Source organism: Nonomuraea sp. NPDC049695, from assembly GCF_040674955.1.
GTDB classification, from domain to species: domain Bacteria; phylum Actinomycetota; class Actinomycetes; order Streptosporangiales; family Streptosporangiaceae; genus Nonomuraea; species Nonomuraea helvata.
In genome coordinates, this window is sequence record NZ_JBFANV010000062.1 from 1 (window position 1) to 55,210 (window position 55,210).

Sequence of the window (55,210 nt, forward strand, 5' to 3'; positions counted from 1 at the left end):
CAGCGGCGCACCCTGCACTCCTGGGCGTTCGCCCAGATGATCGAGTTCACCCGCTACAAGGCCGTACGGGCCGGGGTCGCCTTCATGCTGGTCGATCCCGCCTACACCAGCCAGGCCTGCCCGGAATGCGGATGGACCAGCAGAGCGAACCGGCCGGCACGGGGCCGCTTCGCCTGCACCCGGTGCGGCCTCGCTGGGCACGCCGACCACATCGCGGCCCGCAACATCGCCCAACGCGGCGCCGCGGGCTGGGCTGCTGTCAACCAGCCACACGCTACCGGCCTCCCTTCAGCCAGACGGGCCCGTGAGAGCAAACCACCGGCATCAGCCGGTAGTAGTTGACGTGAGTTCCCTCTCTTCGAGCACCGCGAGCAGCGGCGCCGCCGCCGCAAGCACCGCCTGAACGTCCTCCTTGGAGGGGACCCGGCCCGCGTCCAGCACGAGCCGCACCCCGTCTGCCAGCCTGACCTCTGTGACCACCCGGGCAGCGCTTCCCTCGTGGGCCGCCCCTAGACCGGCCGTTCTGGGAGCCCGTGCGGCCGCCTGCCCGGGCCGATCAGCCCAGAACCGCCGCCTGACGTGCTCCCCACCGGCCCGTGCGACGCCGTCCGGGGGTTGTGCGGTGCCGGTCGTGGCCTGTGCCACGTCGTCATCGGCCCACATCGCATCGGGCTCGGCCGCCCGGCGCTCGGCCGTGTCACGCCGGGCCCCGGCGCCGTCGTGGGCGGCGCGGGTGTCGCCTGCCGGGCCGTCGTGCGTGGCATCGGCACCGGCTCCTGGGCCGTCATGTGTGGCGCCGGCTTCCGGCCTCGCGTGGTCGGTGGCCGCCAGCCCGTGCTGCGGCGGTGCCTCGCCGTGCAGCGCGTCCTCCAGCCAAGTCGCCCCGTCTGCCCGTGGCGTCGTGTCCGGGCTCCAAGCGGCGGCCGGTCTCGGGGTGGTGCTTGGCTCAAGGGCGGTGGCGAGTCCCGGGCCGGAGGGGGAGGGCCCGTCCGGTGATCCGGAGGTGGGTGCCAGGCCGGCCGTGGCCTCCAGCATGCGATCCGTGGCGCCGGCCAGCGCCGCTTGGATCTGGGCGATCGAGTGGCCGGCCGCCTGCAGGCGCTTGACGGCAACGAGCTGCAGCAGGTGTCTCCGGCCGTACTGGGCGATCCTGCCGCGCCTGGTCAGAGGCGGGTCCACCAGGCCGATCGTCGTGTACCACCTGATCAGCCGCTCTCCGGGCACGTCACGGACCCGGCCGTTGGCGGACGCCGCGCCGCCGCGCAGGGCGCGCGCCGCGTGCTCGGCCAGCTCGCCGATGGTCCAGGTGTCGCTCATACCTCCACCATGACACTGTCATTATTACACTGTCAATAACGGCATGGAATGCCTGCCGCCCTGTCGTTGTCGTTCTAAATAGGGAAAAGTCCTACTTACAGGGAGAAATGCGACATGGCGAAGATCACCGGCCCCCTTTCGGGCGAGGCCAAGAACACCGTCGCGGAGGCTCTGCAGGGCGCCCTGGTCGATCTCATCGACCTCTCGCTGGTCGCCAAGCAAGCACACTGGAACCTCATCGGTCCGCACTTCCGTTCGATCCATCTCCAGCTCGACGAGCTCACCGACCTGGCCAGAACGCACATGGACACCATCGCCGAACGCGCCGTCGCGATCGGCGCCAACCCGGACGGCCGTTCCGCCACGGTCGCCAGGGCCACGAAGCTCCAGCAGCCGGAGTCCGGCTGGCTGGAGGACGGCAAGGTGGTGGCGACGATCACCGATCTCCTGGACGGCGTCAGCAAGCGGATGCACGAGCGGGTCCGGACGACCGAGGAGGCCGACCCGGTCAGCCAGGACCTGATCATCTCGGTGGCGCAGGACATCGACAAGCAACACTGGATGTTCCAGGCCATGGGCTGACCTGCACCGGCCTGGCCTGCACTGGCCTGACCTGCACCGGCCTGGCCTGCACTGGCCTGGCCTGCACTGGCCTGGCCTGCACTGGCCTGACCTGCACCGGCCTGGCCTGCACTGGCCTTACCTGCACTGACCTGCCAGAAAGCCCGGGAGCCCGATCGGGAGCCCGGGCTTCGGCATGCCTCCCGCCGCACGTGGAGCGGCCACGCCCGCTGCCCCGACGGTCCGGGGTTTGCGAAGAGTTTGATGTCGCGAGTCCCTGCCATTCATGTCGGTGCGGTCGACTAGCGTGGCACCTAGAGGGAGGCCCCACGATGTCCCACAAGACTCTCCTCCGCACGGGCCCGCTCTGGCGGGGCGGCACCAGCCCGTACGGTCCGCTCGGCCTGCCGGGCGCGGACGACCTCGCGCTGCCCTCCGGGTTCACCGGCAGGGTGGTGGCCAGTTCGGGCCAGAAGGTCGCCGGGCTGACCTGGCACGCCGCTCCCGACGGCGGCGCCTGCTTCCCCGACGGCGCCGGCTGGATCTACGTGTCCAACTCCGAGCTCCCGCTGCTCGGCGGCGCCTCGGCGCTGCGCTTCCGCCCCGACGGCACCGTCGGCGACGCGTACCGCATCCTGTCGGGCACCGACCTCAACTGCGCGGGCGGCGCCACGCCGTGGCACACCTGGCTGTCGTGCGAGCTCGGCGACCGCGGCCGCGTCTTCGAGTGCGACCCCTACGGCGCGCGGGCCGCGCGCCCCCGCCTGGCGATGGGCCGCTTCAGGCACGAGGCCGCCGCCTGCGACCCGGAGCGGCGCGTGATCTACATGACCGAGGACGAGCCCGACGGCTGCTTCTACCGGTTCAGGCCCGGAGACTGGGGCGACCTGACGGAGGGCACGCTCGAGGTCCTGTGCTCGGAGGGCCGCTGGCAGGCGGTGCCGTCACCGGCGGCCCTGTTCACGGCGGCCCGCCACCAGGTCGAGGACGCCCGCCACTTCGACGGCGGCGACGGCTGCCACTACGCGGGCGGCGTGTGCTACTTCACCACCAAGGGCGACACGGGCCTGTGGGCCTACGACGCGCAGACCTCCACGCTCGACCGGCTCTGCGAGGGCGTGCGCGCCATCACCGCCGCTCCCTCGGGCGACCTGTACGTGGCCAGGGAGACGACGGAGATCGACGTCATCACCCCCGACCGCGAGGTCACGCCGTTCCTCAGGCTGGAGGGGCGCCCCGGAGCGGAGCTGACCGGGCTGGCCTTCTCGCCGGGCGGCGAGCGGCTCTACTTCTCGGCCAGGCGCGGCCGCACCGAGGGTCACACGTTCGAGGTGGCGGGGCCGTTCCGCGCCTGATCAAGCGGTCAGATAGCGCACCAGCATGACCTTCAGCTCCTCCACCAGCTCCGCGCCGCGCTCGGGCGGCGCGGAGGTCACCAGCGGCATCACCGCCTTCACCATGGCCACCGCCATCGTCCCCATGAGCGCCGCGCGCTCCTCCGGCAGGCCGGGGGAGCGGCGGCGCAGCATGGCGGCGACCTGCCGGGCGATGTCGGCGTGGAGACGCTGCGAGGCCGCGGCCAGCTGATCGCCGGTCGCCGACCCGTACAGCAGCGACCAGTACGCCGGTGACGCGCCCTTGAACCGGACGCTCTCGTCCACGAGCTGCCCCACCAGCGCCTCCAGCGGCACCTCCGGGGTGACGGCGGCCAGCCGGGCGGCCCAGAACTCCTGGCGGTCGACGGTGTAGCGGGCCACCAGCCCGTCCAGGATCTCCTCCTTGTTGCGGAAGAACTGGTACAGCGACCCCGGTGACATCCCCGCCCGCGCGGCGACGTGGTTCGTCGTCATCTCCGGATAGCCCACCTCGGCGATCACCGACTCGGCGGCGTCGAGGATCTCCGCCATGCGCTTCAGGCCGCGCGCCTGCCGCCGGACCGTGCGTTCAGGCATGGGTCTCCTCGTTGACAAATACGAGCATTAACTTGTATTTCTGGTTCGGCAACGAAAACACGAGCAGTTTACCGGGTTGGCTCGGCGGGAAGGCGAACATGGCAGCGAACACGCAGGTCCGGCCAGCTCGAGAGGCGACGGGCGGGCCACCGCTGCGCAGGCTGGGATTCCTCCTCGTACGGCGCCGCAGGATCGTGCTGGCGCTGTCCGCCGTCGTGCTCGTCGTGGCCGCGGCGCTGGCGGCGGGGGCGGTGCCGCGGCTGTCGCTGGCCAGGTTCGAGGCGCCGGGGAGCGAGTCCGACCGGGCGCAGAGCGAGCTGGACCGGCGCTTCGGCACCGGCAGCCCCGACCTGGTCTTCCTGGTGACCGCCAGGTCCGGCACCGTGGACGACCCCGCCGTCGAGGCCGAGGGCAGGGAGCTGACCGCGCGGGTCGCCGCGCAGGAGGGCGTCGCCGAGTCCGCCTCGTACTGGACCCGGGGCAGGCCCGCCACCCTGCGCAGCGAGGACGGCAAGCACGCGCTGATCGTGGTGCGCGTCCCCGGGGACGCCGGTCACGTGCGCGCGCGGGTCCTGCCCAGGCTCGTGCCCGAGATCACCAAGGGCACCGGCCTGCTCCAGGTGCGGGCCGGGGGAGGGGAGGAGGTCTTCAGGGAGACCGTGCCGCTGGCCAGGCAGGACTTCGTCCGGGCCGAGCTGGTCATCTTCCCGCTGGCGTTCGTGCTGCTCTGGCTCTACCAGCGGCGGGCCATGGCGGCCCTGGTGCCGATCCTCGCCGGGGTGCTCGCGATGGTGATCGGCCTGGCGCTCCTGCGAGGCGTCCTGCTGTTCGCCGATATCTCAACGTTCGCCCTCAACCTGACGCTGGCCATGGGGCTCGGGCTCGGCATCGACTACTGCCTCTTCGTGATCCAGCGCTTCCGCGAGGAGACACGGCGCGGCGCCGACCGGGCGAGCGCGGTCGCCGGCGCCGTCGAGCACGCGGGGCGGACCGTGCTGTTCAGCGGGCTCACCGTGGCCGCGTCTCTGGCCGTGCTGTTCGCGCTGCCGTTCGACTTCCTGAGATCCTTCGCGTACGCGGGCATCGCCGTCGTGGTCGGCGGCCTGTTCGCGGCGGTGATCGTGCTGCCCGCGGCGCTCGCCTCGATCGGCGGCACGATGCTGCCCAGGCGGGTCCGGCCTGAGCGGGAGTCCGGGTTCTGGCACGCGCTGGCCACCAGGGTGATGCGCCGGCCCCTGGTCTTCGGCGGGCTGGCCACGGCGGTGCTGCTGCTGCTCGCCTCGCCGCTCCTGGGGCTGCGCTTCGGCGCGGCGGACGATCGCATCCTGCCGCCGGAGGCGTCGTCCCGGCAGACGCAGGAGGTCATCCGCCAGTCCTTCCCCGCGGAGGAGAGCGACGCCATCCAGATCGTCGCGAAAGATCGGGCGTCGGGTGATATTTCGCAGTATGCCGCGACACTCTCCCGCCTGCCCGGCGTCGCCCAGGTCGACTCCGCCGCCGGCTCGTTCACGGACGGCCGGCGGGCAGGCGACGGCGACACCCGGAGGTTCCAGGGGCAGGGCGCGTGGCTGTCCGTGGTCCCGTCCGGCGAGGCGCTGGCCGGCGACCCCGTGCGGCTCGTGGCGGCCGTACGCGCCGTCGAGCCGCCCTTCGAGGTCCTCGTCGGCGGCTACCCGGCCGAGCTGGCCGACTACCGGGCCTCAGTCGTCGACCGGCTCCCGCTGGTGCTGGCCCTCATGCTCGGCGTCACGTTCCTGGTCCTGTTCGGGATGACCCAAAGCCTGATCCTCCCGATCAAGGCCTCGCTCATGAACCTCCTCAGCCTGGGCGTCATGTTCGGGGCCGTCGTCTGGGTCTTCCAGGACGGCAACCTCTCCGGCCTGCTCGGCTTCACCCCGACGGGCACGCTCGACCCCAGCATCCCGATCCTGATGCTCTGCGTCGCGTACGGCCTGTCGATGGACTACGAGGTGTTCCTGCTCTCCCGCATCAAGGAGGAGTACGACAGGACGGGCGACACCGAACAGGCCGTGGCCACCGGCCTGCAAGGGGGAGCGCCGCTGATCACGGCCGCCGGCGGCATCCTGGCGCTCACGTTCGCCGCGTACGCCACGGCGCAGGTGGCGTTCGTGCAGATGCTCGGCGTCGGCATGGCGGTGGCCGTGCTGGTGGACGCCACCGTGATCAGGGCGGTGCTCGTGCCGAGCCTGATGCGCCTGGCGGGCCCGCTCAACTGGTGGCCTAGAGGTCGCGCGACCACACCTGCTCGGTGACCTCGACCCCGTTCTCGGTCCCCGCCTCCTCCGACTCCAGCTCGAACCCGGCCGCCTGGTAGATGCGCCGCGCGCTCACCAGGCAGTCGCGGGTCCACAGCGTCATCCGCTTGTACCCCTCCGCCCTCGCGTGCCGCAGGCACTCCTCCACGAGCCGCCGCCCGATCCCGAGCCCCCGGGCGGACGGCTCCACCAGCAGCATCCGCAGCTTGGCCGTCGTCTCGTCCTCGCGCACGCAGAACACGCACCCGGCCCGCTCCCCGTCCACCTCGGCGATCCACCCCGCGTCGCGCGAGAAATCCAGCTCGCCGACGATCCTGGCGACGAGTTGCTCGAAGCCGGTGCCCCAGCCGTACTCGCGGGCGTAGAGGTCGCCGTGCCGGAAGGCCACCCAGCCGAGGTCGCCGGTGCGCGGGGGCCTGATCACATAGGAGCGCTGCCCGCCCTCCGGCCCCAGCAGGCGCCTGATCTCGGCCATGCCGGTGACCAGCCGCTCCTGGCTCTCCTCCGGCAGCCCGGCCAGCAGCCGCTCGATCTCCCCGGCCGAGCGCTCGTCGAGCGATCGGAACGTCTCCGCGCCCGCGGGCGTGAGCCGTACGAGCTGCTTGCGCGCGTCCGACGCGGAGCGCTCGCGCGCGACCAGCCCGTCGGCGTCCAGCCGGGTCAGAATCCTGCTGAGGTAACCCGCGTCCAGGCCGAGCAGGGTGCGCAGCTCCCCGGTCTCCATCGCCGCGCTGTGCGCCAGTTCGAACAGCACCCTCACCTCGGTCAGCGAATACGGCGAGTCGAGCAGGCCCGCCTGCAGCACGCCGATCACTTTCGTATAGAACCGGTTGAAGGCCCTGATCTCAGAGACTCTTGCCTCTGTCAATGAATTCATTGCTCTAGTCAACCATGGAAGGATCCCGGCTGTGAAGCAGGTCTATGTAGGCGGATACGGCCCCGGCATCTGCGCGCTCGGCGACGGGCTGCGCGCCCGCGTCGCGTCGCCGTCGTTCCTGGCCGCTCATCCCACCCTGCCGGTGCTGTACGCGGCGGGCGAGCTCCAGCGCGGCTGGCTGAGCGCGTTCCAGGCCGGGCAGACCCTGAGCCCGCTGGACGAGCGGCCGAGCGAGGGCGACAGCCCCTGCCACGTCGCCGTGGATCCGACGGGCAGCGTGCTCGCGGTGGCCAACTACGGCGACGGCACGGTCGTCATCTACCGCCTCGACTCCCGGGGCGCGTTCGAGGGCGATCCGATCGTGCTGCGCCACAAGGGCTCGGGCCCGAACAAGGACCGCCAGGAGGGGCCGCACGCCCACCAGGCCGTCTTCCACGACGAGATCCTGCACGTCTCCGACCTCGGCACCGACGAGATCCGCCGCTACCGCTACGACGGCACCCCCTTGGAGCCGATCCCGATGAACCCGGGCACGGGCCCGCGCCACTTCGCGTTCGTCGGATCCCGCCTGTACGTGGCGGGCGAGCTCGACGGCACCGTCACCCTCATCGACGGCGAGCGCCGCACCGTCGTCCCCGCCTCCCGCGAGGACGTCGAGAACTGCCCCTCCCACCTCCACATCGAGGGCGATCTCGTGTACGTCGCCAACCGCGGCCCCAACACGATCACGGTGCTGCGCGCCGCGGACCTGTCACCCGTGGCCGAGGTGTCGTCGGGCGGCGACTGGCCGCGGCACTTCGCCATCGACGGGACCACCATGTACGTGGCCAACCAGCAGTCGAACGCCGTCACCCTCCTCGAGCTGAAGGACGGCGTGCCCCAGCCCTCCGCCCGGGGGTACGAGGTCGAACGCCCGTCCTGCGTGCTGATCATGTAAGGAGTTCGCCAAGTCGCGGCCCACGGGGGTGGTCCGGCCACGACCATGAGCGGGTGCGAAAGGTCCTCGTCCTGCTCCTTCTCGTGGCCGGGTGCGGCGGAATGCCCCCGGCCCCGGCCCCGACCCCCGAACCGGGCACTCCGAGCCCGTCCGCCACCACGGACGTGCACGAGTCGTGGCGCATCAGCGAGCGCGGCGCGGAGCACGAGATCGAGGGCTACGCCGACCAGGTGAGCGTCCTGCCGGGCGAGCGCTTCCACCTGCGGGTCTCCACGACCGCGCCGCGCTTCTCCGCCAGCGCCTTCCGCATGGGCGCGAACCCGGCCAAGGTCTGGGAGTCGCCCGAGGTCAAAGGGGAGCGCCAGGCGCCCATGAAGATCGTGGGCGGCCCGACCGCCGGCACGGTCTCCGCCGCGCACTGGCGGCCCTCGCTCGGCGTGGACACCGCGGGCTGGCCGGAGGGCGCGTACCTGATCAGGCTCGACGCCTCCACCGGGGGCCAGCGCTACGTCCCGATCACCGTGCGCTCGGCCTCCACCGCCGGCCGCGTGGTGATCCTGAACGGGGTCACGACCTGGCAGGCGTACAACCTGTGGGGCGGCCGGAGCCTCTACGAGGGCGCCGGCGGGTTCGACGGCCGCTCCCGCGCCGTCACCTTCGACCGCCCGTACGACCGCGACGGCGCCCGGCTCTTCCTGGACTTCGAGAAGGACGCGCTGGCCGTGGCCGAGCGGAGCCACGTGCCCCTGGCGTACCTGACGGACCTCGACCTCAAGCCGGGCGTGCTCGACGGCGCCCGCGCCGTGGTGTCCCTGGGCCACGACGAGTACTGGTCGCCCGGCATGCGCGCCGTCGTCACCAAGGCCAGGGACAGCGGCACGAACCTGGCCTTCCTCGGCGCCAACGCCGTCTACTGGCGGATCGCGATGCACGGCAGGACGCTCGCCTGCGACAAGGAACGGCTCTGCACGCTGTGGCGGGACTCGCGGCCGGAGAGCGCGCTGGTGGGGCAGATGTACGACTGTTTCCCCGCCGAGGGCGTCTACCGGGTGACCCGGCCGGGCCACTGGATCTTCGCAGGCACCAAGGGCGGGAGCTTCCCCGGGATGGTCGGCGTGGAGGCCGACAAGGTGTCGCCGGGGTCGCCCGGGAACGTCCAGGTGCTGGCGGAGTCGCCGTTCTCCTGCGGCGGGCGGGCGACCGTCTCCCACAGCACCTACTACGTGGCGCCCAGCGGGGCGGGGGTGTTCGCGTCGGGGACGATGCGCTGGGTGTGCGCGATGCGGGGACGCCGGTGCGGGCACGGCGTGCCCGACCGCGCCGCCGCCTTCACCCGCCGTGCCACGGTCAACCTCCTGACGCGCTTCGCCAAGGGCCCGGCAGGCGCCCCCTGACGCGGGCGTCAGCCTGTGACCGACGGGTGGTGGGAGGCCAGCTCGACGGCCTCGCGCCACCGCTCGTAGGCGGCGTCGTCACGGGCGCCGGGCACGAAGCGCCGCTCGAGCTGCCAGGTCTTGCGCAGGTCGGACCTCGATCCCCACACCCCGGCGCCCAGCCCGGCCAGGAAGGCCGCTCCGAGCGCCGTGGTCTCCTGGAGTGCCGGGCGCTCCACCGCCGCGCCGAGCTGGTCGGCCTGGATCTGCATGAGCAGATCGTTGACACTGGCCCCGCCGTCGGCCTTGAGCACCGGCACGGCGCCGCCGGTCATCGCCTCGACCACGTCCCGCACCTCGAACGCGATCGCCTCCAGCGTGGCCCTGACCAGGTGGGCCCGCGTGGTGCCGCGCGTGATGCCGGTGATCAGCCCGCGCGCGTGGGGATCCCAGTGCGGTGCCCCCAGCCCCGTCAGGGCCGGTACGAACACCACGCCCCCGCTGTCGGGCACCGTGCGCGCCAGCGCCTCCGACTCCGACGCCGTGCCGATCAGCCCCAGCCCGTCGCGCAGCCACTGCACGGCGGCCCCGGTCACGAAGATCGACCCCTCCAGCGCGAACGTGCGCTCACCCGACGGCGTCTGCCAGGCCACGGTGGTCAGCAGTCCCTCCTCGGACCTGACGATCTCCCCGCCCAGGTTGGCCAGCACGAACGACCCCGTGCCGTAGGTGCACTTCACGTCGCCCACGTCGAAGCACGTCTGCCCGAACAGCGCCGCCTGCTGGTCGCCGGCCACCCCGCTGATCGGCAGCTCCAGCCCGAGGAAGGCCGACGGCTCGGTGAAGCCGATCGGCCCGTAGTTGGGCACGATCTCGGGCAGCGCGTGCTCGGGCACCCCGAACAGCTCGCACAGCTCGGGCTCCCAGGTGCCGGACGCGAGGCCGTACAGGAGTGTGCGCGAGGCGTTGGACGGGTCGGTCACATGCCGCTTGCCCCCCGTGAGCCTGGCGATGAGGTAGGAGTCCACCGTGCCGACGGCGACGTTGCCGGTCTCGACGCCCTCCCACACGCCCTCTTCGTGCTCGGCCAGCCAGGCGAGCTTGGAGGCCGTGAAGTACGGGTCGAGCCGGAGCCCGGTCAGCTCCGACACGCGCGGCTCGTGGCCCGCGTCGCGCAGCCGCCCGCACATCCCGGCGGTGCGCCGGTCCTGCCAGACGATGGCCCGGCACGGGGCCGCCAGCGTGCGCCGGTCCCACAGGACGGCGGTCTCGCGCTGGTTGGTGAGCCCGACACAGGCCGGTGAGCCGGAGGCGCGGCTCAGCGCCGCGCTGCACGCGGAGAGCGTGGCCTGCCAGATGTCCTCGGGATTGTGTTCGACCCAGCCTGGCGAGGGAAAATGTTGTCTGAACTCCTCGTAGCCCATTGACTCGATTTGCCCGTTATCGGTGACAACGAGCGCGGTCACCCCCGTTGTCCCGGCATCGATGGCCAACACACTCACGAAATCTCCTCGCAATCCATGTTTATGTCGTGGAGCTGTGCGTTTGGTCTAGACCACTGCCCGTGACGGCGGGCACAATGCGAGTCTGACATCAAGGTGACCCCCATCGGGAGGAACCCGCCATGCGTATAGGAGTGCTCACCGGAGGCGGCGACTGCCCCGGTCTCAACGCTGTGATCAGGGCTGTTGTGCGTAAGGGGGTGAGCGTCTACGGTCATGAGTTCGTCGGCTTCCGTGACGGCTGGCGCGGCCCGCTCGAAGGCGACACGATGCCGCTCGACATCCAGGCCGTGCGGGGCATCCTGCCACGCGGCGGCACCATACTCGGCTCCTCCCGCACCAACCCGATAAAGATCGAGGGCGGGGTTGACCGAATCAAGGAGAACCTCGCCGCCACCAGTGTCGACGCCTTGATCGCCATCGGCGGCGAAGACACGCTGGGCGTGGCCAAGCAGCTGTACGACCGCGACGTCAACGTGGTGGGCGTGCCCAAGACCATCGACAACGACCTGTCGGGCACCGACTACACCTTCGGCTTCGACACCGCCGTCAACATCGCGGTGGAGGCCATCGACCGCCTCCACACCACCGCGGAGTCCCACCACCGGGCGCTCATCTGCGAGGTCATGGGCCGCCACGCGGGCTGGATCGCGCTGCACGCGGGCATGGCGGGCGGCGCGAACGTCATCCTCATCCCGGAGCGGCCGTTCGACATCGAACGGGTCTGCGAATACGTCGAGTCCCGCTTCCGCACCCGCTACTCCCCGATCATCGTGGTCGCCGAGGGCGCCCATCCGGTCGAGGGCCAGATGGAGCTGCAGACGGGCGAGCTCGACGCGTTCGGCCACGTCAGGCTGGGCGGCATCGGCGAGAGGCTGGCCAAGGAGATCGAGAAGCGCACCGGCAAGGAGGCCCGCACCACGGTGCTCGGCCACATCCAGCGCGGCGGCACCCCGACGGCGTACGACCGGGTGCTGGCCACCAGGTTCGGGCTGCAGGCCATCGACGCGGCCCATGAGGGCGACTACGGCAAGATGGTCGCGCTGCGCGGCACCGAGATCGTCCGCGTCGGGCTCGACGAGGCCACGGCCGAGCTCAAGACCGTGCCCGCCTCGCGTTACGCCGAGGCCGAGGTGTTCTTCGGCTAGCTGAAAGCGGCTTGCAAGCGCGCGGCCGTACCTTCTGAACCAGCGGGATCACCGCTGCGAGGGTACGGCTTGCGCCGCGGCGAGCAGGCGGCCCACCACGCGTCGCAAGCCGTACCTGGAGATAGCTCAACCGCGGGGCGTGCCGAAGAGATCCACTTCCGGCGCGCCCTCGTCGCTGTCACGCATCCGCGCCTTGTACGCCGCCTCGCTGCGCAGCTCCTTCTCCGACGGAGACAGGATGACGGTGAGCAGCAGGCCCACGGTGATCACGCTGATGCCGACGATCAGCGGCAGGAGGAGGTCGATGGCCCTGGCGCCGGGGACGGGCACCATCTCCGGGTGCGTGGTCACCGACATCGAGTACATCCCCGTGTAGTGCATCCCCGAGACCGCCACGCCCATGACCAGGGCCGCGCCGCCGATCCTGAGCGCGCCCCTGACCCGCAGCGTGAACCAGAGCGCCGCGGTCGCCGCCCCGATCGCGATCAGGACCGAGAGGGAGACCACCGCCGGGTCGTAGGAGACGTGGGCGGACATGTTCATCGCGGCCATGCCGAGGTAGTGCATGCTCGCCACGCCGATGCCGGTCAGGACGCCGCCGCCGAGCAGGAACCCCAGTCGCTCCCCGCCGTGCGAGGCGAGGAACAGCCCCAGCCCCACGAAGACGACGGCGATCAAGGCGGACAGGGCGGTGAGCGGGACGTCGTAGCGGATCACCGAGCCGTTCACCGAGAAGCCCAGCATGGCGATGAAGTGCATGGTCCAGATGCCCGTGCCGCCTATCGCCAGGGCCGCCCCCGCCAGCCAGTACTTGCCCTCGCGCCCGCCGGCGAGGCGGGCTCTCGAGGTCAGCAGCAGTCCGAGCATGGAGCCCACGCTGGACATGACGTACGCGAGCACGGGCGTTAAGAGCCCGAAAGAAAAATGGTCGATCGGCGACATGACCCCCACCCATCCCCTACGCACCGATAAGGGAGTATGAACGGAGAGTCGTCGCCCGCGCAACTACCTCCTGCGTGCCTGCGTGACCCGGCGCGGCTGGGGCATCGGCGCGGGCGGCGCGGGGTAGGTGAGCTGCTGGGCGGTGCGACGGCGCAGCTCAAGCTTGGCCACCAGCTCCGCGTCCTCGTGCATCTCCTCCTCCGACGGCGAGAGGATCACCATGAGCAGCATGGTCAGCGTGATCAGGCTGATCACGGTCATGAGGGGCACCAGGAAGTCGAGCGCGTCGGCGCCGGAGACCGGGCCGGGCTCGGGGTCGACCGTCACGCGCATCGCGTAGATACCGGTGTAGTGCATACCCGACACGGCCACGCCCATGACCAGGGCGGCGAGGGCGATCCAGATGGTCTTCTTCACCCGGAGCGTGAACCACAGCGCCACCGTCGCGGCCACCACCGCGATGGCCACGGAGGCGGCCACGGTGAGGCGGTCGTAGGAGACGTGGGCGGACATGTTCATCGCGTACATGCCCAGGTAGTGCATGGAGGCCACGCCGAGGCCCGTCAGCAGGCCGCCGCCGAGCAGCGCCAGGACGCGGCCGCCGCCGTACGAGACCAGGAACAGCCCGGTGCCCACGACCACGATGGCCACCAGCGCCGAGGCCGCGGTGAGCCACACGTCGTACTTGATCTGGGTGCCCTCCACCTGGAAGCCCATCATGGCGATGAAGTGCATGACCCAGATGCCGGTGCCGCCGATCGAGACGGCCGCCCCGAGCAGCCAGCGCACCCGGGAACCGCCGCGGGAGGCGTGCGCCTGTGCGGTGAGCCGCAGTCCGAGCATCGACCCGATGCAGGACATCACGTAGGCGAGCAGCGGTGTCAGCAGGCCGTAGGTGAAATGATTCACAGCGGTGGTCATCTATCGGTTCCTTGCAATTAGGGGTCCCCGGATTGTGCCATCCGGAATGTCCTATTCGCATGGATACCACGACTATCTGTCAAGTTGCCGTGTCGGAAACGTGAGAGGGGCTCATGGCTATCGAGGGGCCGTTCTGGCGAGCGATCGCGGTGTTCCGCGTCGCGTCCCTCGTGTACGCGGCCGCGCTGATGGCCCAGAACACGGGCTACGAGCACCCGGTGCTGGGCTGGCTGGTCATCGGCGTGATGGCGCTGTGGACGGCGGGGGCGACGTTCGCCTACTCGGCCGAGTCGCTGCGCCGGTGGCCGCTGCTGGCGATGGACCTCCTGGTGACGATGGCGTGCCTGCTGGCCTCCCCGTACGTCGAAGGCGCCGCCCAGGGCGTCCGGGGCACCATGCCCGTCCCCGCCACCTGGATCGCCGCTCCCGTGCTGGCCTGGGCGGTGTGGGGAGGCAGGCGGCTGGGGGCGGTGGCGGCGGCCGTCGTCGCCGCGGGTGACCTGTGGCTGCGCGTACGCGCCCACGAGTCGCCCATCCTGATCAACGGCGCCGTCCTGCTCTTCCTGGCGGGCGTCCTGGTCGGTCACGTGGCCCGGCTGGCGAGGCAGGCCGAGGAACGCATGCAGCGGGCCATCGAGATGGAGGCCGCCCAGCGCGAACGCGACCGGCTGGCCCGCCACATCCACGATTCGGTCTTACAGGTGCTGGCACTGGTCCAGCGGCGCGGGCGTCAGATCGGCGGCGAGGCGGCGGAGCTGGGGCGCCTGGCGGGCGAGCAGGAGGCCGCCCTGCGCGATCTCGTCACGGCCGGCCCGCCGGCCTCGGGGGCGACGGACCTGCGCACCTTCCTGCTGCGGTACGGCTCGCCCGCGGTCACGGTGTCCACCCCGGCGACCCCGCTGGTCCTGCCGGCGGCGGTGGCCCGGGAGGCCGCCGCGGCGGTCGGCGCCGCCCTGGACAACGTCCGCGCCCACTGCGGGCCGGGGGCCCGCGCCTGGGTGCTGGCGGAGTCCGGCGAGGGCACGGTGACCCTCAGCATCAGGGACGACGGGCCCGGGATCCCGGACGGGCGCCTGGACGAGGCGGCGGCCGACGGCCGCATGGGTGTCGCGCGGTCCATCCGGGGGCGTGTGGCCGAGTTGGGGGGTGTGGTGTCGATTGTCAGCGTCCCCGGTCAGGGCACCGAGATCGAGATCACCCTTCCCGCCTGACCTCCTCACGTGATCTCGCCACGTGACCTCCCCACTGGCCGCGGTGCCGCCACTCACGGATGCGCCGCACATGCTCCCGCCGCCCGAAGCCGCCCACGCGCTGCGTCGCCCACGCGTCGTGCTCATGTGCTGCGCCGCGCTCACGCTGCGCCGCGCTCACACCGCCTACGCGCCGCCTAAGCGCCGCGCCACCTACGCGCCGCGCCGGTCGTCCACATGCGGCGGGTGCGCTGGGCGCCCGTTCTCCTGGAAACCGAAAGCCGGCGGCGGCGGTGGGGGTGGTCGGTGGCGTGGGCGTCGCGTCCGCGTTGCGGCACGGCAGGAGGGCGGCCCCGTAGGGGTTCGTCGAGAGGGGCAGGGCAAGGAGGAGAGGCGCGGTTAGAGTTGCGGCATGGTGCGGGTGATGGTGGTGGACGACCATCCCATGTGGCGTGACGGCGTGGCCAGGGATCTCGCCGAGGCCGGTTACGAGGTCGTGGCCGCCGTGGGGGAGGGGCGGCAGGCCGTGCGGGCGGCCGCGGCGGTGCGGCCGGACGTCGTGGTGCTGGATCTGCAGTTGCCGGACATGTCAGGCCCGGAGGTGGCCGCCAGGCTGGCTTCGGCCGAGTCGCCGCCCCGGGTGCTGGTGCTGTCCGCCAGCGCCGAGCAGGGGGACGTGCTCGAAGCCGTCAAGGCGGGCGCGTCCGGATATCTGGTGAAGTCGGCCAGCCGGGAGGAGTTCCTCGACGCGGTACGCCGTACCGCCGACGGCGACGCCGTCTTCACCCCGGGCCTCGCGGGGCTCGTGCTGGGCGAATACCGGCGGCTGGCCGCGCAGTCGGCGCCCGCCGAGGGGCCGCGGTTGACCGAGCGCGAGACCGAGGTGCTCAGGCTGGTCGCCAAGGGCCTGACGTACAAGCAGATCGCCGAACGGCTCGTGCTCTCCCACCGCACGGTCCAGAACCACGTCCAGAACACCCTGGGCAAGCTCCAGTTGCACAACCGAGTGGAGCTGGTGCGATATGCGATCGAGCAGGGACTCGACGCGGACTAAACTCAAGGGGGCGCGACGTTGGCATCAACGCGCGCATTCCCCGTCTTCCCGGAGGTTCCACCATGACGATGTCTGCCCTGGGCGAGCCGTGCGTTCTGCTCAAGCTGGGCGAGATCGTCCTCAAGGGCAAGAACCGCGAGCTGTTCGAACGCCGCCTGATCAGCAACATCCGCGACGCGCTCCGGTCCCTCGACCTCAAGCTCGACGTGCGCAAGCGACATGGCGTGATCGCGATCTTCCTGCCCCAGGGCGCCACAGCCGAGCAGGCGGAGGCGGTGGCCCAGCGGGTCTCCGAGGTGCCGGGGCTGGTGTGGATCCACCGGGCCTGGCGGGTCGCCAAAGACCCCGACGCCGTGCTGAAGGCCGGTGTGGAGCTGGTGGGCGAGAGCGAGGAGGCCAAGCGGGGCGCCCGCTTCGCGGTCCGCTCCCGCCGCCGCGACAAGCGCTTCCCGCTGCGCTCCAACGAGCTCGACCGGCTCGTGGGCGGCGCGATCAACGATGAGTACGGCCTGCCGGTCGATCTGAAGAACCCCGAGCTGACGGTGTTCATCGAGGTCGACAGGGACGAGGTGTTCGTCTTCACCGGCGGCATCCCCGGTCAGGGCGGCCTGCCCGTCGGCAGCAGCGGCCGGGCCCTGGTGCTCATGTCGGGCGGCATCGACTCGCCCGTGGCGGCGTACCGGATGATGCGGCGCGGCCTGCACGTCGACTTCCTGCACTTCTCCGGCATCCCGTTCACCACCTCCGAGTCGATCTACAAGGCGTACGCGCTGGTCAAGAAGCTCGACAGGTTCCAGGGCAGGTCGCGGCTGTGGGTGGTGCCGTTCGGCAAGGCGCAGCAGTCGATCCGCACCTCGGGCCAGGACCGCCTGGCGGTGATCGCGCAGCGGCGGCTCATGCTCAAGACAGCCGAGGAGGTCGCCCACCGCATCCACGCCTCCGCGCTGATCACGGGCGACGCGCTCGGCCAGGTCTCCTCCCAGACCCTGGCCAACATCACCGCCCAGGACAACGCGGTGGACATGCCGATCCTGCGCCCGCTGGTGGGCTGGGACAAGACCGAGATCATGGCCGAGGCGCGGCGCATCGGCACGCTGGAGATCTCCGAGCTGCCCGACGAGGACTGCTGCACCCTGCTGGCGCCCAAGCGGGCGGAGACGCGGGCCAAGATCGAGGACCTGAAGCAGATCGAGAAGCGGCTCGACGCCGAGGAGCTGTGCGTGCAGCTCGCCGACTCGATCCAGGAGTACACGCTGGACTGACCCCGGCCGGTCTCAGGTGTTGACCTTGAACGGGTCGTGCTCGGCCAGCAGCTTGTCCAGCCGCGCCTGGTCCACGCGGTTGGTGACCTCGGAAAGCTCCTGACGATCGCGTACGACCTTGCACAGCGTGACCGTCGAGGTGACGACGTACAGCAGGCCGAGCCCCAGGAACGCCCTGACCCACCCCTGAACGGGCAGGTAGATCAGGGCGATCACCACGGAGGACAGCGAGACGGCGAACGACAGGACCGCCTGGACGTAGAACGCGGTGGTGTGCGTGGGCTGAATGGGCTTCGTCATGCGGCCATCGTGCGGCGGGGCGACCGGCCGCCGCATGGGGTCACGTACTCAAGTTACTCATGAGTACGTGCCGACGGCGGCCGCCTCCCGCCGTACCCGCCCGCGAGGCGCGGATGATCCGATGGCAGGATGGCCCAAGACGGCGAGTCAGGTGAGGGGAGTGATCGTGGAGGAGTCGCGCCTGCCGCCAGGCCAGTACGTGCCGCGCGGCCGACCCGTGATCCACTACGGAAGGGTGCCCCGGTTCAAGCCGGAGAGCTGGGACTTCCGGGTCTTCGGCGCCACCGCGTCCGGCGCGGAGCACTGCTTCACCTGGGGCGACTTCGAGCGGCTGCCCCGTGCGACCCGCATCGCCGACTTCCACTGCGTGACCAAGTTCTCCCTCATGGGCAACGAGTGGGGCGGCGTCACCCCCGCCACGATCATGGAGGCCGCCCCGCCCGGCCCCGGGGTGAGTCACGTGATGATCTGGGCCGAGTACGGCTACAGCGCCAACCTCCGCATGTCCGACTTCACCGCCTCCGACACGCTGTTCGCCCTGGAGCTCGACGAGAAGCCGCTCAGCCCCGACCGGGGCTTCCCGGTGCGGATCGTCGTGCCCCACCTGTACGCGTGGAAGAGCGTCAAATGGGTGCGCGCCATCGAATACCTCCTCGAAGATCGCAGAGGCTTCTGGGAGGAGCGCGGCTACCACAACATCGCCGACCCCTGGCGCGAACAGCGCTACTCCTACCAGGAAGAACCCGGCGAGGGGCCCCCGTAGACTTCACTCCGGGTTTTCCCCCGGACACGCTCCGTTTTGGCTACGGTTTCCCGCATGCTGACCACCGCGTGCGTGGCGCTGTCATCTCTGTTCTTCATCGCCGGCTACGGGCTCGCCCGCGCGCGGCGGCGCCCCCATGCGCTGCCGGAGGGCCGCAGGTCGGACGAGGCGACGTTCACCACGCTGCACATCGCCGCGATGGCCGCCCCCGCCCTGCGCGGCGGGCTCAACCGCGACTCCGCCCGCAAGGCCGTACGGCACCTGCACACGCTGCTCGGCACCCAGGCGGTCGCGATCACCTCGACCGAGGCCGCGCTGGCCTGGGAGGGGGCGTGCACCGACGACGTGCTCACCTACGCCCGCGCCGCGCTGGCGGCGGGCCGGGCGCAGGTGTTCCCGGGGGAGCCGTCCGGGGGTGTCGTGGTGCCGCTGACGGTGGACGGCACGGTGGTGGGGACGCTGGCCGCCTTCGACGAGGAGGTGAGCGCCGGTCTCGTGCGTACCGTCACCGAGGTCGCCCGCTGGGTGTCGGGCCAGCTCGAACTGGCCGAGCTGGACGCCTCCCGGCGGCGCGCCCTGGAGGCGGAGATGCGCGCGCTGCGGGCGCAGATCTCGCCGCACTTCGTCTACAACGCGCTCACCACGATCGCCTCGTTCGTCCGCACGAACCCCAAGCGCGCCCGCGAGCTCCTGCTCGACTTCGCCGACTTCTCCCGGTACGCGCTGCGCAGGGCGCACGACTTCACGACCCTGGCCGACGAGCTGACGTGCGTCGACCGCTACCTGCTGCTGGAACGTGCCAGGTTCGGCGACAAGCTCCGCTTCAGCATGCAGGTGGCGCCCGAGGTGCTGCCGGTGCCCGTGCCGTTCCTGTGCCTGCAGCCGCTCGTCGAGAACGCCATCAAGCACGGCATGCGCGGCCGAGGCGGCAGCGGCGAGGTGCGGGTCGTGGTGCGCGACGCGGGCCCCGAGGCGCACATCACGGTCGAGGACGACGGCGCCGGGATGGACCCGGAGCGCGCGCGGCGGATGCTGGACGAGGACCCGGCCCGCGAGGGCAGCGGCATCGGGCTGGCGAACGTGGACCTGAGGATGCGCCAGATCTACGGCGACGGCTACGGGCTCGTCGTGGAGACGGCGCTGGGCGCGGGCACGAAAGTCAGGCTGCGGGTGCCTAAAACTCAGCTTAGCTCATTGTAGTCAAATCATTACTCTCTGCTGGCGTGTCGCTTGTGACCTTTGCTTTCATACGGCAGCGTGGAGGACATGCTGAGAGTTCTGGCCGTCGACGACGAGGTGCCCGCTCTGGAGGAGCTCGCCTACCTGTTGCGCCAGGACGACAGGATCGAACACGTCGCGACCGCCTCCGACGGCGTCACGGCGCTGCAGGACATGGTGCAGATGATCGGCAGTGGCGAGCGGCTCGACGGGATCTTCCTGGACATCCGGATGCCCGGGCTCGACGGGCTCGATCTGGCCAGGCTGGTCGGCGGGTTCCCCAGCCCGCCGAGGCTGGTGTTCGTGACCGCGCACGAGGAGTGCGCGGTCCAGGCGTTCGAGCTGGAGGCGGTCGACTACCTGCTCAAGCCGGTCAGGGCCGAGCGCCTGGCGGAGGCCGTGCGCAGGCTGGAGGCGGCCGCGCTGTCCGGCCCCGAGCCGGTCCAGGACGAGGTGATCCCGGTGGAGCTGGGCGGGCGCACCCGCTTCGTGCCGCAGCAGGCGGTCTGGTACGCCGAGGCCAAGGGCGACTACGTGCGGCTGCACACCGTGGACGGGAGCTACCTCGTACGCATGTCGCTGGCCGCGCTGGAGCGGCGCTGGTCGGACGCGGGGTTCATCCGCATCCACCGCAGCACGCTGGTCTCCGGGCGGCACGTCAGCGAGCTCAGGTTCGAGGGCGGCCGGGTGACGCTCACCGTCGGCACCGAGACGCTGCAGGTCAGCAGGCGGCACAGCCGGCAGGTGCGCGACCAGCTCGTACGCCAGCACAGGGGCGTGATCTCGTGACAGCGCCCCTAATCATGGGTCGCAGGAGCGTGGTCCGGTGACGGTGGAGCGGCGGATGATCGTGTCGCGCGGGCCGGGCGCGGGCGGGCGGCCCCGCGAGCGGTCCGACCCCGACGAGGACGGGCCCGACGTGACGGCGATCGTGGGGCGGCAGTTGAGACAGGGGCTGCTGACCGTGGGCGCCGTCGTAGGACTGCTGACGGGGATCCCCGTGATCGCCGTGTGGGTGCCCGGCCCCGGGGCCTGGGTGGCGCTCTCGCTGGCCCTGCAGGGCATCTGGGTCGGGCTGGCTGTCCTGCAGCTGAGACGGGCGGAGCGGCTGGAGAGATGAGCGTGCTGCGGCTGAGGCGGCTGCTGAATCCGGCGGCGAGATGACCGTCGCGGTGCTGACCGGGATCGCCTTCGTGCTGGTTCTGGGCGTCATGGTGGGCGCCGCGCGACCTCGCCGCTCGAGCGGCGTCTCCGACTTCTACGTGGCGGCCAGAGCGGTCCCGCCCTGGTGGAACGGCGCCGCGATCTCGTCCGAGTTCACCTCGGCCGCGGCCTGCCTGGGGGCGGCCGGGCTCATCGCCACCCGTGGCGGGCCGATGGTGTGGTACCCGGTGGGGGCCACCGCCGGGTTCGTCGTCATCCTCGCCCTGGTCGTCGCCCCGTTGCGGCGCTCCGGGACGTACACGCTGCCCGACTTCGCCGAGTGGCGGCTCGGGTCGGCCGGGCTGCGCCGCTTCGCCACCTGCTTCGTGCTGGTCATCGGGCTGGCGTTCATGGTCGCGCAGCTCCACGCGGCCGGCGTCGTGGTGCGCCTGCTGACCGGGCTGCCCCCGTGGCTGGGCTGGGCGGCCGTCGCGGCGGCGGCGCTGGTCGTGGCGTTCGCGGGCGGGCAGGGGAGCGTGACGAGCGTGCAGGCCTCGCAGTTCTGGCTGAAGCTGGTCGCGTTCGTCGGCGTGGGGGTGGCGTGCTGGTGGATGGGGGACACGCGGTCCCTCACCGGGTTCGAGGCGGCCTACGGGGCGGGTGCGGCCGGGCCTGCGGGGGCGGGCGACACGTCGCTGGCCGGGGTGCTGGCCGTGCTGCTGGCCTGCGCGTTCGGCACCATGGGGCTGCCGCACGTGATCGTCCGCGTCTACACCAACAGTGACGGCCACGGTGCCAGGCGGTCGATCGTGGCGACGCAGGCCATGCTGGCGGTGTTCTGCGTCGTGCCGCCGCTGTACGGGCTCCTGGGGCACGTACACGTGAGTGGCGCGGCACCGGACGAGATCGTGCTGCTGCTGCCCTCCAGGCTGGCTCCAGGGGCCCTGGGGGACGCGCTCACAGGCGTGCTGGCCGCCGGGGCGTTCGCGGCCTTCCTGGCCACCATGGGCGGTGTTCTCGTGGCGGTCGGCGGCGCGGTGTCGACGTACCTGACCCGGGCCGGCGTGAGCTCCTTCCGCACGGCCGTGGGCCTGGTTCTGCTGGCCTCGCTCGTCCTGACGGCCGTCAGCACCCCGCAGACGTCGGTGGCGCTCGTCCTGATCGGCTTCAGCCTCTCGGCCGCCACGTTCTGTCCGCTGCTGGTGCTGGGGATCTGGTGGCGCCGGCTGACGGACGCAGGGGTGGCGGCCGGGTTCGCGCTCGGCGGGGGACTGACGGCGGTGCTCGTGTTCGGCGAACGGGCGGGCGTGAAAGCAGGCGTGCTGTCCGCCAACCCCGCGCCGGTCGCCGTGCCGGTCGCGTTTGCCGCGATGGTGCTGATTTCCCTGGTCACCCCGGGCCGCCTGCCGCGCGAGGTGGGGCGGATGATGGCCAAGATGCATCTGCCCGAGCATCTCGCGGGCCCACCGGCCTACCGCTCGTCGCACCACAGCAGCCGCTCGCCGTAAGCACACGCTCCGTATATCGCTGACTACGCACCGTTCAACGAGCTGCCGGTGAACAGGGTATCGTCCGCAAGATCGCGACCGTAGTGTTTCGGCATCAGATAGCCATCCCCGGCGCATCGGGGGGGACGAGCCGGGGGGCTCATGACAGGCCTGATGCGCCGGCTTCACCGGTGACCGCGCTGGTCACCACGGCTGCCGGGCCCTCATCGGGGGTAGGGCCCGCCAAGCCGGTCCCGTGAAGGGGCGCCTGCTGAGGCCCTCAGCCGGCCCCGCGATACGGCCCTTCGGGGGCGGCCGGATCGCGCGAGCAGGCGCCCCTGTCGCGATGGGCGCCCCGCCGGGGGCCAGGTCAGCTGTCGCGGAGCTTCTTCAGCAGCGCGATGTCCTCGGCGTGCTTGGGCGCCTTGCCCGGCGTCTCGATGCAGACCGGCACCCCCGCCATGGCCGGGTGCCGCATGAGCTCGGCGAACGGCTGGGCGCCGATGTGCCCGGCCCCGATGTTCTCGTGCCGGTCCTTCTTGGCCCCGCACACGTCCTTCGAGTCGTTGGCGTGGATCAGCTTGAGCCGACCGGGGGCGATGCTGTGCAGAGCGTCCAACGTCTCCTTCACCCCGCCTTCCGCCGCGAGGTCGTGACCGGCGGCGAACGCGTGGCACGTGTCGAGGCAGACGCCGGCCCGCGGGTGCCAGTCGAGCGTCGCCAGATAGGGCTCGAGGTCCTGGACCGTCGCGCACAGCATGGCGCCCTGCCCCGCCATCGGCTCGAACAGCAGGTCGGGCCCGCCCTCGGGGATCTCGTCCAGCAGCGGCAGCAGGTTCTCCCGCAGCTGGCGGAGCGCGTCGTCACGTGACTGCGTGACCGCGGAACCCGTGTGCAGGACGACCCCCTTGGCGCCGATGTCGGCCCCGCGCCGCAGCGTGTGGCGCACGAGCGCGATGGAGTTGGCCAGCGTCTCGGGGCTGGGCGAGCCGAAGTTGGCGAGGTAGGGCACGTGGACGAACGTGTCGACGCCTGACTCCGCCAGCTTGGTGTCCTCGTCGGGCCTGCCCTCGGCGAGCGCCCACCCGCGGGGGTTGGTGACGAACACCTGGATCATCTCGGCGCCGATCTCGGCCATGTACTTGAGGCCGCCCGTCGCCAGGCCGCCCGCGACGAGCACGTGCCCGCCGATCAGGGATGTTGGGGTCATGATGGCTCTCAGTTTAGGCGGGCCGCCGCTGTGGACCGAGCGACGGCGCAGACCGCGCAGCCATTTCGTTACCTTGGGTGACCGTCAGACTGCCGGTCCGGGGGTGGCCAGGTGGCCGTGGAGGCGGACGCGGGCCAGGCCGCCGTCCGGATGGATGTCCACCCGCACGTGCGTGAGCGGATCCTCGTGCTGGAGGCGGAAGCGGTGCGGGGTGTCAGGCTGGAGAGGGGTCCTCGGGAGGAGCGCTACCTCGCGTTCGCCGTCGACCAGGCCGGTGAGCGAGACCGCGCCCGGCGCGTTGAAGAGCAGGTTCGTGGTGTCGATCTCCGCCAGCCTGATCACGCCGGGGCCCGCGAGCCGGATGACCAGCCAGTCGTTGCCGCCGTCGCGGCGGCGGGCGGTCTCCCAGCCCTCCGCCTGGTGGCGGGCCAGGCCAGGGGCGAGGACGTTGTTGGGCGAGGAGTAGAACTCGTTCGAGCAGGCGGTGACCAGGCCGCCGTTGGCCAGCGCGGCCAGGTCGAGGCCGAGCCCCTCGTACACCGACAGATCCGGACGTGCCTCCCCGTGCACCCGGAGGCGGGCGACGCCGCCGTCGGGGAAGATGTTCAGCCGGACGTGGGTGAAGCGGCGCGAGTCGGTGACGGCGAAACGGTGCTCGGCGTCCCCCTTGAGCTCGGCCCGGGGGACGATCTCCACCCAGGAGGCGGCCGCCAGCTCGGCGGGTGACGGATGGCCCTCGACCGCGGCCGCCTCGACGGAGGCGTACGGCGGGTAGTTGCCCTTGAACCACGCCGTGTCGATCACCACGCCACGGATCACGCCCGGGATCCCCAGCCGCACCAGCGCCCAGTCGTGGCCGGGCGAGCGGCGGCGGCGGGTCTCCCACCCGTCGTACACCTGACCCTTGCTCCCGAACGTCTCCGCCTGGAAGCCCGGACGTCCCGGCCTGATCAGGCTCTCCTTCTCAGCGAACGACTCGTCGCTGGCCGCCACGACCGACCCGCCGAGGGTGCGCAGGGCGAGGTCCGGCAGGGTGACGAAGGGTGGCATCTAGCGCTCTCCCAAAAGGAATCGGCCGTGCGGGACGCCGTCCACCGGGCGGCCGCGCAGCCAGGTGGTCAGCACGGCGCCCTTGAGCACGCGGCCGTGGTACGGAGTGACCGGGTTCTTGTGGTGGAGGTGCGCGGCGTCCACGGGGTGGTCGGCCACGGGATCGAACGCCACCAGATCGGCGTCATTGCCGACCTTGATCCCGCCTTTCCCAGAAATTTCGGCCATTGAGGCTGGATTTACGGACATCCAGCGGGCCACGTCCCCCAGCCCGTACCCCCTCCTCGAGGCCTCCGTCCAGATCGCGGGCAGGCCGAGCTGGAGCGAGGCGATGCCGCCCCACGCGGCGGCGAAGTCGGGCACCTTGAGGTCGGCGGGCGACGGCGAGTGATCGGACACGACGCAGCTCAGCACGCCCCTGGCCAGTCCCTCCCACAGCAGGTCCCGGTTGGCCTCGGAACGGATCGGCGGGCAGCACTTGTACGCGGTCTCCCCCTCGGGCACCTGCTCGGCCGCCAGCGTCAGGTAGTGGGGGCACGTCTCCGCCGTGACCGCCACGCCCTGCGCCTGGGCCCGTTCCAGCACGTCGAGGCAGGAGGCGCTGGAGACGTGCAGGATGTGCACGCGGGCGCCGGTCTCCCCGGCCAGCCGCACGACCCGGGCGACGGCGCTGCGCTCCGACTCGCCGGGCCGCGACTCCAGGAACTCCCGGTACGTCGGCCCGCCCGGCTCCCCGAGCAGCTCCGGGTCCTCGGCGTGCACCACCATGACCCCGCCGATCCCGGCCACCTCGGACAGCGCCTCCCGCAGCTCGGCGGCGCTCAGCGGCGGGAACTCGTCCACACCGGACGGCGACATGAAGCACTTGAAGCCAAAGACGCCGCGCTCGCGGAGCGGCGGGAGATCCTTGACGTTCCCCGGCACCGCCCCGCCCCAGAAGCCGACGTCCACGTGGCACTGCCCCTCCGCGGCCCGCAGCTTGGCCTCGAGGGCGGCCGCGTTCACGGTGGGCGGGAGCGAGTTGAGCGGCATGTCGAGGATCGTGGTGACGCCTCCGGCGCCCGCCGCCCTGGTCGCCGAGTCGAACCCCTCCCAGTGCGTCCGGCCCGGTTCGTTGACGTGCACGTGCGTGTCGACCAGGCCGGGCAGGAGCGCCAGGTCGCGCAGGTCGACGTCCTCGGCGGCCTCGAGCGGCGCGGCGTAGTCGTACAGGCCCGCGATCTTCTCGCCCCGCACGGCCACCGCCGCCGCCCGCTCGCCCTCCGGGGTGACGGTCCTGCGGGATCGGATCACCAGATCGATCATCTATTCCTCTTGGAGGTGAACGGCGGCCAGCCGGGCGGCGAGGCGCTCGAGCAGCGGCCCGGCCTCGGCCATGCAGCGGTCGGGGTCGGGCTCCAGGTCCGTGAGGGCGTAGGCGGCCTCGATGCCCGCGGCCCGCAGCTGGTCGTCGGTGAGCGTACGGCGGCCGCAGACGGCCACCACCGGGACGCCCGCCCTGGCCGCGGCCTGCGCCACGCCGACGGGCGCCTTGCCGCGCAGGGACTGCTCGTCCAGCGACCCCTCACCCGTGATCACCAGCCGCGCGCCCTTGACCAGCTCGCCGAAGCCCAGCAGGTCGAGCAGGTAGCCGATGCCGGGCCGGATCTCGGCGTGCAGGAACGCCAGCGCGGCGAACCCCACCCCACCGGCCGCCCCCGCCCCCGGCGCCCCGGCCACGCCCATCGCCCGGGGCGTGGCGTCGTGCTCGACCGCCCCCAGCAGGCCGTGCGTGGCAGTAGCCACGGCCGCCAGCCGGGTCAGGCCGGCCTCCAGCGTCCTGACGTCCTCGGGAGTGGCGCCCTTCTGGGGTCCGTAGACGGCGGCGGCACCGTGCGGGCCGAGGAGCGGATTGTCCACATCGCTCGCCACCACGAACTCGATGCCGGAAACATCCGCAAAATCCGACAGGTCAATGCGGGCCAGGTCCTTCAGCGCGGCCCCGCCCCGAGGCAGGTCGTTCCCGTCGGCGTCCAGCAGGCGCGCGCCCAGGGCCTGCGCCATGCCCGCGCCCCCGTCGGTGCACGCGCTGCCGCCCAGGCCCAGGACCACCCGCTTGGCGCCCCGGCGCAGGGCGTCCGCGATCAGCTCGCCGGTGCCGTGGCTGGTGGCGGTCAGCGGCTCGTGCCCGCCGGGCAGGCGGCGCAGCCCCGACGCCTCCGCCAGCTCCACCACCGCCGTCGCGTCGGCGTCCTGCCAGGCGTACGAGGCGGGGATCCGCTCCCCGGTGGGCCCGGTCACCTCGACCGTGACCCGGCCGAACCCGCCGGCCACGGCCGCGTCCACGGTGCCGTCGCCTCCGTCGGCCACCGGCAGCTCCACCGTGGGCACGCCCAGCCCGGCCGACACACGCGATGCCACCTCGGCCGCCGTCAGCGACCCCTTGAACTTGTCGGGGGCGACCAGAACCTGCTGAACCACTACGAACCCCTACACGATGGTGAACAATGTCCTGACACGCCTTCCTGCCCGGTGCGAGCGGGCAGGAAGGCGTGACTCATCATCACATGGTGGCTGGGGAGGGTCCGGGCCCGGTCGCGGATCAGGCCACCGTGCGGATGAACTCCTCGAGCGAGTAGCGCCCGTCCTGGTCGGAGTCGGCGGCCTGGCTCATCGCCCCCAGCGCCTCCGCCGGAAGGTCGGGGAAGTGCTGCCTCAGCTCCGCCTCGCTGATGTAGCCGTCGCCGTCGGTGTCGATCGAGGCGAACGTGCTCTTGAGCTCCGCCAGTCGCTCGTCTGGGAGTTCCTCCGACACGGGACCGCCCTTTCCTGCTTGTTCCTGGACATTCCAACCCTAGTCGCCCCCGTGAACCTCTTTCGAGGCGGTGAAGCCGCGCTCCTCGGCCAGCCGCATCAGCCGCCGGTGCGCCGCCGCGCCCGCGCGCCCGGCGGCGTCCTGGGAGACGGTCCGCAGCTCGCCGTCCTCGACCACGGTGCGCCCGCCCACCAGCACCCGGGCCAGGGGCGGCGGCGGCCCGAAGGCCAGCGCGCAGACCGGGTCGGCCACCGCCGAGGTGAAGGGGCCGTCCACGCGCCACAGGGCGAGGTCGGCCAGCTTGCCGGGTTCGAGCGAGCCGAGTTCGCCGTCGCGGCCGAGGTTGCGCGCCCCGCCCAGCGTGGCGATCTCGAGGGCCTGCCTGGCCGTGAGCGCGTCGGGGCCGTACCTGGCGCGCTGGAAGAGCAGGGTCTGACGCATCTCCCCGGCCAGCGACGTCAGCTCGGAGGAGGCGCTGCCGTCCACGCCGAGGCCCACGTTCGCGCCGCTGCGCAGCATCTCGGACACGCGGGCGATCCCGCTGCCGAGCCGGCCGTTCGACGAGGGGCAGTGCGCGGAGCCCGTGCCGGTGGCGGCGAGCTTGCCGATGTCGGCGTCGCTCAGGTGCACGGAGTGCGCGAACCACACATCGGGCCCCAGCCAGCCCAGCTTCTCCATGTAGTCCACGGGACGCAGCCCGAACTCCGCCACGCAGTGCTCGTCCTCGTCCAGGGTCTCGGCGATGTGCGTGTGCAGGCGCACGCCCTTGGCCCTGGCCAGGGCGGCGGACTCGGTCATCAGCTCGGCGCTGGCCGAGAACGGCGAGCACGGCGCGACCGCGATCCGCAGCATCGAGGAGAACGACGGGTCGTGGTAGGCGTCCACTGCCTCCGACGTGGCGGCCAGGACCTCGTCCAGCTCCTCGACCACGACGTCCGGCGGCAGTCCGCCCTGCGACTCGCCCCTGTCCATGGAGCCGCGGGCGGGGTGGAAGCGGATGCCGACCTCGCGCGCGGCCTCGATCTCGGCCGCGAGCAGGTCGCCCCTGCCCTTGGGAAAGACGTAGTGGTGGTCGCTGGAGGTGGTGCAGCCCGACAGCGCCAGCCAGCCCAGCCCGGCCGCGGCCGCGCCTCTGACCACCTCGGCGTCCATGGCGGCCCACACCTGGTAGAGCGCCACCAGCCACTCGAACAGGGTGGCGTCCTGCGCCAGGCCCTGCGAGGCCCACTGGTACAGGTGGTGGTGGGTGTTGACCAGGCCGGGGGTGGCCAGGCAGCCGGTGCCGTCGATCCTGGTCGCGCCCGGCGTGTCGGGGGCGGGTCCGGGGCCCAGCTCGGCGATCAGGTCCCCCTCGATCCTGATATATCCGGATTTAATCTCGGGGCCGGTGACCGGTGCGATGGAGACGTTCTCGACGATCAGGCTCACTCGGCGGCCGCCTTCCGCGACGCGGCCAGCCGTACCGCGTCGATGATCTTCTCGTAGCCCGTGCACCGGCACAGATTGCCGGCGAGGGCCTCCCTGATCTCCGCGTCGGACGGCAGCCCCACCCGTTCGATCAGGTCGTGCGCCTGCACGACCAGCCCCGGCGTGCAGAACCCGCACTGCACGGCCCCGCACTCCACGAACGCCTCCTGCACCGGGTCGAGCCGGTCGCCCTCGGCGAGTCCTTCGACGGTACGCACCTGCCGCCCTTCGGCCTGCCCGGCGGCGACCAGGCAGGAGCAGACCGGCACGCCGTCGAGATAGACCGTGCAGGAGCCGCACTCGCCCTGTTCGCAGGCGTTCTTGGAGCCCGGCAGCCCCATGCGCTCGCGCAGCACGTACAGGAGGCTCTCGCCCTCCCAGACGTCGTCGGTGCTCTCCTCGCGGCCGTTGACGGTGAAGGTGACGCGCATCACGCCGCCCTCCTTCCCATGTGGTCGTTCCAGGCCCACGTGAGCGTGCGTCGGGCCATCACGCCGACGGCGTGCACGCGGTAGGCGGCGGTGCCGCGCACGTCGTCGATGGGCGCGGCGGCGGCCGCGCACAGCTCCCCGAACCGCCTGACCAGCGCCGGATCGAGCGGCGCGGCCCAGTCGAGCTCGCGGGCCAGCAGCTCCTCGGCCTCGAGCGCCCGGCGCGGCGTGGGAGCGGCGGAGCCGATGCCCGTGCCGACCCGCCGCTCATGCGGGTGCAGCGCGATCGCGAACGAGCACACCGCGATCACCATGGCGTTGCGCGTGCCGACCTTGGAGAAGTACTGGGGCCCCGTCGCGGGTCTGACGTGCACGGCCCTGATCAGCTCGTCCGGCTCCAGCGCGTTGCGCTTGACCCCCAGGTAGAACTCGGCGGCCGGGATCATCCTGACGCCGCGCCCACGCGACTCCACCTCGACCACGGCGTCCGCCGCCAGCAGCGGCGGGTGGCTGTCGCCCGCGGGGGAGGCCGCGCCGAGGTTCCCCCCGACGGATCCGCGGTTGCGGATCTGCGGCGAGCCGACCGTGCGCGCCGCCTGCGCGAGCCCCGGCAGCGGCCCGCCCAGCTCCTCGATGACCGTCGTGTACGGCACCGCCGCCCCGACCCGCCACGCGCCGTCCACCAGGGCCCATTCCCGCAGCTCGGCCACCCGGTTGAGGTCGAGCAGCGCCGCCGGCCTGCGTACGTCCATGTTGATCTCGACCATGACGTCGGTGCCGCCCTGGATGGGTACCGCGTCGGGCCGGTCCGCCTTGGCGGCCAGCGCCTCCGCCCACGTCGTGGGCCGCAAGAAGTCCATGTTCCCCTACTCCCAGGCGAATCCGGCGTCAGAGGCGTCCTCGCGCAGCACGCTGCCCTCGATCAGGCCGTACGGGCGGTCGGCGGCGTAGAAGATCTCGTTCTGGTTGTCCAGGCCGAACGGCGAAAGGTTCACCGGGAAGTGGTGCTTGTTCGGCATCGCGAGCCTGATCTCGCAGATCTCGGGGCAGGCGGTCAGGGCGCGCTCGCCCATGGCGTACAGGGTCTGCTGGAGCGAGAGGCTGTGGGTGCCCGCGAACGCGTCCAGCAGCGACCCGCGCACCTGCTCGTACGACTTGCCGTACGCGGTCGTGTCGCCGGTGTGCCGCCAGCGCGCGGCGACGGCGGTGGCGAGGATGCGGTCGGTGGCAGGCTGGAGCGTGGTGTACTCGTCCACGATGTAACCGTGGAACTCCGACCCGGTCGTGTTCATCAGCACCAGGTCCTTCAGCCCGGACACCACGGTGGACCGGCCGTCCCTGTCGTGGTGCACGGCGCAGGTGCGCACCTCGCCGCCCTCGCGCACGAACGAGTGCGGCCCCTCCCGGCGCCACGCGTACTCGTCGATCTCGACCCTGGCGTGGTGGATGGTCGGCTGCGACTCGACGAAGTGCCTGGCCAGCAGGAGGGCGAACTCCTCGATCTGGCCGACGCCGTGCTCGCGCGCCAGCGCGTACGCGGTGTTCTTCTGCGTGTCGGTCGGCAGGACGGCGGCGTTGTCGCCGGTCAGGTGGACGGCCTCCATGTCGCCGGAGAGCGAGGTGCTGACGTTGAGGTCCTTGACGTGGTGCACGGGGCCGTCCCTTACCACGTGGACGAGCCTGATCTCCGCCTTGCCGTAGCGGTTGGGGCCGAGCTTGACGGACATCTAGCTCCCTCGGTAGGTGGAGTAGGCGTACGGGCTGAGCAGCAGGGGCACGTGGTAGTGCCGTTCCGGGTCGGCGACCGTGAAGGTGACCACGACCTCCGGGTAGAACGTGTCCTCCAGGTAGGCCCCGGTGTCGAAGACGACCCGGTGCACCCCGGCGCCCGGGTGCCAGCCCTTGATGCGGCCGTCGCCGTCGGTGCGGCCCTCGGCCACGACCCGGCCGTCGTGCTCCAGGCGTACGTGGACGCCCTGGGCCGGGAGCCCCGTGACCGCGTCGAGCACGTGCGTCGAGAAGCTCACGTCCCCTCCTTCATGAGCTTGCCCAGCCGCAGCCGCGTGATCGCGGCCAGCTCGTCACGGACGACCGCGCGCTCGCTCTCCTCGTCGTTGCCCAGCCGATCGCGGAGCCTGGCCAGCAGCTGGGCCCCGCTGAGCCCGGTGGCGCAGACCAGGTAGACGTGCCCGAAGCGCTCCTCGTACGCCTTGTTGCCCTCGGCGAGCGCCTGGCGTACCCCGTCCTGCGCCCCCGAGTCCGCCAGCCCCGACTGCTCCTGCCGGGACCACGACGCCTCCCTGCCGCCCCCGGCGGCCCGCTCCCCGATCCGCGGGTGCGCCGCGAGCGCCTCCAGCACGTCGTCCCACGCGAGCTCCCTGACGGCCGCGTCGGCGGCCGCGGTAAGCTCGCCGAGATCCCGGTACGGCCTGCGCGCCGCCAGCTTCGCGGCGAAGGTCCGGGAGGCGCAGCAGGTGAGCAGCTCCTCCTCGGCGGCGTCCGGGGACCTGGCGTTGAAGTCGGTCAGTGTGTCGGGCATGTCAGAAGTACACACATGCGCTTCGTGCCCGGTCCATCCGCAAGAACTCCGAACTGACCGCCCTCATGGCCAGGACTTTTCGTGTCATGCTCCAAGCCCCGGCCTCCCCGCCCAGGCACGTAGCCGGAACGGCGTCACCCGGGCGTGGCGCGGCCCGTCACTGCCAGAGCATGACCGTGCTGCCCGCCGGGCGCTCGCTGCCCGGCAGGGGCCGCTGGAACTGCACGACCCCGGCGTTGCCGAGCTTCTGCACCCGCACCTTGAACCCGAGTGCCTCCAGCTCCGCCTTGGCGTCCTTGACGTTCTTGCCGATCATCGACGGCACGATGCTGAACTGCTGGTCGTCGCGGGCCTCGTTGTCGCCGCGGAACCAGTCGAAGAAGTCCGTCTGGCACCGCGCCACCGTGATCGCGACCTGCGCGCCCTTGTCCACCTCGGACTTCGCCTTGGGCGTCTGGGCGATGACCGTGCACGGCTCGGCGTCGTCGTCCACCTCGTTGACCTGCACCGCGAAGCCCTGCTGGCCCAGATATCCGGCGGCCTCGTCCTTGGGCATGCCGTTGACGTCGGGCATGACCATTCCGGCGCTGACGAAGATGTCGACCTTGGCGCCTTCCCGCACCTTCTCGCCCACCTGCGGCGAGGTGCGGATCACCTTGCCCCGTTCGACCGCCTGGTTGGCCAGCCGCTTGACCACGCCCACGGTCAGCCCGGCGGCGGCGATCGCGGAGCGGGCCTCGTCGCCGCTCATGCCGTCGGTCTTGGGCACGATGATCCGCTTGGGGCCGAGCGAGGGCACCAGCGTGATCGTGGCGCCCTTCTCCACCTCGGCGTCGGCGGGCGGGTCGGTGCTGAGGACCAGGCCCGCCTCCACCTTCTCGTCGTTGAGTGCCTTGCCCTCCTGCACCTTGAACCCGGCCGCGACGGCGCTCTTCCTGGCCAGCTCCAGGTTCTTGCCGACCAGGTCGGGCACGTGGACGAGCTCGGGCTGCGCGAAGAACCAGCCGGTCAGGCCCACCGCGACCACCATCACGGCGGCGAGCGTCACCAGGAACCAGTTGGGCCTGAACCCCCGCCGCTTCGGCGTCTCCTCCCGCGGCTGGATCATGGTGTGGGCCGGCGCGGCCTGCGGCGCCGAGGGGGCGGCGGAGAACGTACGGGTGTGCGGCTGCGAGTGGGACATCGGCGGGTTGGTCAGCCGCGGCAGCATCCGGTGCGCGTCGACGGCCGCCACGAGCATCGCGGTGGCGTCGGCGGGGCGGTCGGCCGGCTCGCGGGCCGTCGCGTGCGTCACCAGCGTGTCGATCAGCGGCGGCACCTCGGGGACCAGCGACGACGGCGCGGGCACGGTGTCGTGGACGTGCCGGTAGGCGACCGACATCGGCGTCTGGCCGTCGTACGGCTGCTGCCCCGTGACCAGCTCGAACAGCATGATGCCCGCGGCGTAGACGTCGCTGCGCACGTCGGTGGCGCCGAGCGTGACCTGCTCGGGAGCCATGTAGCCGATCGTGCCGATCATCACGCCGGTGCGGGTCTGGTTGGTGGCCTCGATGGCCCTGGCCAGGCCGAAGTCGACGACCTTGACCCGGCCGTCGTCGGTCATCAGGACGTTCTCCGGCTTGACGTCGCGGTGGACCATCCCGGCCTGGTGGGCCGCGCCGAGGGCGGCGAGCACCGGGATCATGATCTCGAGGGCCTCGCGGGCGGGCAGCCTGCCGCGCTCGCGCAGGATGTCGCGGAGCGTCCTGCCGGGCACGTACTCCATCGACAGGTAGACCACGTCGTTGTCGGTGCCCTGGTCGAAGACGTGCACCACGTTGGGGTGCGAGAGGCTGGCGACCGACTTGGCCTCGCCGATGAACCTCCTGACGAACGCCGGGTCCTCGGCGAGCGAGCGGTGCATGACCTTCAGCGCCACCGTCCGGTCCAGCCGGACGTCCAGCGCGAGGTAGACCGTCGCCATACCGCCCCGGGCGATCCGGCTCTCGATGCGGTAGCGTCCGTCGAGAAGCCGCCCGACCAGGGGGTCCGCAGTCGTCGTGTCCACCCCGCTGAGTTTACGGGCGTTTTGCCATCGGCAGGGCCTTGCCGCCCTAAACCGATGCGGAGACGTTCCTGTCGAACGCCCCCGCGCCCACGTCCGCACCAGGCGCCTCAGAGGTGCTCGGCGCCTTGAGCAAGCGGTCTCTCAGGGGGTCATCGGGGAGGACGCCTCGGCGTAGCGCCTGCGTGGGATGCGTCCGGCCAGCCGCGCCAGCCGTCCCGCGACCACGGCCCCCTTCATGGCCGCCGCCATGAGGTCGGGCCGCTGCGCCCTGGTCACCGCGGTGGCCAGCAGCACGGCGTCGCAGCCGAGCTCCATCGCCAGCGCGGCGTCGCTCGCAGTGCCGATGCCCGCGTCGAGCACCACCGGCACCGACGCGGCCTCGACGATCAGCTCGATGTTGTGCGGGTTGCGGATGCCGAGGCCCGAGCCGATCGGCGCGCCCAGCGGCATCACGGCCGCGCAGCCCGCCTGCTCCAGCCTGCGGGCCAGCGCGGGATCGTCCCCGATGTACGGCAGCACCACGAACCCGTCGGCCACCAGCCGCTCGGCCGCGTCGAACGTCTCGATCGGGTCGGGCAGCAGCGTCCGCTCGTCGGCGATGACCTCGAGCTTGACCCAGTTCGTGCCGAGCGCCTCCCTGGCCAGCCGCGCCGTCAGCACGGCCTCGCCCGCGGTGAAGCAGCCGGCCGTGTTGGGCAGCACCTTGATGTCCCGCCTGCGCAGCACGTCGAGGACCGAGCCGGGGGCATCGGGGTCGAGCCGCCGCATGGCCACCGTGGTGATCTCGGTGCCGGACGCGGCCAGCGCCTGGTCGAGCACGTCGAGCGAGGGAGCGCCGCCGGTCCCCATGATGAGCCGGGAAGCGAACTTCTCCCCGGCGATGATCAGATCATCCACCTTGCACCGCCGTCAGAACCTCCACCCGGTCACGGTCGCTGAGCGCCGTCGTCTCCCACGAGCTCCGCGTGACCACCTCGTCGTTCACGGCCACGGCCACCCCGGTGGTGGCCGAGGTCAGTCTGTGTACGGCCTGCGCCACGGTCATGCCGTCGGCCACCTCGTGCGCGGCCCCGTTGATCGTCACAATCATGAAATTTCCCGAAACCTTCCAGGCGCGCACAACGCCGCCAGCTCGCCCTCTTCGCCCCGCAGGATGTCGGCCGTCAACGGCGCCAGCAGCACGCCGCCCCGGTGGTGCCCGGTGGCCAGCGCGAGCCCCGGGGTGCCGCTCGGGCCGATGACGGGCAGGTTGTCCGGCGTGCCCGGCCGCAGCCCGGCCACCACGTCGGCGACCTCCAGCTCGGTGACGCCCGGCACCAGCTCCCTGGCGTCCCGCAGCAGTTCGTACAGCCCGCCCGCGGTCACCCGGGTGTCGAACCCCATCTCCTCCTGGGTCGCCCCGACCACCAGCTCGCCGTCACCCCGGGGGACGAGGTAGACCGGCGTGCCGTGCACGGTGCCGCGTACGCAGCGGGTGAGCAGCGGCTGCGGGGAACGCAACCGCATGATCTGCCCCTTGACCGGCCGCACCGGCACCTCTGCCAGCCCGGCGCTCCACGCCCCGGCCGCCAGGACGACCCGCTCCGCCGGTATCTCGCCGCCTTGGTCAAGGCGTACCCCTGTGACCCGGCCGCCGCCGTCGCGCAGCAGCTCGCCGGCGCGGGCCCGTACCAGCGGGACTCCCAGGCGGTCGAGGGCGGCGAGCAGCGCCGCCGTCACCCGCCGCGGGTCCACCCAGGCGTCGCCGGGAGCCAGCAGCCCGCCCCGCACGGAGGGCGCCAGCATGGGCTCCAGGCGGCGGCACTCGCGCCCGCTCAGCCGCTCGACGGGCAGCTCCAGCTTCTCCATGTACGCGGCCAGCTCGTCCAGCGCCGCCAGGTCGTCTGCCCCGAACGCCACGTCGAGCGTCCCGTCGGAACGCAGGTCCAGGGCCTCGACGCCCGCCAGGCCCGCGTCGGCGGCCAGCTCGGCGGCGAAGCCGGGCCAGCGGCGCAGCGACGCCGCGCCCAGCCGCAGCAGCGGCGCCTCGGTGTAGGAGACCTCGCTGACCGGCGCCAGCATCCCCGCGGCCGCGTGCGAGGCGCCCGAGGCAGGGGCGGGGTCGACGAGGGTGACCGGCCGCCCGTCGCGGGCCAGCCGCCAGGCCACGGAGAGCCCGACGACCCCGGCGCCCACGATCACATCCATCCGCGCTCCCTTCGCCGGCATGATCCGGATCAGGTGTCTTGCGGTCGAAGGCCCGGTGAAGCCTTCCTCTCAGCCCGGTTACGGCCGGACTCCCGCGCGTCTTTCCGCCTCCAGCCTACGGCCTCGGCGCGACGGCCCGGCACCGCCCCCGTTATGGTCATGAACGTGAATCATGTCGTGGTGGTAGGAGCCGGCCTGGCCGGGGTGCGCACCGTGGAAGCGCTGCGCGGACGCGGTTTCGGCGGAAGGATCACGCTGATCGGTGAGGAGCGCCATCGCCCCTACGACCGCCCGCCGCTGTCCAAGGCCGTGCTGTTCGGCGACGCCGACACCAGCTACGTCGGCACCGACCTGGCCGCGATCGACGTGGACTTCCGCCCGGGCGTCAGCGCCAAGTCGCTGCGCCAGGGCGTCGTCGAGACCACCGAGGGCGAGGTGCGCTACGACGGGCTGGTCATCGCCACCGGGGCCGAGCCGATCAGGCTGCCCGGCGACGGCCCGCAGCACGTGCTGCGCACGATCGACGACGCCCACGAGCTCAGGGCCATGCTCGTCACCGGCGCCCGCGTCGCCGTCATCGGCGCGGGCTGGATCGGCGCCGAGGTGGCCACCGCCGCCCGCCGCGCCGGCTGCGCGGTGACGGTCATCGAGGCCGGTCCCGCGCCGCTCGCGGCCGCCGTCGGCGCCGAGATCGGGGCCCGCACCCAGCGCTGGTACGACGAGATCGACCTGCGGCTCGGCACCATGGTCGACTCCGTGGACGAGGGCGGCGTGCGCCTGGTCGGCGGCGAGTTCGTGGAGGCCCACGTGGTCGTCACGGGCATCGGCGTCCGCCCGGCCGTCGAATGGCTCACCGGCGCCGACATCGACCTGCACAACGGCGTGGTCGTGGACGAGCACCTGCGTGCCTCGCTGCCCGACACGGTCGCCGTCGGCGACTGCGCCGCCTGGTGGTCGCGCCGCTGGCAGACCAGGCTCAGGGTCGAGCACTGGGACACCGCGCTCAACGCCCCCGAGGTCGCCGCCGCGAGCCTGCTGGGCGAGGACGTGGCCTACGATCCCGTTCCGTACTTCTGGTCGGAGCAGTTCGGCCACATGGTGCAGTACGCCGGCCATCATCCGGCGGGGGAGCGGCTCGTCTACCGCGGCGACCCGGAGGGCAAGTGGTCGGCCGTCTGGCTCACCGCCGACGACGCCCTCGCCGCGGTGCTCGCCGTGGACCGGCCGCGCGACCTCGTACAGGGGCGCCGGATCATCGACGCGGGGCACCGCCTCGACGTGGAACGCCTGGTAGATCCAGATGTCCCCCTACGGGATTGTGTTGTTTGAGCAAGCACGCCATGTGGTAGTTGTGGTTTCGTGACGCTTTCTGTTGCACAGATCGACCGGGAGACCGACCAGCTCGTAGAAGAGTGGCTCACTCTCCCCGAAGTGGCCTCGCGCCTTGACCTTTCGATCGGGCGGGCCAAGCAACTCCTCAAGGACCACAAGCTGCTCGGCGTGCGCCGCGGCAGCGGCGGGCCGCAGGTGCCTGCGGTGTTCCTCGACGGAAAGGACGTGATGAAGGGCCTGCCCGGCACGCTGACCGTGCTGCAGGATGCCGGCTTCGACGATGTCGAGTCGCTGCGCTGGCTCTTCACCCCAGACGAGTCGCTCCCGGGGTCGCCCATCCAGGCGATCAAGGCCGGCCGTCATACGGAGGTCAAGCGGCGTGCCCAAGCCCTCGGTTTCTGAGGCGCGCCTCTATCTCTGCACCGACGGCCGCCGCGACCGCGGCGACCTGGCAGAGTTCCTCGATTCGGTGCTGGCCGCCGGCGTGGACATCATCCAGCTGCGGGAGAAGGGCCTGGAGGCACGCGAAGAACTCGCACTCCTCGAAGTCTTCCGCGACGCCTGCGACCGGCACGGCAAACTGCTGGCCGTCAACGACCGGGCGGACATCGCCTACGCCGCCCGGCCCGACGTGCTCCACCTGGGGCAGGACGACCTTCCTGTGACGGTCGCGCGAGAGATACTCGGCGACGACATCGTCATCGGCCGGTCCACCCACTCCGCCGCCGAGGCTTCCGCCGCGGCCGTGGAGCCGGGCGTCGACTATTTCTGCTGCGGCCCCGTCTGGCCCACGCCCACCAAGCCGGGCCGCCCGGCCCCCGGCCCGCCGCTGCTCAGGCACGCGGCCGCGCTGGAGACCGCACGGCCGTGGTTCGGGATCGGCGGCATCGACCTCACCAATCTGGACGAGGTGATGTCGTACGGGGTGAGCCGGGTGGTGGTCGTACGCGCGATCACGGAAGCGGAGGACCCGGGGGCGGCCACGGCGGAGTTCGCCAAGCGCCTGTCCTCCCGCTGACCCCGCAGGCCGCCCTGACGCGGCCACCCGTGTCCCCATCCACCCCATCCACCTTGTGCCGAGGCGTCCGCCACCCCGCGGGCGCCTCGGGCCACGAGCTCGTGACGGACTCGATGACGGCGGCTCGACTGGCGCGGCTGCGGTGACGGCGGCTCGACTGGCGCGGCTGCGGTGGCTCCGCGCTTGCCGGCGCGACGGTGGCCCCGTGATGCCGCCGCGGTCGCCGTGAAGCGGCACCGCCTGCCGCAGACGCCGCACCGCCCGGCCCCGGATCGGCGCGCGCATCGCCCTCGGAGGCGTCGGTGCCGAAGGCGGTGGTCGCGAGTGTGAGCGCGGCCGCGACGGCGATGCCCTGGCGTGCGCGGCGCACCCGGCAGAGGGCCGAGCCCCTGGGCGGAGACGCAGCTACGCGTCAGGTGTTGCGGGAGGTGGCGGCGATGGCGAGCTCCGTCAGCGCCGTGCGGGCCTCGGCCGTGACCGGCGCCTCGTCGAGCGCCGACAGCGCCCTGCCCAGGTAGTCGCCGATCAGGTCCTCGCACTCCCGCAGCGCACCGGTGTCGTCGATGATCCGCCGCAACGTCTCCACCCCGCGCTCGTCCAGCTCAGGGTCGCCCAGCAGCCGCCGCACGGTGGCCGCGTCGGCGGGGGAGGCGGCCGCCAGGGTGCGGGCGACGAGCATCGTCCGCTTGCCTTCGCGCAGGTCGTCCCCAGCGGGCTTGCCCGTCTGCGCCGGGTCGCCGAACACGCCCAGGATGTCGTCCCGGAGCTGGAACGCGATCCCGACCTGCGTGCCGTACCCCGTGCAGAGCTCGTCCATCCATGGCATGAGCTTGCCGACGGCGAGCACCAGCCCGAGCCTGAGCGGCTGCTCCACCGAGTATTTGCCGCTCTTGAACAGCGCCACCCGCAGCGCCGACTCGAACGTGTTCTCCCCGTGGGCCTGCTCCAGCAGGTCGAGGTATTGTCCGCACATCAGCTCGGTGCGCATGTGGTCGTGCACCGGCTGGGCCGCCGCCAGCGACTCGGGCGCCAGGCCGCTGGTGCGCCACATCTCGCCCGACCAGATCAGCAGCAGGTTGCCCAGCAGGATCGCCGCGCCCTCGCCGAACTGCTCCGCGGCGCCGTGCCAGCCCGACTTCTCGTGCAGCGACTGGAACCGGCGGTGCGCGGACGGCATCCCCCTGCGCAGATCGCTCTTGTCCATCACGTCGTCGTGGACCAGCGCGCTGGCCTGCAGCAGCTCCAAGGAGGCCGCGGCGGTGAAGATCTCGGGCACGTCCGTGCCGCCCGCGCCGCGCCAGCCCCAGTAGCAGAACGCCGGGCGCAGCCGCTTGCCGCCCGACAGCAACTCGTCGGCGGCCGTGCGCAGCGGCGCGAGCTCGGGATCGCCGGTGGCGGGCAGCTGCCGTTCGACGAATGCTCCGAGAGCACGCTCCACCTGCTTGCGCAGGGTGTCCATGCCGGCGGCGTCAGTGGTCATGCCTTGAGACTAGTGGCCGGGCGCCCGGATCGAATCCGCAGGTGTGCTGGAGGCCTTGCCGTGCCTCGGAGGTGACATGGCTGTGACCCCCAGGGTGACGCGCCGGCTCCCTGGGGTGGTGCGTCCATGACCTTGCGGTGGGGAGCTGACCTGTAACCTTGGGGCATGGCGCTTGGTCGACCCTCCATCCTGCCCGATCGTGTTCCCACCGTCCGCGACCTGCTCGCCGCCGGTGGCCGGTCGTTCTCCTTCGAGTTCTTCCCGCCGAAGACCGACGAGGGGGCGCGGCAGCTCTGGAAGGCGATCAGGGAGCTGGAGTCGCTGCGGCCGACGTTCGTGTCCGTGACGTACGGCGCGGGCGGCTCCACGCGTGACCGCACGGTCGACATCGTCGAGCGGATCGCGCACGACACGACGCTCACGCCCGTGGCGCACTTCACCGCGGTCAACCATTCGATCCGCGAGCTGCGCCACCTGGTGGGGCGTTTCGCCGACGCCGGGGTGCGCAACATCCTGGCCGTGCGCGGCGACCCCCCTGGTGACCCGGCGGCCGAGTGGGTGCGCCACCCCGAGGGCGTGCTCTACGCCGAGGACCTGGTGCGGCTGATCAGGCAGGCGGGCGACTTCTGCGTCGGCGTGGCCGCCTTCCCGTACAAGCATCCGCGTTCGCCGTCCATCGAGTCCGACACCGAATACTTCGTCCGCAAGTGCCAGGCGGGGGCCGACTACGCGATCACGCAGATGTTCTTCCGCGCCGAGGACTATCTGCGGCTGCGCGACCGGGTGGCGGCCCAGGGGTGCGACACGCCGATCATCCCGTGCATCATGCCGGTGACGCAGATGAGCACGATCGCGCGGTCGGAGCAGTTGTCGGGCGCGCCGTTCCCGCCGGAGGTGGCGGCCCGCTTCGAGGCGGTCGCGGACGACCCGGCGGCGGTGCGGCGGCTCGGCATCGAGCACGGGGCCGAGCTGTGCCAGCGGCTGCTCGACGAGGGCGCGCCGGGCATCCACTTCATCACGTTCAACCGCTCCAGCGCGTCGCGCGAAGTCTTCCAGCGCCTCGAGCGGGTGGCTCTTTCCGCCTGAGACCGTTGGGCGGGGTCCGAAGGCCGACGCCAGGTAGCGCCGGGCGGCTCCAGCCACCATCCCGCCGCGCCTGCGCCGGAGGGGCCCCGCGGTGGCGGGTCACGAGGGCGGCGGGTGGTGGGTCGCGCGCTGGGGTGAGGCGCGCTGGATGAGGTGTACCGCCGCCCGGGACACCGCCGTACTGCGGTGGGGTGGCCCGCCACCCGCCCGCAGGGGGACCGGGCGGGTGACGGGCAGGGGACAGTAGACGGTGAGTAAAGGAGCGGATACCTTACGTAATGGATGGTGCCCCAAGCCATGCCCAGACAAACCCAGCAGTCACGGGTTCCTCAGCAGGTCACCGTCAGGTCAAGGGCAGGGGGCGGCCCATGATGGCGTAGTCCTCGTGGCCGCCCGGGAACACGAACCTCGTGAGCAGGTCGGTGAACCCCATGCTGGCGTAGAGGTGGCGGGCGGCCGTGGGCTGGTCATGGGTGGACAGGACGGCCGAGCGCTCGGGGCGGCCGGCGCAGATGGTGCGGATCATCGCGCGGCCGATGCCCTTGCCGTGATAGTCGGGGTGGACGTGGATCTCGGCCAGTTCGAACGCGTTGCCCAGCCAGGCGTTGGCGGCCTCCCGGCCGAGACGGTCGGTCACGGCCCGGTAGACCACGTCGTGCCACCATTGTCCGGGCGCGCCGTGGAAGCCGTACGCGAAGCCCACGGTGAGGGGCGAAGAAACGGACGAATCGCGCAATTCTGCGAAATAACACTGAAAATGGGGATATGTCGCGTGATTTCGCATGATGGTCTTACGGCCGTTGATCTGCTCCGCGGGCGGGTCCATGGCAGCCGCGTAAATGTCGATCACCGTCTCCAGCCGCTCCGTGAACTCGGCCGGACCCGCCCCGCGAAACTCGATCACCCGTCGCACATTACTCGACGTCCGCAGCCGTACCCCCGGTGATCCGCACGAGCTCGTCGAACGTCGTCGGGAAAACGGTCAGCGGATGCCCTCCGGCCGCCCACACCACCTCGTGCTTGCCGAGCCAGTTGTCCACCACGGTCCGCACGGGCGCCGGGTGCCCGACCGGGGCCACGCCGCCGATGGGCTGGCCGGTCGCCGCCCTGACGAACTCCGGCGTCGCACGCCGTACCTTCGCGGCCCCCACCGTGCGGGCGATCAACTCCACGTCCACGCGGTGTGCCCCGCTCGTCAGCACCAGCAGCGGAGCGCCGTCCGCGTCGAAGATCAGGCTGTTGGCGATGGCGCCGACCTCGCACCCGAGCTGAGCCGCGGCGGTCGCGGCCGTGGGGGCCTTCTCGGGCAGGACGACGATCTCGCCGCCCGCCCCCAGTTCGCGCAGCGCGGATTGAACGACGACGGCATTCGACGGCAACTTCTCAGGCATGGGCACACTCTAAACAGTTGACCGCTTCATTACTGGTTCATGGCGAGTGGTGTAGGGTCCTCTGATCTATTCAATAATGGTATGAGAGGTGGTACGCGTGGGGGCTCGACGGCTGCCCGGAGTGGCTGCTCTTCTGACGGCTGGCGCTGTCGCACTCTCGGGCTGTGGCGCACAGGCGCCGCAACGCTCGACGTCGGCGTCACCGGTCCTGACGGCTGTGTCCCCCGTCGCCACGCGCATCTCGGCGGGCGCGCACTTCGGGCCTTCCGCCACGGTCACCGCGCCGCGCAAGACGCTCAAGCTGGGCTCCAAGGGCAAGGCCGTCCAGTGGCTGCAGCAGCGCCTGGCCGAGCTCGGCTACCGCCCAGGCACGGCCGACGGCCGGTACGGCGGTGCGACGCTGGCGGCCGTGTGGGCGTTCCAGAAGGTGAACGGCATCAGGCCGTCCAGCACCGTCGCCAGCCGCACGTGGGACGCGCTGGAGGCGCCGAAGTCCCCCCAGGTCCTGGTCAGGAACGGCAAGCCGACCCGCGCCGAGGTCAACCTCACCAAGCAGATCATGGTCCTGTACGTGGGCGGCCAGGTGAAGCTGATCACCCACATCTCCTCGGGCAGCGGCGTCCCCTACTGCGAGACCGCCACCTGGCAGGGCAAGCAGCAGCGGTTCTGCGGCTCGGCCAGGACGCCGACGGGCGACTACCGGACGACGTGGCGCGCTCGCGGGTGGCACCGGTCGTACCTGGGGCAGCTCTACAACCCGATCTTCTTCAACGGCGGCATCGCCTTCCACGGAGCGCTGTCGGTGCCGCTCTACCCGGCTTCGCACGGGTGCGTACGCATGCCGATGAACGTGGCCGAGGTGCTGCCGGGGATGCTCGGCAAGGGCGTCCCCGTGCACGTCCGGGGCAAGTTCAGCCGCGCCTGAGACGGGCGTGCCGGTGAGCGCGTGACCGGAGGCCTTGGCGGCATAACGCGCGCATAACCACATACGGTGACGGGCCCGTTATGGGGCCTTTGTTGGACTCCCTCCCTGACCTTCTTGGGGGGAGTCCATGACAACGGTGTTCATGGCGCCTGCGCCCGCACACGTGGCGGCGCGGCGCGAGAGCCGGTCCCGGCTGTGGTGGCTGCTGGCGGCAGGGTGGGTCGCGCACGTGGGGCTGCGCCTGTGGCTGTACCGGTACCACACCGGACCGGTGGCCAACCCGGACGAGACCGGTTACCTGCTCGCCGCCCGCTGGCTGGCGGGCGGGCCCGGCGCCGATCTGACCGGCTCGACCTTCTACCACGGCGGGTATCCGGTCCTGCTGGTCCCGATCTTCTGGCTCACCTCCGATCCCGTCCTGGCCTACCGGCTGGTGGTCGTGGTGGGGTCGATGGCGGCCGCGAGCGCGTACCCGCTGGCGTACCTGCTGCTGCGCCGGCTGGGGCTGGGCGTGCGGACCGCGCTGATCGCGGCGTTCGTGGCGGGGCTGTCGCCGGCGCTGCTGCTGTTCTCGGGGCTGGCGCTGACCGATGCGATCCTGCCCGTGCTCGTGCTCGCCTGGCTGGTCGCGGTGCACGACCTGGTCGCGTACCGGTCGGTGCGGGCCGGGGCGGCGGCGGGCGGGCTGTCGGCGTTCGCGATGGCGGCGCACCTGCGGGGGACGGTCGTCCTGGCGGTCTGCGTGCTGGTCGTGATGGTGGCGGCGGTCCGCTGGAAGACGGTGACGGCGGCGCTCCGCCGGAGGACGGTGATGCCGGCGGTCCGCCGGAGGATGGTGATGCCGGCGGTCGCGGCGCTGGTGAGCGCCGCCGTGGTCGTGGCGGCGGGGAAGGCGATCAACGGGGCCCTGGCGGCCGTGTTGTACCCGGGCGGGTCCCGTGACCTGTCGGGACTGCTCATCTCCAGGCTCACGACCCTCGAGGGGCAGGCGTGGGCGCTCTCGGGAGCGGCCGGGCAGCTCTGGTACCTCATCGTCGGCACCTGGGGGCTCGCGGGCGTCGGCCTGGCGGGCGCGGCGGCCCTGCTGGTACGGCGGTCCGCGCCGTTCCAGCACCGTGTCCTGGCGGGCGCGCTGCTGCTCGCGACCCTCGGCATCGCGTACGCCTCCTCGGCCGCCCTGCCGGACGAGCACCGCGTCGGCAACTACGTCTACGGCCGCTACCTGGCCTGCGTCGCGGTGGCCTGGACCCTCGCCGGGCTGGTCGTGCTGCTGAAGGGCGGCCGACTGGCCGTCGTGCGGCACGCGGCGGCGGCCGCCGGGCTGATGGCGCTGACCGGCGGGGCGGCCGCCTGGTACGCGGGGGACCGGCTGGTGCGCTACGGCTTCATCGCGTTCGACTTCCCCGAGGTGATCTTCCTCACCGGCGACCGCGACTCGCTCGACCTGGTCACCGCCTCGGTGACCGCCCTGATCATGCTGGCCTGCCTGATCGCGGCCGCCTTCCTCACCACCCGCCGCACCCGGCTGTTGGTGGTGGGCGTGCTGGCGCTGATCGACATCGCGTTCACGGCCGGGCAGGCGCCCGCGCCCCCGTCCGGTGCCGACTGGCTGCCCAAGCCGCCCCCGGGGCGGGTGGCGGTGGACAGGAGGGTGAAGTGGAACGTGTGGGTGCCGCTGGCGTACCGGGTGTCGTGGACGAAGATCGAGCTCTACGGCGGGCGGCCTCCGGAGGGCGCCTGCACCGCCGTCGTCCCGTACGGCGCGGTCCCGCCGGCGGGCTGGGCCGCGACCGGCCTGGGCGGTGCCCAGATGGGCTGGACGGCCTGGTCGAACGGGCGCTGCGGCTGAGCGCCGGCGGGCGGGTCCGCTCGACCGGCCCGCCGCGGCCGTGAGGTCCGGCCTTCAGGGCTGAGGTTCTCCCGGAGCCGTGGTCGCCCGCCTGCCCTCGGCGGCGGCCATGCGCAGCCCTGCGGCCTGTGCCAGCCCGGCCAGCACCAGGATCGCGACCGTGCCCGCCTGCCACGCGGGGATGCCGTCGGCGAAGTCGGGGGAGTCGTAGAGCTCCGCCGCCATCCTGACGGGGTTGAGCAGCGCCACGAAGACCGCGAGGGCGTACGGGACGATCAGGACGCCCGACAGCACGAACAGGAACGTGCGGCCCCGGCCGCGCCTCCGTAAGAGCACGCCGATGACGGCGTAGACCATGCCCAGGACGCCCGCGAGCAGCGCGGTCCACGAGACCAGCCGCCCCGTGTCGGTGCCCAGCGCGGTCATCCCGTCGGGACCGAGCCGGCCACCCGCCCACTCGGGGCCCGCGATCTGCGCCTTCACGGCTGCCCTGATGGCCACGAGGTTCGCGCCCGCGTACGCCGCCGCCAGGACCGGCCCCAGCGCCAGCAGGCCGAGAGCGACCGGCCACCTGCTCCTCGCCATCCGGCTCCCCCTCCCCTCCGGACAGTTTCCCAGACAGGGCCCTCGAGGGCTAACCGAGCGAGCACAGGCCGGAGAGCGTGATCTCGGCCGCGCGCCGCGCCGTGTGCCACATCTGCTCCACGGACCGGTCGTTGTCGATGTTCGTGATGATCGCCAGCTTCACCGCGCCGAACACCGCCCCCACCGCGGCGGCCGCCTCCACCCGGTCCAGTTGGTCCGGGTACGCCTCGTGCAGCGCCCGCGCCATCCTGGCCTGGTTCTCGAACAGCATCATCAGCGCCCGCGCCTGCAGCGCCGGCTCCTTGAGGACGAGCCGTATCCGCAGCCCCGCGTCCTCGAACGTGAACTCCTCGTACGTGGTGAGCCACTCCAGGCTCTCGTCCACGATCCTGCGCAGCACGTCGGCCGGCGACTCGCCCGGCCCCCTGTCGGCCAGCGCGGCGACCGCCCGCTCCATCCGGCCCTCGGAGTCGTAGAAGACCACGTCCTCCTTGCTCGCGAAGTAGCTGAAGAACGTGCGCGTCGACACGTCGGCCGCCGCGGCGATCTCCGCGAGTGTGGTCTCCTCGTAGCCCTTCTCGTCGAACAGCCGGAGCGCGGCCTCGACCAGTGCCCGGCGCGTGCGCTGCTTCTTGCGCTCCCGCAGCCCCACGCCACCGCTTTCCACCATGCCGAAACTATAGTGCAAGCAGTGCCTATTTGCATGGATTGAAAATTTGCAATGGACGAGGTTTTATGAGGTGTCACTCGGAAAGGAGCCGCAGCATGTCCGACGTCACGTTTCCCATGGCCCGCCGGCGTCCGCTCGACCCGCCTGATGAAGCCACTGAGCTGCGACAACAGGGGGCCATGCACCGCATGACGTACCCAGACGGCCATCGGGGCTGGCTGGTGACCCGCTACTCGGCGGCCCGCGCCATCCTGGCGCACCCGCACTTCAGCAACAGGCAGGAGCTCTCGCATCCGCCGCTGCCGAGCCAGCTGGAACGGGTGAGGATGCAGCGGGAGCGGAAGATGCCGGCGGGCGTCTTCCTGCGGATGGACCCGCCCGACCACACGCGCTACCGCAAGCTGCTCACCGGGCAGTTCACCGTGCGCCGGATGAAGGCGCTCGAGTCCAGGATCGAGGAGATCGTCAACGCCCACCTGGACGGCATGGCCGCCGCCGGCGGTCCCGTGGACCTCGTGCAGATGTTCGCGCTGCCCATCCCGTCGCTGGTGATCTGCGAGCTGCTCGGGGTGCCGTACGAGGACCGCGCGCAGTTCCAGGAGAACTCCAAGCTCCTGCTCAGCCTGGAGACCAAGGCCGAGGAGGCGATCGCCGCGCTCGGCCGGGTCATGGCGTACTTGTACGGGCTCATCCAGCGCAAGCGCAAGGAGCCGTCCGACGACCTGCTCGGCGGGCTCATCGAGGGCGGGGAGCTGAACGACGAGGAGCTCACCGGGGTCTCGTTCCTGCTGCTGGTGGCCGGGCATGAGACGACCGCCAACATGCTGGGGCTCGGGACGTACGCGCTGCTCACGAACCCCGACCAGCTCGCCGCCATGCGCGACGACCCGTCGGTGGTGGACAACGGCGTCGAGGAGCTGCTGCGCTACCTCACGATCATCCACGTCGGGCCGATCCGTACCGCGCTGGAGGACGTCGAGATCGAGGGCAACCTCATCAAGGCGGGCGAGACCGTCACCCTCCAGCTGCCCGCCGTCAACCGCGACCCGTCCCGCTTCCCCGACGGCGACCGGCTCGACGTCACCAGGCAGGCGGGCGGGCACCTGACCTTCGGCCACGGCATCCATCAGTGCCTGGGACAGCAGCTCGCGCGGGCCGAGATGCGCATCGCGTACCCCGCACTGCTGCGCCGCTTCCCGGGTCTACGCTTGGCCGTAACACCCGAGGAGGTGCCGATGCGCTCGGATATGGGCATCTATGGCGTGCACCGCCTCCCAGTCACTTGGTAGGTCATCATGGAGATCAAGGCAGATACGACGGTGTGCATCGGCGCGGGCATGTGCGCGCTGACAGTGCCGGAGGTGTTCGACCAGAGCGAGGACGAGGGCACGGTGGAGCTCCTGCAGAAGGTGCCGCCGCAGGAGCTGGAGGACGGCGTCCGCCGCGCCGTGACCCTGTGCCCGTCAGGGGCCCTCTCCATCGCCTGAGCGACGCCTGACACCTTGAACGGCCTGAGGGCCGTCGCCGCATCTCGTTCTCTTGCGGCGACGGCCCTTTTTCGTCCGTAGGACCGCGACACGTCGAACCTGTGTTCGTGGAATCGGTTGACACCGAGCGTGATCGAAATTATGTTCGACCTTGTGACGGTGAGGCTCGCGGCTCAGCGTCACAAGGACCTGGTCGCGGGCCGTTCGCTTCCCCAAGCGATACCCGCGGCCAGGCTCCACGGGCTAAGGGCGCGTCCTCGTCGTCGGCGGAGACGAGTGGGCGTGTCCTGGCCGGACGGGGAGAGGGGAAGCTCCTCGTCCGGCCAGCCCGGCGGAAATGTCGGTGGCGTCTGCGAGTGTTGGCTCCACCGGCTTCAGACGCCGGCAGCCGCCCACGACTCCAAGGAGGCGCGCAAGATGGCACCACGGCCTAGAGAAACGCCCGGGCCCCGGCTGTCGCCTGCGGTTCGGGCGCACTTGACCGATTCACGTTCCTGCCTGGCGGACGCGGCAGGCGCCCGCACGCCGGCATCCCGATATGTGGCGGCCCACCTGGCAGCCCTTCGAGCGGCGGCGGCGATGCTGGCCGCCCGTCCCCGTCCCACCGAGGGCCGCAGGCGCCGCCTGCGCAGCGCCTGGGACCTGCTGCCCGAGGCCGAGCCGCACCTGGCCGAGTGGGCGGCCTACTTCGCGGTGAGCGCCGCCAAGCGTGCCGCCGCGGAGGCGGGCATGGTCAGCCGGGTCAGCGCGGCCGACGCCGACGAGATCATGGCCGAGGCGGAGACGTTCGTCTCCACGGTGGAAGACCTCCTGGGCGTCCCCTCCCAGCCCCAGCTCCCCGTGAACGTCCCGTTGGCGGGCTGAGCCCCTGCCTGTCCCGCTCGGGGACACGGCTCTTCACGGGAACGCCCGGGTTCCTCGCGTGCTTTCAGCGCGGGCTCGGGATGCTTGGAGGCATGCCTCAGGGGCCTACACGCGCCCTGTGAAGCCCGCATTCGCTGTGGGACGGGTTACGGCCGCCCCACGCGCTACGGCCCCGCTATGGACGGGGCTCGGCTGACGGCAGGCACTCGCAACGAAGGAAGCGGCACCGAGGCGCGGTGCCATGTGTGGCACATCATTCGCGGCACGCCACCCGCGCCCGTACAGACTCAGGCGTGAAGGCGGCGGCCGGTGATCTTCATCACACTGCAGAGGCCCGAGGTGTGCCGTCCCCGGGGCCAGGAAGCCGGTGGGCTCGCCGGCGCCAGGCGGCGGCGAGCCCGTGAGCGGGCGGCAGACTCAGGCCGAGACCGGCCTCAGAACGACTCGACGGCGCGGCGCGCCTCGGCGTCGAGGACGCCCCAGCTGATGAGCTCCTCGGTCAGCTCGCTCGGCGACTTGTCATAGATCACGGCCAGGGAGCGCAGGTCCTCCTGGCGGATCGACAGCACCTTGCCGTTGTAGTCACCGCGCTGGCTCTGGATCGTGGCGGCGTAGCGGGCCAGTGCCCCCGCCTTCTCCTTGGGCAGCGCGGCCAGGCGCTCCAGGTCGATCACAAGCTTGGGTGTCGGCCCCAGCGGGCTGGGCGCGGCGCCACCCGGCAGCAGCTCGGATACGGGCACCCCGTAGAAGTCGGCAAGCTCGGCAAGCTTCTGCACGGTCACCGCTCGGTCGCCACGCTCATAAGAGCCCACGACTACGGCCTTCCACCTGCCGCGCGACTTCTCCTCGACCCCGTGCAGGGAAAGCCCCTGCTGGGTGCGGATCGCGCGCAGTCGTGCACCCAGCGACTTTGCGTACTCAGACGGCATTCTGTGGCCCCCCGGCTCTAGTATGTATCGCTCTCAGTAGATTGTGCTCCCTTGCGGCGTATGCCCTAGCCACCGGGGGGTCTGGTGCCGTGCTAGGCACCAACGGTAGCCGTGGCCCCAGGTTTAAACCCAGGACGCCGCGAGGTGTGGTTACGGACAGTGACGGTAAAGGGGCGGACGCCTAAGGTCAAGCTGATTGGAAAAAAGATGCCGAATCCGGTCCGGTAGAGAACGCCACAAACGCCCCTGGTGTCTCATTTGTAACAGTACTTCGTCATAGTTTGACGGAGAATTTCGCCCGTCAGTTCCGCCGGGTGAGAATCATGACAGGACAGGTCGCAGCCCGTACGATCTTGAGCGAGGTGTCGCCCAGGAAGACCCGCCTGAGTGGCCCGGTGGCGCTCGAAGCGCATATGATCATCTCACCGGGGAGCCACGAGGTCGTCCGGAGCGCCTGAGCGACGTTGCGGCCCTCCAGCACCTCGACCTCCGCCTCCGGCCGCCCGCGGGTCGCCGTCCGCAGGTCCGAGGCCGCCTGGTCGCGCAGGCGTTCGAGCAGGTCCTCCTCGATCTCGGCGTGCCTGTCGCTGCTGAGCACCAGCGTGACCAGCCGCAGGGGGACGCCCAGAGCCGCGGCCACCGCCGTCGCGTCCTTGACCGCCGCGTCGCAGCCGGGGCCGCGGCGGTAGGCGACGGTGAGGCGTTCGAGTGCGGCGGGGCGTTCGTCGGCGTAGCCGCGCGGGGCGAGCAGCACGGGGACGGAGGAGGAGTGCAGGAGCTGGTCGGCGGTGCTGCCCAGGGTGATGCGCCCTGGGTCGCCGCCAGGGGCCGAGCCGATCACCACCACGTCGGCGGCGCGCTTGCGCGCCAGCTCCACCAGCCCGCGTCCGCTGCCCTTGTGCGCGTGGACCACGTAGTCGGCGTCGTCGCCCGCCAGCTCGCGAGCCTGCCAGAGCGTCGCCTCGGCCAGCTCCATCAGGTAGGCCCGCCACGCGCTCTCCTCGGCCCTGGCGGGCCCGGGCACGGACCACGTGGGCGGCTGCACGAACGCCACCGTCAGGCGGCCCTGCGCCTGCTCCTTGAGCAGTACGGCGAGCGCCAGCCCGTCCCGTCCCTGAGGCTCAGGGACATAGCCGGCCAGCACGTCGTCGAGCTTCATTCAGGTCACCTCGGCGTTCAGCCGCGAATGGCCGTAGCCGTACACGAAGTAGCAGATCAGGCCCACGAGCATCCACAGCCCGAACGCCGCCCACGTGGCCCCGGCCAGGCCCGCCATCACGATGACGCAGAAGATCGCGCCGAGCACCGGCGTGGCGGGGAACAGCGGCACGCGGAAACCGCGCGGCAGCTCGGGACTGCGGTGGCGCAGGACGAGCACGCCGACGTTCACGATGGCGAAGGCGAACAGCGTGCCGATGCTGGTGGCCTCGGCGAGCTGGCCGAGTGGCACCAGGCCCGCCAGCACGGAGATGAACGCGGCGACGATGAGGGTGTTGGCGACGGGGACCTGGCGGCGCATGTTCACCCGCTGGAAGATCCGCGGGATGAGCCCGTCGCGGGACATCGCGAACAGGATGCGGGTCTGGCCGTAGATGACCGTGAGCACGACGCTGGCGATGGCGATCACCGCGCCGAAGGAGACGATCAGGCCCGGCCAGGACGCGCCGGTGGCCAGGTCGGCGATGTGGGAGAGGCTCGCCTCGCTCTTGTTCGGGTCGAAGCCCGTCCACGGCGTCGCGCCGATGGCCGCCACGGCCACCAGGACGTAGACGGCCGTCACGACGGCCAGTGACAGGATGATCGCGAGGGGCAGGTCGCGCTTGGGGTTCCTGGCCTCCTCACCCGCGGTCGAGGCGGCGTCGAAGCCGATGTACGAGAAGAACACCTGCGAGGCCGCCGCCGTGATCCCGGCCACCCCCATGGGGGCGAACGGCGTGAAGTTGCGGGTCTGGAAGGCCGTGAACGCCACCACGCAGAAGAAGAGCAGCACCACGACCTTGATCACCACGAAGATCGCGTTCGCCGTGGCGCTCTCGGAGGCCCCGTACAGCAGCAGCCACGTGGCGAGCAGGACGATGACGATCGCGGCGACGTTGACCACGCCGCCCTGGCCGGGGGAGCGGGTGACGGCATCCGGCAGCGTGAAGCCGAACAGGGCCCGCAGGAACGCGTTCAGGTATTCGCCCCACCCCACGGCCACGGCCGCCACGGACACGGCGTACTCCAGCATGAGGCACCAGCCGCACACCCAGGCCACCAGCTCGCCCAGCGTCGCGTACGCGTAGGAGTAGGACGAGCCGGACACCGGGATCGTCCCGGCCAGCTCGGCGTAGGACAGGGCCGAGAACAGCGCCGTGATCGCCGCCAGCACGAACGACAGCACCACCGCCGGCCCCGCCTTGGGCACGGCCTGACCCAGGATGACGAAGATGCCGGTGCCGAGCGTGGCGCCGACGCTGAAGAGCGTGAGCTGCCACAGCGACATGGTGCGCCGCAGCTCGCCGCCCTCCCCGTGGCCGCCCTCGGCGACGATGCGCTCGGTGGGTTTAGTGCGGAAGAGCCGTCGGGCCAGTGTCATCGGACACCCCTACAGCGTGCTCGTCAGCGGCCACCTGCCGTTCGGTGTCACGATCGTTCCCGCTGAGCCCTCGAGTATGCGCTCGGCCTCGTCCAGCCTGCCGATCGCGGCCATGTCGCCCGTCGTCTCCACGAACCGGCAGGCCGCCTCCACCTTCGGCCCCATCGACCCGGCCGGGAACTCCAGGGCGCGCAGCTCGTGCGGCGTGGTGTGGGCGATCTCGCTCTGGTGCGGCGTGCCGAAGGCGCGCATGACGCGCGGCACGTCGGTGAGGCTCAGAAACGCGTCGCAATCCAGCGCCTCGGCCAGCAGCGCGGCGGTGAGGTCCTTGTCGACGACCGCCTCCACGCCCGTCAGCCGGCCGCGCTCGTCGCGGACGACCGGGATGCCGCCGCCGCCCGCGCAGATCACCACCACGCCCTCGCGGATCATCATCCGGATCAGCCGGGTCTCGACGATGCGGCGCGGAACGGGCGAGGGGACGACGCGCCGCCAATGGGGGCCGTCCTGCCTGACCGTCCAGCCGTACTCGGCGGCCAGCTTCTCCGCGGCCTCCTGGTCATAGACCTGCCCGACGAACTTGGTCGGGTTCTCGAAGGCGGGATCGACGGCCGTCACCAGCGTCTGCGTGACCATGGCCAGCACCTGCCGGCCGGGCAGCGCGTTCTGCAGGGCCTGCTGCATCCAGTAGCCGATCATGCCCTGCGTCTGCGCGCCCAGCGTGTCGAACGGGTACGGCCTGGTCAGGTTCGGATCGGCGGCGCTCTCCACGGCCAGCAGCCCCACCTGCGGGCCGTTCCCGTGGGTGATGACCAGCTCGTGCTCGAGGGCCAGGCGGGCGAGCGTCTTGACGGCCGTCCGGATGTTGGCCTGCTGGACGTCCGCGTCCGGTGCCTGGCCGCGTTTGAGCACCGCGTTGCCGCCCAGCGCGACGATGACCCGCATCCGTGCCCCCTCATGCCCCGTCTCATGCTGCGTCGCGTTCGAGGGGGCAGCTCATGCAGCGCGGGCCGCCGCGCCCCCTGCCGAGCTCGCTGCCCCTGATTGTGATGACCTCGATGCCGTTGTCACGCAGGTAGTTGTTCGTGGTGGTGTTGCGCTCGTAGGCGACGACCACGCCGGGCTCCAGCGCGAGCCCGTTGCAGCCGTCGTCCCACTGCTCCCGCTCGGCCGCGCGGACGTCCTGCTTGGGGGTCAGCACCGTGATGTCGGGCAGGTCGAGGGCGTGGGCGATGGCCTTGTGCATGTGCTCAGGAGGATGATCGGTGACCTTGAGCTCCTTGCGCGTCTCGCCCGGCTCGATGGTGTACGCGGGCAGCATCCCGAGGCCCGCGTACTCGGTGAACACGCCGACGTCGAGCATCGTCATCACGGTGTCGAGATGCATGAACGCCCGCGCCTTCGGCATGTCCAGCGCCACGATCGTCCGCGCGGAGCCGGCGGCGAACAGCCGCTGCGCCAGCATCTCGACCGCCTGCGGCTGGGTGCGCTCGCTCATGCCCACCAGCACCGCGCCCCGGCCGATGACCAGCACGTCGCCGCCCTCGATGGTGGCCGGCGCCACCGACTGCCCCGGCATCCAGCAGTGGAAGCCGCCCGTCTCCGGCCGGCCGAACCCGTCGGCGAACGTCGGGTGGTACATGTAGACGGCCTCCATGTTGACCGTCTCGCGCATGCGGGCCTTCTTCTTCATCGCGTTGATCGACACGCCGTCGTAGATCCAGCAGGACGTGTCGCGGGTGAAGAGGTGGTTGGGCAGCGGCGGCAGGACGAAGTCGTCGTCGCCGGTGGTGTGGAAGGTCACGGAGTCGAAGTCGCAGCCCAGCTCGACCAGCTCGCGCTTGGTGACGCCGCCGGTCAGGTAGACCTGCAGCGTCGCCGAGTCCATGGCGTCGAGGATGTTGCGCACCTCGTCGATGGCGCCGGGGCCGAGCCAGCGCTCGTCGATGACCGCGTCGAGGATGTGCTTGCGCGCCTCCGGGATCTCGACGGTCTCCGTGAGCAGGTCGGCCAGCAGGTGGACCTTGACCCCGCGGTCGGTCAGCACCCGCTGGAACTCCTCGTGTTCCTCTATCGCGCGCCTGGCCCACAGCACGTCGTCGAAGAGGAACGCGTCCTTGTTGGACGGGGTCAGCCGCTTGAGCGCCAGGTCCGGCCGGTGCAGGAGCACCTGGCGCAGGCGTCCGACCTCGGAATCGACATGAAAGGCCATCTTCGCTGTTTCCCTCCAGACGGCGTTCTCGGGCAGTATCAGCCTCTTTCCCCGAGAAGACCGGTACGCCATCCGTACCCCGTGGGCGCGTGGTGACGCAGGCGGAAGCCCCCTCGCGTTGTTCCTGGTAGCCCCTGGTACTGTGTGTGCCGACCAACACCCTTTAAGACCCGTCCCGTGAGGCGGGAAAGGTGGTGAGATTCGCCATGTCCGATTCCAGAGCCGTGCTCGAAGCCCCGGACATCCATCGGGCGCTGACCCGGATCGCGCACGAGATCCTCGAGCGCACCAAGGGTGCCGACGACGTCGTGCTCCTCGGCATCCCCACCCGCGGCGCCACGCTGGCCCGCCGGCTCGGGGACCGCATCCAGCAGTTCGAAGGCGTCAAGATCCCCGTCGGCTCGATCGACATCACGATGTACCGGGACGACCTGAGGCTCAAGCCCGCCCGGCCGCTCGGCCGCACCGAGCTGCCGCCGGACGGCATCGACGGCCGCGTGGTCGTGCTCGTGGACGACGTCCTCTACTCCGGCCGCACCGTGCGCGCCGCGCTCGACGCGCTCAACGACCTCGGCCGTCCCACCGCCGTGCAGCTGGCCACGCTGGTCGACCGCGGCCACCGCGAGCTGCCCATCCGCGCCGACTACGTCGGCAAGAACCTTCCCACGGCCAAGAGCGAGAAGGTCAGGGTCTACCTGCAGGAGATCGACGGCCGCGACGCCGTGCTGCTCGTGAAGGGGGACGACAAGTGAACCGCCACCTGATCTCCGCCGGCGACCTGTCCAAGGACGACGCGCTGCTCATCCTCGACACCGCCGAGGAGCTGGCGAGAGTCTCGGAACGTTCCATCAAGAAG

Annotated in this window: 58 protein-coding genes and 1 riboswitch (1 of these 59 cut by a window edge); of the genes, 26 read left to right on the plus strand and 32 right to left on the minus strand. The window is 71.5% G+C overall.

All coding sequences use genetic code 11. From position 1 onward, the window contains the following. Positions 1-342, plus strand: a 342-nt coding sequence (locus AB0J64_RS38500) for a transposase (RefSeq protein ID WP_364038752.1), incomplete at its 5' end; no start/stop codon positions are given. On the opposite strand, the gene AB0J64_RS38505 is transcribed toward AB0J64_RS38500, so the two are convergent. Beyond that, positions 325-1,317: a MerR family transcriptional regulator gene (locus AB0J64_RS38505; protein WP_364038755.1), complete on the minus strand. Its 993-nt coding sequence runs from the start codon at positions 1,315-1,317 to the stop codon at positions 325-327. The two genes, AB0J64_RS38500 and AB0J64_RS38505, sit on opposite strands and share 18 nt — an antisense overlap. A 114-nt stretch (positions 1,318-1,431) precedes the next feature. Between AB0J64_RS38505 and AB0J64_RS38510 the strand changes: the two genes are divergently transcribed. Both AB0J64_RS38510 and AB0J64_RS38515 read left to right on the plus strand, forming a co-directional pair. Beyond that, the gene (locus tag AB0J64_RS38510; protein ID WP_364038758.1) at positions 1,432-1,899 is read left to right on the plus strand and encodes a DNA starvation/stationary phase protection protein; all 468 of its coding nucleotides are present in this window, start codon (positions 1,432-1,434) and stop codon (positions 1,897-1,899) included. Between the two features lie 311 nt (positions 1,900-2,210). Continuing rightward, positions 2,211-3,233 (plus strand): alkaline phosphatase PhoX, encoded by a 1,023-nt coding sequence (locus AB0J64_RS38515; protein ID WP_364038761.1) that lies wholly within the window; start codon positions 2,211-2,213, stop codon positions 3,231-3,233. On the opposite strand, the gene AB0J64_RS38520 is transcribed toward AB0J64_RS38515, so the two are convergent. Next, a complete protein-coding gene (locus AB0J64_RS38520) occupies positions 3,234-3,830 on the minus strand; it encodes a TetR/AcrR family transcriptional regulator (RefSeq protein WP_364038764.1) in 597 nt (198 codons plus the stop codon). 98 nt (positions 3,831-3,928) lie between these two features. Between AB0J64_RS38520 and AB0J64_RS38525 the strand changes: the two genes are divergently transcribed. Further along, positions 3,929-6,103, plus strand: coding sequence for an MMPL family transporter (locus tag AB0J64_RS38525; RefSeq protein ID WP_364038767.1), 2,175 nt, complete (start codon positions 3,929-3,931; stop codon positions 6,101-6,103). Here the strand turns inward: AB0J64_RS38525 and AB0J64_RS38530 are convergent. After that, the gene (locus tag AB0J64_RS38530; protein ID WP_364038770.1) at positions 6,072-6,983 is read right to left on the minus strand and encodes a helix-turn-helix domain-containing GNAT family N-acetyltransferase; all 912 of its coding nucleotides are present in this window, start codon (positions 6,981-6,983) and stop codon (positions 6,072-6,074) included. The two genes, AB0J64_RS38525 and AB0J64_RS38530, sit on opposite strands and share 32 nt — an antisense overlap. Positions 6,984-7,014: 31 nt before the next feature. Between AB0J64_RS38530 and AB0J64_RS38535 the strand changes: the two genes are divergently transcribed. Together AB0J64_RS38535 and AB0J64_RS38540 are read left to right on the plus strand one after the other, a co-directional pair. Then, complete coding sequence (locus tag AB0J64_RS38535) at positions 7,015-7,920, plus strand: beta-propeller fold lactonase family protein (RefSeq protein WP_364038773.1); 906 nt, start codon at positions 7,015-7,017, stop codon at positions 7,918-7,920. A gap of 53 nt (positions 7,921-7,973) precedes the next feature. Continuing rightward, positions 7,974-9,314 (plus strand): N,N-dimethylformamidase beta subunit family domain-containing protein, encoded by a 1,341-nt coding sequence (locus tag AB0J64_RS38540; RefSeq protein ID WP_364038776.1) that lies wholly within the window; start codon positions 7,974-7,976, stop codon positions 9,312-9,314. Positions 9,315-9,322: 8 nt separating this feature from the next. Here the strand turns inward: AB0J64_RS38540 and glpK are convergent, their stop codons facing one another. Beyond that, on the minus strand, positions 9,323-10,795 hold the full coding sequence (glpK, locus tag AB0J64_RS38545) for a glycerol kinase GlpK (protein WP_364038779.1): 1,473 nt from the start codon (positions 10,793-10,795) through the stop codon (positions 9,323-9,325). A 122-nt stretch (positions 10,796-10,917) separates the two neighbouring features. On the opposite strand from glpK, the gene AB0J64_RS38550 reads away from it, so the two are divergent. Continuing rightward, positions 10,918-11,943, plus strand: a complete 1,026-nt coding sequence (locus AB0J64_RS38550; RefSeq protein WP_364038782.1) for a 6-phosphofructokinase — start codon at positions 10,918-10,920, stop codon at positions 11,941-11,943. Positions 11,944-12,069: 126 nt separating this feature from the next. Here the strand turns inward: AB0J64_RS38550 and AB0J64_RS38555 are convergent, their stop codons facing one another. Beyond that, the gene (locus tag AB0J64_RS38555) at positions 12,070-12,885 is read right to left on the minus strand and encodes an MHYT domain-containing protein (protein ID WP_364038785.1); all 816 of its coding nucleotides are present in this window, start codon (positions 12,883-12,885) and stop codon (positions 12,070-12,072) included. A 63-nt stretch (positions 12,886-12,948) separates the two neighbouring features. Beyond that, positions 12,949-13,806, minus strand: a complete 858-nt coding sequence (locus AB0J64_RS38560; RefSeq protein ID WP_364038788.1) for an MHYT domain-containing protein — start codon at positions 13,804-13,806, stop codon at positions 12,949-12,951. A 113-nt stretch (positions 13,807-13,919) separates the two neighbouring features. Between AB0J64_RS38560 and AB0J64_RS38565 the strand changes: the two genes are divergently transcribed. The 3 genes from AB0J64_RS38565 (at position 13,920) to thiI (ending at position 17,312) form a co-directional block, all read left to right on the plus strand. After that, a complete protein-coding gene (locus tag AB0J64_RS38565) occupies positions 13,920-15,017 on the plus strand; it encodes a DUF5931 domain-containing protein (RefSeq protein ID WP_364038791.1) in 1,098 nt (365 codons plus the stop codon). A gap of 391 nt (positions 15,018-15,408) precedes the next feature. Further along, positions 15,409-16,050, plus strand: a complete 642-nt coding sequence (locus AB0J64_RS38570; protein ID WP_364038794.1) for a response regulator transcription factor — start codon at positions 15,409-15,411, stop codon at positions 16,048-16,050. A gap of 62 nt (positions 16,051-16,112) precedes the next feature. After that, positions 16,113-17,312 (plus strand): tRNA uracil 4-sulfurtransferase ThiI, encoded by a 1,200-nt coding sequence (thiI, locus tag AB0J64_RS38575; RefSeq protein WP_364038797.1) that lies wholly within the window; start codon positions 16,113-16,115, stop codon positions 17,310-17,312. Between the two features lie 12 nt (positions 17,313-17,324). Here the strand turns inward: thiI and AB0J64_RS38580 are convergent, their stop codons facing one another. Then, complete coding sequence (locus AB0J64_RS38580; RefSeq protein ID WP_364038800.1) at positions 17,325-17,612, minus strand: YiaA/YiaB family inner membrane protein; 288 nt, start codon at positions 17,610-17,612, stop codon at positions 17,325-17,327. Positions 17,613-17,778: 166 nt separating this feature from the next. On the opposite strand from AB0J64_RS38580, the gene AB0J64_RS38585 reads away from it, so the two are divergent. From AB0J64_RS38585 to AB0J64_RS38605, 5 genes are all read left to right on the plus strand, one after another. After that, positions 17,779-18,375 (plus strand): molybdopterin-dependent oxidoreductase, encoded by a 597-nt coding sequence (locus tag AB0J64_RS38585; RefSeq protein WP_364038802.1) that lies wholly within the window; start codon positions 17,779-17,781, stop codon positions 18,373-18,375. A 54-nt stretch (positions 18,376-18,429) separates the two neighbouring features. Further along, positions 18,430-19,575: a histidine kinase gene (locus AB0J64_RS38590; RefSeq protein ID WP_364038805.1), complete on the plus strand. Its 1,146-nt coding sequence runs from the start codon at positions 18,430-18,432 to the stop codon at positions 19,573-19,575. A gap of 66 nt (positions 19,576-19,641) precedes the next feature. Then, on the plus strand, positions 19,642-20,382 hold the full coding sequence (locus tag AB0J64_RS38595) for a LytTR family DNA-binding domain-containing protein (RefSeq protein WP_344985277.1): 741 nt from the start codon (positions 19,642-19,644) through the stop codon (positions 20,380-20,382). Positions 20,383-20,419: 37 nt separating this feature from the next. Further along, complete coding sequence (locus AB0J64_RS38600; RefSeq protein WP_364038808.1) at positions 20,420-20,713, plus strand: hypothetical protein; 294 nt, start codon at positions 20,420-20,422, stop codon at positions 20,711-20,713. A gap of 40 nt (positions 20,714-20,753) precedes the next feature. After that, positions 20,754-22,244: a cation acetate symporter gene (locus AB0J64_RS38605; RefSeq protein ID WP_364038811.1), complete on the plus strand. Its 1,491-nt coding sequence runs from the start codon at positions 20,754-20,756 to the stop codon at positions 22,242-22,244. A gap of 349 nt (positions 22,245-22,593) precedes the next feature. On the opposite strand, the gene AB0J64_RS38610 is transcribed toward AB0J64_RS38605, so the two are convergent. The 15 genes from AB0J64_RS38610 to thiO form a co-directional block, all read right to left on the minus strand. Then, positions 22,594-23,433 carry a deoxyribonuclease IV gene (locus AB0J64_RS38610; protein ID WP_364038814.1) on the minus strand — a complete coding sequence of 280 codons (840 nt, stop codon included), beginning with the start codon at positions 23,431-23,433 and terminating at the stop codon, positions 22,594-22,596. An 84-nt stretch (positions 23,434-23,517) separates the two neighbouring features. After that, complete coding sequence (gene alc, locus AB0J64_RS38615) at positions 23,518-24,483, minus strand: allantoicase (RefSeq protein ID WP_364038817.1); 966 nt, start codon at positions 24,481-24,483, stop codon at positions 23,518-23,520. Further along, positions 24,484-25,788 carry an allantoinase AllB gene (gene allB / locus AB0J64_RS38620; protein ID WP_364038820.1) on the minus strand — a complete coding sequence of 435 codons (1,305 nt, stop codon included), beginning with the start codon at positions 25,786-25,788 and terminating at the stop codon, positions 24,484-24,486. Continuing rightward, positions 25,789-26,943, minus strand: coding sequence for a glycerate kinase (locus AB0J64_RS38625; RefSeq protein WP_364038823.1), 1,155 nt, complete (start codon positions 26,941-26,943; stop codon positions 25,789-25,791). A gap of 121 nt (positions 26,944-27,064) precedes the next feature. Further along, entirely contained in the window at positions 27,065-27,277 is a 213-nt protein-coding gene (locus tag AB0J64_RS38630) for an EF-hand domain-containing protein (protein ID WP_364038826.1), read from the minus strand. Between the two features lie 39 nt (positions 27,278-27,316). Next, positions 27,317-28,705, minus strand: a complete 1,389-nt coding sequence (locus AB0J64_RS38635; protein WP_364038829.1) for an 8-oxoguanine deaminase — start codon at positions 28,703-28,705, stop codon at positions 27,317-27,319. Then, a complete protein-coding gene (locus AB0J64_RS38640) occupies positions 28,702-29,175 on the minus strand; it encodes a (2Fe-2S)-binding protein (protein WP_364038932.1) in 474 nt (157 codons plus the stop codon). The genes AB0J64_RS38635 and AB0J64_RS38640 overlap by 4 nt, the downstream gene beginning before the upstream one ends. Continuing rightward, positions 29,175-30,035 carry a xanthine dehydrogenase family protein subunit M gene (locus AB0J64_RS38645; protein WP_364038832.1) on the minus strand — a complete coding sequence of 287 codons (861 nt, stop codon included), beginning with the start codon at positions 30,033-30,035 and terminating at the stop codon, positions 29,175-29,177. Before AB0J64_RS38645 ends, AB0J64_RS38640 begins: the two co-directional genes overlap by 1 nt. A 6-nt stretch (positions 30,036-30,041) precedes the next feature. Further along, a complete protein-coding gene (gene pucL / locus AB0J64_RS38650) occupies positions 30,042-30,902 on the minus strand; it encodes a factor-independent urate hydroxylase (protein WP_364038835.1) in 861 nt (286 codons plus the stop codon). Further along, positions 30,903-31,202 (minus strand): hydroxyisourate hydrolase, encoded by a 300-nt coding sequence (uraH, locus tag AB0J64_RS38655; RefSeq protein ID WP_364038838.1) that lies wholly within the window; start codon positions 31,200-31,202, stop codon positions 30,903-30,905. Beyond that, positions 31,199-31,714, minus strand: coding sequence for a 2-oxo-4-hydroxy-4-carboxy-5-ureidoimidazoline decarboxylase (uraD, locus tag AB0J64_RS38660; RefSeq protein ID WP_364038841.1), 516 nt, complete (start codon positions 31,712-31,714; stop codon positions 31,199-31,201). Before uraD ends, uraH begins: the two co-directional genes overlap by 4 nt. Before the next feature lie 157 nt (positions 31,715-31,871). Continuing rightward, a complete protein-coding gene (pknB, locus tag AB0J64_RS38665; RefSeq protein ID WP_364038844.1) occupies positions 31,872-33,761 on the minus strand; it encodes a Stk1 family PASTA domain-containing Ser/Thr kinase in 1,890 nt (629 codons plus the stop codon). 141 nt (positions 33,762-33,902) lie between these two features. Beyond that, entirely contained in the window at positions 33,903-34,658 is a 756-nt protein-coding gene (locus AB0J64_RS38670; protein ID WP_364038847.1) for a thiazole synthase, read from the minus strand. After that, positions 34,651-34,851 carry a sulfur carrier protein ThiS gene (thiS, locus tag AB0J64_RS38675; RefSeq protein WP_364038850.1) on the minus strand — a complete coding sequence of 67 codons (201 nt, stop codon included), beginning with the start codon at positions 34,849-34,851 and terminating at the stop codon, positions 34,651-34,653. The genes AB0J64_RS38670 and thiS overlap by 8 nt, the downstream gene beginning before the upstream one ends. Further along, complete coding sequence (gene thiO / locus AB0J64_RS38680; protein WP_364038853.1) at positions 34,848-35,948, minus strand: glycine oxidase ThiO; 1,101 nt, start codon at positions 35,946-35,948, stop codon at positions 34,848-34,850. The genes thiS and thiO overlap by 4 nt, the downstream gene beginning before the upstream one ends. Continuing rightward, positions 35,938-36,054: riboswitch (TPP riboswitch) on the minus strand. It overlaps the preceding gene by 11 nt. A gap of 53 nt (positions 36,055-36,107) precedes the next feature. Here thiO and AB0J64_RS38685 point away from each other — a divergent pair. From AB0J64_RS38685 to thiE, 3 genes are read left to right on the plus strand one after another with little or no spacing between them, the layout of a single operon-like run. Beyond that, a complete protein-coding gene (locus AB0J64_RS38685) occupies positions 36,108-37,277 on the plus strand; it encodes an FAD-dependent oxidoreductase (RefSeq protein ID WP_364038856.1) in 1,170 nt (389 codons plus the stop codon). A gap of 30 nt (positions 37,278-37,307) precedes the next feature. Next, on the plus strand, positions 37,308-37,682 hold the full coding sequence (locus tag AB0J64_RS38690; protein WP_364038859.1) for an Rv2175c family DNA-binding protein: 375 nt from the start codon (positions 37,308-37,310) through the stop codon (positions 37,680-37,682). Next, a complete protein-coding gene (gene thiE, locus AB0J64_RS38695; protein ID WP_364038862.1) occupies positions 37,660-38,298 on the plus strand; it encodes a thiamine phosphate synthase in 639 nt (212 codons plus the stop codon). Before AB0J64_RS38690 ends, thiE begins: the two co-directional genes overlap by 23 nt. Before the next feature lie 412 nt (positions 38,299-38,710). Here the strand turns inward: thiE and AB0J64_RS38700 are convergent, their stop codons facing one another. Continuing rightward, positions 38,711-39,778: a polyprenyl synthetase family protein gene (locus tag AB0J64_RS38700; RefSeq protein WP_364038865.1), complete on the minus strand. Its 1,068-nt coding sequence runs from the start codon at positions 39,776-39,778 to the stop codon at positions 38,711-38,713. Between the two features lie 165 nt (positions 39,779-39,943). On the opposite strand from AB0J64_RS38700, the gene metF reads away from it, so the two are divergent. Beyond that, complete coding sequence (gene metF, locus AB0J64_RS38705) at positions 39,944-40,864, plus strand: methylenetetrahydrofolate reductase [NAD(P)H] (protein ID WP_364038868.1); 921 nt, start codon at positions 39,944-39,946, stop codon at positions 40,862-40,864. Positions 40,865-41,207: 343 nt separating this feature from the next. Here the strand turns inward: metF and AB0J64_RS38710 are convergent, their stop codons facing one another. After that, on the minus strand, positions 41,208-41,768 hold the full coding sequence (locus AB0J64_RS38710; RefSeq protein WP_364038871.1) for a GNAT family N-acetyltransferase: 561 nt from the start codon (positions 41,766-41,768) through the stop codon (positions 41,208-41,210). 10 nt (positions 41,769-41,778) lie between these two features. Then, entirely contained in the window at positions 41,779-42,255 is a 477-nt protein-coding gene (locus tag AB0J64_RS38715) for a YbaK/EbsC family protein (protein WP_364038874.1), read from the minus strand. A gap of 217 nt (positions 42,256-42,472) precedes the next feature. Between AB0J64_RS38715 and AB0J64_RS38720 the strand changes: the two genes are divergently transcribed. Together AB0J64_RS38720 and AB0J64_RS38725 are read left to right on the plus strand one after the other, a co-directional pair. Continuing rightward, positions 42,473-43,180 (plus strand): L,D-transpeptidase family protein, encoded by a 708-nt coding sequence (locus AB0J64_RS38720; protein WP_364038877.1) that lies wholly within the window; start codon positions 42,473-42,475, stop codon positions 43,178-43,180. A gap of 127 nt (positions 43,181-43,307) precedes the next feature. Beyond that, complete coding sequence (locus AB0J64_RS38725) at positions 43,308-45,029, plus strand: hypothetical protein (protein ID WP_364038880.1); 1,722 nt, start codon at positions 43,308-43,310, stop codon at positions 45,027-45,029. 54 nt (positions 45,030-45,083) lie between these two features. Here AB0J64_RS38725 and AB0J64_RS38730 read toward each other — a convergent pair whose 3' ends face one another. Continuing rightward, on the minus strand, positions 45,084-45,614 hold the full coding sequence (locus tag AB0J64_RS38730; RefSeq protein ID WP_364038883.1) for a hypothetical protein: 531 nt from the start codon (positions 45,612-45,614) through the stop codon (positions 45,084-45,086). A 49-nt stretch (positions 45,615-45,663) separates the two neighbouring features. Then, positions 45,664-46,284: a helix-turn-helix domain-containing protein gene (locus tag AB0J64_RS38735; protein ID WP_364038886.1), complete on the minus strand. Its 621-nt coding sequence runs from the start codon at positions 46,282-46,284 to the stop codon at positions 45,664-45,666. A 95-nt stretch (positions 46,285-46,379) separates the two neighbouring features. Between AB0J64_RS38735 and AB0J64_RS38740 the strand changes: the two genes are divergently transcribed. The 3 genes from AB0J64_RS38740 (at position 46,380) to AB0J64_RS38750 (ending at position 48,635) form a co-directional block, all read left to right on the plus strand. Then, positions 46,380-47,573 (plus strand): cytochrome P450, encoded by a 1,194-nt coding sequence (locus AB0J64_RS38740; protein ID WP_364038889.1) that lies wholly within the window; start codon positions 46,380-46,382, stop codon positions 47,571-47,573. A 6-nt stretch (positions 47,574-47,579) separates the two neighbouring features. Then, positions 47,580-47,771, plus strand: coding sequence for a ferredoxin (locus AB0J64_RS38745; protein ID WP_364038891.1), 192 nt, complete (start codon positions 47,580-47,582; stop codon positions 47,769-47,771). Positions 47,772-48,248: 477 nt separating this feature from the next. Continuing rightward, the gene (locus AB0J64_RS38750) at positions 48,249-48,635 is read left to right on the plus strand and encodes an SAV_6107 family HEPN domain-containing protein (RefSeq protein ID WP_364038894.1); all 387 of its coding nucleotides are present in this window, start codon (positions 48,249-48,251) and stop codon (positions 48,633-48,635) included. 434 nt (positions 48,636-49,069) lie between these two features. Here the strand turns inward: AB0J64_RS38750 and AB0J64_RS38755 are convergent, their stop codons facing one another. From AB0J64_RS38755 to AB0J64_RS38775, 5 genes are all read right to left on the minus strand, one after another. Beyond that, complete coding sequence (locus AB0J64_RS38755) at positions 49,070-49,564, minus strand: transcriptional regulator (protein ID WP_055503136.1); 495 nt, start codon at positions 49,562-49,564, stop codon at positions 49,070-49,072. 301 nt (positions 49,565-49,865) lie between these two features. Next, complete coding sequence (locus AB0J64_RS38760) at positions 49,866-50,723, minus strand: universal stress protein (RefSeq protein WP_364038897.1); 858 nt, start codon at positions 50,721-50,723, stop codon at positions 49,866-49,868. Continuing rightward, positions 50,724-52,142, minus strand: coding sequence for an amino acid permease (locus tag AB0J64_RS38765; RefSeq protein ID WP_364038900.1), 1,419 nt, complete (start codon positions 52,140-52,142; stop codon positions 50,724-50,726). A gap of 9 nt (positions 52,143-52,151) precedes the next feature. Then, positions 52,152-53,087, minus strand: a complete 936-nt coding sequence (arcC, locus tag AB0J64_RS38770; protein ID WP_364038903.1) for a carbamate kinase — start codon at positions 53,085-53,087, stop codon at positions 52,152-52,154. A gap of 22 nt (positions 53,088-53,109) precedes the next feature. Further along, on the minus strand, positions 53,110-54,354 hold the full coding sequence (locus tag AB0J64_RS38775; RefSeq protein ID WP_364038906.1) for an arginine deiminase: 1,245 nt from the start codon (positions 54,352-54,354) through the stop codon (positions 53,110-53,112). A 206-nt stretch (positions 54,355-54,560) separates the two neighbouring features. Here AB0J64_RS38775 and pyrR point away from each other — a divergent pair, with 206 nt between their 5' ends. After that, entirely contained in the window at positions 54,561-55,106 is a 546-nt protein-coding gene (gene pyrR, locus AB0J64_RS38780) for a bifunctional pyr operon transcriptional regulator/uracil phosphoribosyltransferase PyrR (protein WP_357598707.1), read from the plus strand. Continuing rightward, a protein-coding gene (locus tag AB0J64_RS38785; protein WP_364038909.1) for an aspartate carbamoyltransferase catalytic subunit crosses the window boundary here: on the plus strand, positions 55,103-55,210 show its start. 810 nt of this gene lie beyond the right edge of the window; only the first 108 of its 918 coding nucleotides appear in the window; it begins with the start codon at positions 55,103-55,105; the stop codon falls past the right edge of the window. Before pyrR ends, AB0J64_RS38785 begins: the two co-directional genes overlap by 4 nt.

Coding starts and splice junctions, on each gene's coding strand:
- AB0J64_RS38515 (WP_364038761.1), top strand. CDS start 2,211: ATGTCCCACAAGACTCTCCTCCGCACGGGCCCGCTCTGGCGGGGCGGC.
- AB0J64_RS38725 (WP_364038880.1), top strand. CDS start 43,308: ATGACAACGGTGTTCATGGCGCCTGCGCCCGCACACGTGGCGGCGCGG.
- AB0J64_RS38735 (WP_364038886.1), bottom strand. CDS start 46,284: ATGGTGGAAAGCGGTGGCGTGGGGCTGCGGGAGCGCAAGAAGCAGCGC.
- pucL (WP_364038835.1), bottom strand. CDS start 30,902: ATGTCCGTCAAGCTCGGCCCCAACCGCTACGGCAAGGCGGAGATCAGG.
- metF (WP_364038868.1), top strand. CDS start 39,944: ATGGCGCTTGGTCGACCCTCCATCCTGCCCGATCGTGTTCCCACCGTC.
- AB0J64_RS38530 (WP_364038770.1), bottom strand. CDS start 6,983: ATGAATTCATTGACAGAGGCAAGAGTCTCTGAGATCAGGGCCTTCAAC.
- AB0J64_RS38505 (WP_364038755.1), bottom strand. CDS start 1,317: ATGAGCGACACCTGGACCATCGGCGAGCTGGCCGAGCACGCGGCGCGC.
- AB0J64_RS38730 (WP_364038883.1), bottom strand. CDS start 45,614: ATGGCGAGGAGCAGGTGGCCGGTCGCTCTCGGCCTGCTGGCGCTGGGG.
- AB0J64_RS38640 (WP_364038932.1), bottom strand. CDS start 29,175: ATGCGCGTCACCTTCACCGTCAACGGCCGCGAGGAGAGCACCGACGAC.
- AB0J64_RS38775 (WP_364038906.1), bottom strand. CDS start 54,354: ATGGCCTTTCATGTCGATTCCGAGGTCGGACGCCTGCGCCAGGTGCTC.
- AB0J64_RS38755 (WP_055503136.1), bottom strand. CDS start 49,564: ATGCCGTCTGAGTACGCAAAGTCGCTGGGTGCACGACTGCGCGCGATC.
- pyrR (WP_357598707.1), top strand. CDS start 54,561: ATGTCCGATTCCAGAGCCGTGCTCGAAGCCCCGGACATCCATCGGGCG.
- alc (WP_364038817.1), bottom strand. CDS start 24,483: ATGCCACCCTTCGTCACCCTGCCGGACCTCGCCCTGCGCACCCTCGGC.
- AB0J64_RS38765 (WP_364038900.1), bottom strand. CDS start 52,142: ATGACACTGGCCCGACGGCTCTTCCGCACTAAACCCACCGAGCGCATC.
- thiS (WP_364038850.1), bottom strand. CDS start 34,851: ATGATTGTGACGATCAACGGGGCCGCGCACGAGGTGGCCGACGGCATG.
- AB0J64_RS38685 (WP_364038856.1), top strand. CDS start 36,108: ATGAACGTGAATCATGTCGTGGTGGTAGGAGCCGGCCTGGCCGGGGTG.
- AB0J64_RS38610 (WP_364038814.1), bottom strand. CDS start 23,433: ATGACCCCAACATCCCTGATCGGCGGGCACGTGCTCGTCGCGGGCGGC.
- AB0J64_RS38595 (WP_344985277.1), top strand. CDS start 19,642: ATGCTGAGAGTTCTGGCCGTCGACGACGAGGTGCCCGCTCTGGAGGAG.
- AB0J64_RS38555 (WP_364038785.1), bottom strand. CDS start 12,885: ATGTCGCCGATCGACCATTTTTCTTTCGGGCTCTTAACGCCCGTGCTC.
- AB0J64_RS38760 (WP_364038897.1), bottom strand. CDS start 50,723: ATGAAGCTCGACGACGTGCTGGCCGGCTATGTCCCTGAGCCTCAGGGA.
- thiO (WP_364038853.1), bottom strand. CDS start 35,948: ATGGATGTGATCGTGGGCGCCGGGGTCGTCGGGCTCTCCGTGGCCTGG.
- AB0J64_RS38745 (WP_364038891.1), top strand. CDS start 47,580: ATGGAGATCAAGGCAGATACGACGGTGTGCATCGGCGCGGGCATGTGC.
- AB0J64_RS38520 (WP_364038764.1), bottom strand. CDS start 3,830: ATGCCTGAACGCACGGTCCGGCGGCAGGCGCGCGGCCTGAAGCGCATG.
- AB0J64_RS38565 (WP_364038791.1), top strand. CDS start 13,920: ATGGCTATCGAGGGGCCGTTCTGGCGAGCGATCGCGGTGTTCCGCGTC.
- AB0J64_RS38510 (WP_364038758.1), top strand. CDS start 1,432: ATGGCGAAGATCACCGGCCCCCTTTCGGGCGAGGCCAAGAACACCGTC.
- uraD (WP_364038841.1), bottom strand. CDS start 31,714: ATGCCCGACACACTGACCGACTTCAACGCCAGGTCCCCGGACGCCGCC.
- AB0J64_RS38580 (WP_364038800.1), bottom strand. CDS start 17,612: ATGACGAAGCCCATTCAGCCCACGCACACCACCGCGTTCTACGTCCAG.
- AB0J64_RS38700 (WP_364038865.1), bottom strand. CDS start 39,778: ATGACCACTGACGCCGCCGGCATGGACACCCTGCGCAAGCAGGTGGAG.
- AB0J64_RS38740 (WP_364038889.1), top strand. CDS start 46,380: ATGTCCGACGTCACGTTTCCCATGGCCCGCCGGCGTCCGCTCGACCCG.
- thiI (WP_364038797.1), top strand. CDS start 16,113: ATGACGATGTCTGCCCTGGGCGAGCCGTGCGTTCTGCTCAAGCTGGGC.
- AB0J64_RS38715 (WP_364038874.1), bottom strand. CDS start 42,255: ATGCCTGAGAAGTTGCCGTCGAATGCCGTCGTCGTTCAATCCGCGCTG.
- AB0J64_RS38605 (WP_364038811.1), top strand. CDS start 20,754: ATGACCGTCGCGGTGCTGACCGGGATCGCCTTCGTGCTGGTTCTGGGC.
- allB (WP_364038820.1), bottom strand. CDS start 25,788: ATGATCGATCTGGTGATCCGATCCCGCAGGACCGTCACCCCGGAGGGC.
- AB0J64_RS38590 (WP_364038805.1), top strand. CDS start 18,430: ATGCTGACCACCGCGTGCGTGGCGCTGTCATCTCTGTTCTTCATCGCC.
- AB0J64_RS38525 (WP_364038767.1), top strand. CDS start 3,929: ATGGCAGCGAACACGCAGGTCCGGCCAGCTCGAGAGGCGACGGGCGGG.
- arcC (WP_364038903.1), bottom strand. CDS start 53,087: ATGCGGGTCATCGTCGCGCTGGGCGGCAACGCGGTGCTCAAACGCGGC.
- AB0J64_RS38550 (WP_364038782.1), top strand. CDS start 10,918: ATGCGTATAGGAGTGCTCACCGGAGGCGGCGACTGCCCCGGTCTCAAC.
- AB0J64_RS38560 (WP_364038788.1), bottom strand. CDS start 13,806: ATGACCACCGCTGTGAATCATTTCACCTACGGCCTGCTGACACCGCTG.
- AB0J64_RS38570 (WP_364038794.1), top strand. CDS start 15,409: ATGGTGCGGGTGATGGTGGTGGACGACCATCCCATGTGGCGTGACGGC.
- AB0J64_RS38645 (WP_364038832.1), bottom strand. CDS start 30,035: ATGGACTTCTTGCGGCCCACGACGTGGGCGGAGGCGCTGGCCGCCAAG.